Origin of the sequence: Palleronia caenipelagi (assembly GCF_007004065.1) — a bacterium.
GTDB classification, from domain to species: Bacteria; Pseudomonadota; Alphaproteobacteria; order Rhodobacterales; family Rhodobacteraceae; genus Palleronia; species Palleronia caenipelagi.
In genome coordinates, this window is record NZ_VFSV01000011.1 from 1 (window position 1) to 56475 (window position 56475).

Below are 56475 nucleotides of genomic sequence, written 5' to 3' on the forward strand. Positions count from 1 at the left end.
GCCCGATTTTGGCGTGCAGCTTTCCGACCTCTGCCGCCGATATCGTCGGCTCCGCGGTCGCCTGGCCGGTGAAGGCCTGTGCCATGTTCTCAATCGCGGTCCGTTTCCAGCCGCTGATCATGGTAGGGTGGATGTCATACTTCTTGGCCAGCTCGGCCGTCGTCAGCTCCTCGCGGATGGCTTCCAAAGCCACCTTCGCCTTGAACTCTGCCGAATAGCGTTTCCGTTTCGTCATTTCTGTGCGTTCTTCCTCAGACACTACAGATTAGCACCCGGTCCGAAATCCCGCGACCACCTCTGATGCACGCGCCCGGTCACTACACCCGAGATACGATGAGACCGACCCCGCGACGGCACATCCCGAACCATCAGCCAAGGCGTGTAATAGGCACCAAATCCCTCACCGCGGCCCTCCTTGCGGAAGCGCGCGATCTTCGCTTCGTCAAATCTGTAGCGAGAAGACATGGCAAATAACTTGGCAAAATTACTCCCAAGAAGTTTACCATGAAGGGCGTTCAGGTGCGAACTTTATTACCTAGGTGCAAACTTTATTGCTCGTGCGCAAACTTCATTCCTACTTCACACAAGCTAAGCCCTTTGGTGATGAGTCACTCCACGGTTACGGATTTTGCCAGGTTGCGCGGCTGGTCCACGTCGGTGCCCTTGGCAATGGCCGTATGATAGGCCAGCAACTGGGCCGGGACTGCGTAGAGAAGCGGCGCCCAGAGATCGGGAGCGTGGGGCATTTCGACCTTCGCCCAGACCTCGGACTGCCCCGCCAGACCCTCGCGGTCGGAGACCAGAACAACCCGACCACCGCGCGCCATGACTTCCTGCATGTTCGACACGGTCTTGCCGAACAAGGCGTCTGAAGGTGCAAATACGATGACTGGTACGCTCTCGTCGATCAGGGCGATGGGACCGTGCTTGAGCTCGCCCGAGGCATAACCCTCAGCATGGATATAGCTGATTTCCTTGAGCTTCAGGGCCCCTTCGAGAGCGAGGGGATACATCGCGCCCCGACCTAGGAAGAGGATATCCGTAGCTTCGGACAGGTTGCGGGAGAGGGCTTCCAGATCGTGCTCTCCACGGAGCGCCGTGGAAATCAGCGCGGGCAAGCGTCGCAGAGCCTCACCCTCGGCGGTGATTTGCTCCGGGCCCAGACGATTCTTATCCGCAGCGGCTTTCAGAGCTACACAGGCAAGAACTGCGAGTTGGCAGGTGAAAGCCTTTGTCGAGGCAACACCAATTTCAGCGCCGGCGAGGATCGGGAGCGCCGCGTCGGCTTCGCGCGCGATTGACGACGTTGGCACGTTGACCACCGCGAGCGTCCGAGCCTGATTTTTGCAATAGCGGAGCGCAGCGAGCGTGTCTGCCGTTTCGCCGGACTGGCTGACAAAGATCGCCAGTGTTCCATCTTCGATCGGAGGTTCGCGATAGCGATATTCCGATGCCACGTCGATCTCGACAGGAATCCGGGCGAGCTGCTCGATCCAGTATTTCGCCACGTGGCACGCGTAATAGGCCGTCCCGCAGGCGACCATCACCACCCGTCGAACGCCGGACAGATCGATCTCCGAGAGGGGGCCTTCGGTCAGGCCATCGGCCAGATAATGGCTCAGGGAAGCGTCGAGAACGGCGGGCTGCTCGTGGATCTCTTTGGACATCCAGTGCTTGTGGCCGCCTTTTTCGACCCGGCCGGCGGTTTCGGCAATGCGGACCATCGGCCGGGTGACCTCAGCGCCATCGGCGTTGCGGATACGGTAGCTGTCGCGGGTCAGGACCGCCCAATCGCCCTCGTCGAGATACATCAGACGGTCGCACAGGGGCGCCAGCGCGATCGCGTCGGAGCCCACGAAAGCCTGCGTCCCGTCATGGGCGATGGCCAGCGGGGAGCCGCGCCGCGCCGCGATCATCAGGTCGTTCTCTCCCTCGAACAGGAAGGCCAGCGCAAAGGCGCCGTCGAGCCGGTTCAGCGTCGCCTGTACCGCGTCCTCGGGCGACATGCCACGATCCAGATTCATCTGGCAAAGCAGCGCGACCGTTTCGGTGTCGGTATCACTTTCGGCGCCATAATTCTGCCCGCGCAATTCTTCCCTCAGCTCGGCGAAATTCTCGATGATCCCGTTATGGACAACGGCCACCGGACCCGCGCGGTGGGGGTGGGCGTTTGTGACGGTGGGCTTGCCATGGGTTGCCCAGCGGGTGTGGCCGATGCCGGAGGTGCCGGGCAGAGGGTCATGCACGAGGTGATCTGACAGGTTGATCAGCTTGCCCGTGGCGCGACGACGGTCCAGATGGCCGTCATGGATCGTAGCGATGCCCGCGCTGTCATAGCCACGATATTCCAGCCGCCGGAGCGCTTCGAGGATGATTGGGGACACCTGATGGGTGCCCAGAATGCCAACAATGCCGCACATTACGATTTAACCTTTTCCTTGGCCGCGCGAAGGCGGGCCATGAGTTTCGTGGCGAGGCCGGGTTTCACCTCCTGCCGGGCGCGTCCGAGCGCCAGAGCGCCGTCTGGCACATCGGAGGTGATCACTGAGCCTGAGCCCGTCAGGGCGCCATTTCCGATCCGCACCGGCGCAACCAACATCGTGGAAGAGCCGATAAAGGCATTTTCGCCGATCTCGGTGCGGTGCTTGAAATACCCGTCATAGTTGCAGGTGATCGTGCCTGCTCCAATGTTCGAGCCCGCGCCCACCGAGGCGTCGCCGATATAGGTCAGGTGGTTGACCTTGGCTCCTTCGCCGATCTCGGCAGCCTTCACCTCACAGAAATTGCCCACCCGCGAGTCGTTGCCGAGCTCGGCGCCGGGGCGAAGACGCGCATAGGGACCGACCACCGCGCGGGCGCCCACATGGGCACCTTCGACATGGGAAAAAGCGCGAATGCGGGCATGGCTCTCCACCGTGACACCGGGCCCGAAGACCACGTTTGGCTCAATCACCGCATCGCGGCCGAGAACCGTATCCTGTGCGAAGAATACCGTCTCGGGCGCGACCAGCGTGACCCCGGTCTCCAGCGCATCCTGTCGGCGGCGCGATTGGAAGACCCGCTCAGCCTCAGCCAGATCGAGGCGGGAGTTCACACCCATGGTCTCGGCCTCGTCACAGGTCACGGCGGTGCAGTCCAATCCCCGATCCCGGGCGATGCCGATGATATCTGTGAGGTAATATTCGCCGCTGGCATTGTCATTGCCGACCGCGTCGATCAACTCAAAAAGCAATTCCACATCGGCGCAGATCACGCCTGAATTGCAGAGGGTAATGGCGCGCTCTCCATCCGACGCATCCTTGTATTCGACGATCCTCAGGAGGCTCTCGCCCTCCATCACCAGCCGCCCGTAGCGCCCCGGATCGCGGGCCTCAAAACCCAGTACGACCACCGCCGCCCCGGCCTTTCGCGCCTCCGCCATGCGGGCGAGGGTCTCGGGCCGGATAAACGGCGTGTCACCATAGAGCACGAAGGCAGTCCCACTGGCCCCCTCCAGCGCCGCGCGGGCCTGCGCGACGGCATGGGCGGTGCCCTCTTGGGTTTCCTGAACAGCCACGGTTATTTCAGGGTCATGGTCCAGCGCGGATTTGCGCACGGCTTCCGCCCCATGGCCGACAACCAGCACGCGGCGACCCTCTTCAAGCTCGTCGCCAGATGCCAACGCGTGAACAAACAGCGGGGCCTGTCCGACCTCGTGCAGTACCTTGGGCAGGTCCGACTGCATACGGGTGCCCTGGCCTGCAGCCAGAACAATAAGATGAGTGGGCATAGAGCTTTCCTTCCGGTTGCCGCCGTTCTACCCAAAGCGCTGAAAGAGGCAAGCGAGGGCGCTCACCGGGTGTTGCATCGCGTTACAAGAGGGAGTGGGCATGGCGACGGTTGTTTTCGATCTGGACGGAACGCTCGTGGACACGGCGGCAGATCTGATTGCTGCGGCGAATGCGTGCTTTCAGTCGCGCGGGTTCGGCGATCTGCTGGATCCGGTGGCAGACAGTCCCATCGCCTTTCGTGGTGGGCGGGCCATGTTGACCGCCGGATTTGCGCGCGTCGAGGGGCCGGGTGCGGCGGAGGTGGAGGAAGACTATCCGCGTCTGCTCGCCTATTACGACGCGGCGATTGCGGTCCACTCACGTCCTTATCCCGGCGCATGGGAAGCGGTCGAAGAGTTGATGCGACAGGGCTACCGCACCGCTATCTGCACCAATAAACCCGAGGGGCTGGCTCTGAAACTGATGGCTGAACTGGGCCGGGCCGATTTGTTTCCGGCGCTGGTCGGGGCAGACACAATGCCGGTGCGCAAACCGGACCCGGAGCCGCTTCGGGAATCGGTGCGCCGCGCTGGCGGGGATCCGGCGCAGGCGATCCTGATCGGTGATACGGTGACGGACGTGGACACGGCGCGGGCAGCCGGTGTGCCGGTGGTCATGGTGGGCTTTGGCCCGACGGGGGATGCGGTGCGGGATCTGGCGCCGGATGCTGTGCTGGATCACTACGCCGCCTTGCCCGAGCTGGTCGCGCGCTTAATGCCCTGACGTTTTCGGCGCCTGCGGCGAATGACGGATTGATTTCACCGCGCAAACCGCCACCATAGCCACAATGGCGAAGGGGGGCAGTCCATGTTCTTGCAATCCATGAAGTTCGATCTGGGCGAGGACGTGAACGCTCTGCGCGAGACGGTTCATCGCTGGGCGCAGGACAGCCTGAAGCCGCGCGCGGCGCAGATTGATCTGGAGAATCACTTCCCCGCAGACCTCTGGCCGGAAATGGGGGCGCTCGGCCTCCTCGGTATTACCGTTCCCGAAGAGCTTGGTGGTGCGGGGATGGGCTATCTGGCCCATGTGGTCGCGGTCGAGGAGATCGCCCGTGCCTCCGCCAGCGTTTCGCTGAGCTATGGCGCCCATTCCAATCTCTGCGTGAACCAGATCGCCCTGAATGGCACGCCGGAGCAGCAACAGCGCTACCTGCCGGGATTGATCAGCGGGAGCCATGTGGGCGCGCTGGCCATGTCCGAGGCCGGAGCGGGATCCGACGTGGTCGCCATGTCCCTGCGCGCCGAAAAGCGTAACGATCAGTACCGGCTGAACGGAACGAAATACTGGATCACCAACGGCCCGGACGCCGACACACTGGTGGTGTATGGCAAAACCGACCCAGTGGCGGGTGCAAAGGGAATCACGGCGTTTTTGATCGAGAAGACCATGACTGGTTTCACGACGTCGTCCCATTTCGACAAGCTCGGAATGCGCGGCTCGAATACGGCAGAGCTGATCTTCGAGGATGTGGAGGTGCCGTTCGAGAACGTTCTTGGGGCGGAGGGGCAGGGGGTCGCCGTGCTGATGTCCGGGCTCGATTACGAACGCGTGGTGTTGTCGGGGATCGGGCTGGGGATCATGGCCGCCTGTCTGGACGAGATCATGCCGTACCTTTCCCAGCGCAAGCAGTTTGGTAAGCCCATCGGGTCGTTCCAGCTCATGCAGGGCAAGATCGCTGACATCTATACCAAAATGAACAGTGCCCGCGCCTATGCCTACGAGGTCGCCAAGGCCTGCGACCGGGGCGAGGTGACGCGGCAGGACGCGGCGGCTTGTGTGCTTTACGCCTCGGAGGAAGCGATGACCGTTGCTCATCAGGCCGTGCAGGCGATGGGCGGCGCGGGCTTTATGAATGACAGCGTGGTCTCGCGTCTTTTCCGCGACGCCAAGCTGATGGAGATCGGCGCGGGGACGTCAGAGATTCGCCGGATGCTGATCGGGCGGGAACTCATGGCCGGGATGTCGTGATCCGCTGGCTGCCGGTCGCGCTGTTGTGCCTCGTTGCCGGGGTGATGGGCTTGCGCGCCGGTCTGTCGCAAGAGCCCGATGCGAGCGTGGCCATTGCTCGCGTGGCCGCGTCATACGCGCAAACCCATCCCGGAGCGCGGCCCGAAGACTGTGTCGCCGTGCCGGGACAAGGAGAGGTTTGGCTTCTGGTGACCTGCACACAGACGAGTGGAGCCGAGCCCGTCCGCTACTCTCTTGACGCAAACGGGGCGGTTATAGAGCGCGCTGACGAAACCTGAGGTGCGCAGAATGCCGTCTCAAAATAAAGGATTCCCCCCATGTCCCCAGAATTCCTCCTGACCTCTCTGGTGGTTGTTTTGCTGCCGGGGACGGGGGTGCTCTACACGCTTGCCGTAGGGCTAGGTCGTGGATTTCGGGCGAGCGTCGCGGCGGCGTTTGGTTGCACTCTGGGAATCGTTCCGGCGGCTTTGGCGAGCATCATCGGCCTCGCGGCGTTGCTGCATACGAGCGCGCTGGCTTTCCAGGTGCTGAAATATTTGGGCGTCGCGTATCTGTTTTACATGGCTTGGGGTCTTCTGAGAGAGGGCGGCGCCCTGAGCGTGTCCGAGGACAGCGCACCGCGGAGTCTGACGAAGATCGCCATAACCGGCACATTGATCAACGTTCTGAACCCGAAACTCTCGCTGTTTTTCCTAGCCTTCCTGCCGCAATTCATCCCGGCAGAGTCAGAGGCGGCCACGGCTCAACTGATCGTGCTGGCCGGTGTCTTCATGGTCATGACCTTTGCGGTTTTCGTGGTCTACGGAGCCTTTGCGGCTCTGGCGCGCGACTACGTGATCTCGCGTCCGGGTGTGATGGCTTGGGTCAAGGGCGCTTTCGCCGGTGCGTTTGGCTTTCTGGGACTTCGGCTGGCTCTGTCGGACTGACCGGCGGTCAGGCGGATCCGCCAGAGAGCCACACCTCGGCTTCAGCTCTCTCGGACAGGGTGAAGCCCTTGATGGCGAGACCGGGCAGGATGGCGCCCTCGACCTCGGCGATGGTCTTGATCCAGCCGGTGTCGCTCAGCACCGCGCAACGGTCGAAGCTGCGCAACAGACCGAAGAGTTTCGGCATATGGGCGAACTCTACGCCGATGGCGCCGATCGACGGCCAGACCATCTCGGGGATCGTGTAGAGCATCTGCCCATGCGTGACGCCATCAGAGGCCGCGATCAGCTCGTCCAGCGCGCGACGCATGGTGGCGGAATCAATCGGGCCTGTGACGCTGATATCAACGCGGTTCGAGGCGGGCCTCGTAATGGTAAACATGGGGGCACCCCTTTTACTGGTTCAGGAGCCGAGGGCAGGTCTGCACCTCGCCTCTCTCAGATGTGGGGGCAGGAGAGGGGTGCTGCAATGCGCCGGGGGCGTCGAATCGCCCCGCAGCGCCCATCAGCCGTTGACCCTCCGCGCGTGGGGATTTAGGTCAGGGCCAAATGCCCGTGCGACGAGGAGATGCGCTGTGGACGGAATGTTGAGAGAGTACCTGCCGATTCTCATCCTTCTGGGAATCGCTCTGGCGCTGGGTCTGGTGCTGATCCTCGCCGCCGCGATCCTCGCAGTGCACAATCCCGACGCCGAAAAGGTCTCGACCTATGAGTGCGGATTCAATGCCTTTGATGACGCGCGGATGAAGTTCGACGTGCGGTTCTACCTCGTGTCGATCTTGTTTATCATCTTTGACCTCGAAATCGCTTTTCTCTTCCCGTGGGCGACGACCTTCTCGGGGATGACGGATGCGGCGTTCTGGTCGATGATGGTTTTCCTGACGGTGCTGACCGTCGGTTTTGCCTATGAATGGAAAAAGGGCGCGCTTGAGTGGGAGTGACGGTCACGTCCCGTTGACAATCACCCGATCCCACCCGCGCCAAGGTCTTTTTGAGAGGACATCCCATGTCAGTCACCCCCGGAGCGAGCCCCGCAGGCGCCATCTCTGCCGGACCCGACCGTGAACACGCCACGCAGCTTCTGAACAAGGAGCTGAACGACCGTGGGTTCCTGCTGACCAAGGCAGAGGATCTGGTGAACTGGGCGCGGACCGGCTCGCTGCACTGGATGACTTTTGGTCTGGCCTGCTGCGCCGTCGAAATGATGCATACCTCAATGCCGCGCTATGATGCGGAACGGTTCGGCATCGCACCGCGCGCCACGCCGCGCCAGTCGGATGTGATGATCGTTGCTGGCACGCTGACCAACAAGATGGCCCCGGCCCTTCGCAAGGTATACGACCAGATGCCCGAGCCGCGCTACGTTATCTCCATGGGCTCCTGCGCCAATGGCGGCGGCTACTACCACTACAGCTATTCCGTCGTGCGCGGCTGCGACCGGATCGTGCCGGTGGACATTTATGTGCCTGGCTGCCCCCCGACCGCAGAAGCGCTGCTCTATGGTATTCTCCAGTTGCAGCGTAAGATCCGCCGCACCGGCACTATTGTTCGCTGAGGAAGGAAGCTCATGTCCGATACCGCCCTCATGGAGCTGGCTGAGCAGATCAAGACCACGCGCCCCGACTGCGTGCTCTCGACCGAGACTGCCTTTGGCGAGCTGACGGTGCACGTGGCGCTGGCCTCGATACCGGCCTTTGTCGAGTACCTGCGCACCGATCCATCCATGCAATTCACGTCCCTCGTGGACATTACCGCGATCGATCACCCGGCCCGGGACGCCCGGTTCGACGTGGTCTATCACTTCCTGTCCATGTGGCAGAACCAGCGGATCCGTCTCAAAGCACAGGTGCGCGAGGAGGAGATGGTCGCCTCGATCAGCAAGATTCATCCCTCGGCGGGCTGGTTCGAGCGTGAGGTGTTCGACATGTTCGGCATCCTGTTCTCCGGCCACGATGATCTGCGGCGGATCCTCACGGATTACGGGTTCCGCGGCCATCCGCTGCGCAAGGATTTCCCCACCACCGGCTATGTCGAGGTCCGCTACGACGAAGCCGTCAAGCGCGTGGTCTACGAGCCCGTGAGCCTCGTTCAGGAATACCGTCAGTTTGACTTCATGAGCCCGTGGGAAGGCGCGGAGTACATCCTGCCGGGCGACGAGAAGTCGGCGAAGGACGCGGGCTGACAGGCGTGCGGCCGGTGCGCTGCGCATATGAGTTTGGATCCTCAGACAACGGTCTGACTGGAATAGGGATCGCGAGATGAAGGACACACAATTCGACGACGCTCGTACCGACGAGCAGCAGATCCGCAACTTTAACATCAACTTTGGCCCGCAGCACCCCGCGGCTCATGGTGTTTTGCGGATGGTGCTGGAGCTGGACGGGGAAATCGTCGAGCGCTGCGACCCCCATATCGGTCTGCTCCATCGCGGCACAGAAAAGCTGATGGAGAGCCGCACTTATCTCCAGAACCTGCCCTATCTCGACCGCCTCGACTACGTGGCGCCGATGAATCAGGAGCACGCCTGGTGTATGGCCATCGAAAAGCTCTGCGATATCGAGGTGCCTCGCCGCGGCCAGCTTATTCGCGTGCTGTTCTGCGAGATGGGCCGGATTTTGAACCACCTGCTGAACGTCACAACTCAGGCCATGGACGTGGGCGCTTTGACACCGCCGCTTTGGGGCTTCGAAGAGCGCGAGAAGCTCATGGTGTTCTACGAAGCCGCCTGTGGCGCGCGTCTCCACGCAAACTACTTCCGCCCCGGTGGGGTTCATCAGGACCTGACTCCCAAGCTGATCGATCAGATCGACGAGTGGTGCGATAGTTTCCCGCAGGTGCTGGATGACATTGACGGGCTGTTGACCGACAACCGGATCTTCAAGCAGCGCAATGTAGATATCGGCATCGTCGATCAGAAGATCATCGAGGATTGGGGCTTCTCCGGCGTGATGGTGCGTGGCTCTGGCTTCGCCTGGGATCTGCGCCGCGCTCAGCCCTACGAATGCTACGACGAGTTCGAGTTCCAGATCCCCATTGGCAAGAATGGCGACTGCTACGACCGTTATCTCTGCCGGATGCAAGAGATGCGCGAATCGATTCATATCATGAAGCAGGCCATCGAAAAGCTCCGCGCCGAGCCCGGCCCGGTGATGCATCGGGGCAAACTCAGCCCGCCGACCCGCGGTGATATGAAGACCTCGATGGAAGCGCTGATTCACCACTTCAAGCTCTACACCGAAGGCTTCCACGTCCCCGCCGGCGAGGTCTACGCCGCCGTCGAGGCGCCCAAGGGCGAGTTCGGCGTCTACATGGTTTCCGACGGCTCGAATAAACCCTATCGCGCGAAACTCCGCGCACCGGGCTATCTGCACCTTCAAGCCATCGACCACATCGCCAAGGGCCACCAGCTCGCCGACGTCTCCGCCATCATCGGCACGCTCGACGTGGTGTTCGGAGAGATCGACCGATGAAATATGTTATTTTCCTGGGCCTCTTGGCTCTTGTGGCGTGTAACATCCGTACCGAGCCGAACCAGTTTAGTGATCAAGGCAGGTTCCTTGCAGCTATCGAAGCTCAAGGTTGCAGCTTCGATCCGGAGAACCCGCCAGCGTTCGCCGCGACAAATGTGAGAACGCTCAATGAAGGTCAGGCGGACGATATACCAAATTCGGTTTTGGCGAGAGCCTATACAGATGATCTTATAGAGCAGGGCGTGCTACGTCGCGGGGCGGGAACAGATGGACGGCCACTCATTTTCTCGAATGCTGGTCGCTGTGCGGCATCCTGAGCCTAAAGACGCTCTCAATTGCCGGAGACCGCACTTCCCTTTCGCCGCCGCTTTCGCTAGGTGACGGCAGACTTTGTCCGAGAGAGGCCCGCCATGCTTCGCCGTTTGCACCCCGAACAGCCTGACAGTTTCGAGTTCACGCCCGAGAACCGGAAGTGGGCCGAGGCTCAGATCACCAAATATCCCGAGGGGCGTCAGGCCTCTGCGATCATCGCGCTGCTGTGGAGAGCGCAGGAGCAAGAGGGCTGGCTGACCCGTCCGGCGATCGAATATGTCGCGGATATGCTGGGCATGGCCTATATCCGCGCGCTCGAAGTGGCGACCTTCTACTTCATGTTCCAATTGCAGCCCACCGGCTCCGTGGCTCATGTGCAGATTTGCGGTACCACCTCGTGCATGATCTGTGGTGCTGAGGACCTGATCGGCGTGTGTCAGGACAAGATCGCTCCCAACCCGTTCCAGCTGTCGGAAGATGGCAAGTTCACATGGGAAGAGGTCGAGTGCCTGGGGGCCTGTGCCAACGCTCCCATGGCGCAGATCGGTAAGGATTATTACGAAGACCTGACCGCCGAGAGTTTCGCGCAGATCCTCGAAGATCTGGCTGCTGGCAAGGTCCCTCAGCCGGGCTCCGCGCAGGGCCGATTTTCGTCCGAGCCTGCCGGTGGTCTAACCAGCCTTGATGGCGATCATGTGAGCGATCACAACGCGTCGGTCGATCTCGCGGTGCGCATTGGTGACACGGTCAAGCGCATCGACGGCACTGAAGTGCCGCTGCTGGCACCGTGGAACAAACCCGACCACGACGGGGCGCGCCCGCCGGAGGCAGTCGACCGCTCGCGCCTTGTTCCCGCCAACAAGGCCTGATCTTTTCGGGACAGATCCGGGCCGCATCCGACAGGATTGCGGCCTTCTTTCCTCAGTTTGCGCAATAATCCGCATCGAGGGGAGACAAACGCGATATTGCGTTCTAGATTTCCTGTTGAGCGTGCGCCTGTAAGCGTGTCGACAACAGGGATACCAACTATGACGAAACAAACACCAAATTCGTTTCTGCTGATCGGCGCGATTGCCGGCGGCATCGCTTTCGTGGCCTTCGTGGCCTTGCTGAGCTTGGGCGGATTTAACGTCTCGCCGGCCGCATTTCTGGCTATCGTGATCGGCGCTGCAGTCGCGATTTTCCTGTTTCTTGGATTTCATAAGAGTCCAGAACGGGTGGCGCCGGACCTTTCGCCCAGAACCGACGGTCCGATTCGAGATGTGACGCGGGAACCCGGCACCGCAGGTGTTACGCCGGGCAGTGCGGGTGGTGCAGCCGTCGTCGCGGCGACCCACGCGGATGCTGGTTCGGACGATGCTGGACATGGCGCAGCGGATCCTGAGCCGGCGGCCGAGGCTTCGTCCGACGGAGCGGTGGCATCCGAGACCACGGCGGACGAGGCTGAGATCGCGGCCCGTGATGCCGCTACCGTGCAGAGTGATGCCGATGCCGATGTTGGTACAGCCGACTCTGGGGAAATCAAATCGGCCGTTGCCGCTGAGCCAGTCGCAGAAACCGTTATGGCCCCGCAGCCCTTCCTGTCTGACGCCCCCGCTGAGACGCATGTCGCGCAGGAGAACGCCGACGACAGTGCTGAGGTTGCCGAAGAGGAGCGCGGCGTCGAACCCGAGCGTCTGACAGCCGCCCGCGAAGGTGGACCGGACGACCTGAAGTTGATCAAGGGGGTGGGACCGAAGCTGGAGCAGCTCTTGCACCGCCTCGGATTCTACCATTTCGATCAGGTCGCCTCCTGGAGCGACAGCGAAGTGGCTTGGGTTGACCACAATCTTGAGGGTTTCAAAGGACGCGTCAGCCGCGACGATTGGGTCGCGCAGGCGAAGATCCTCGCCGCAGGTGGCGAAACGGAGTTCTCCCGTCGCCAATGATGCGTTAGAGGGGCGGTGAGTTTCACCGTCCCAACCCCAGCAGAATACGACCAGATGAGCGATGATGATCTGAAAATTGCCCGCCAGGCCCGCAATATTGGTGTGGTTATGGCGATGACGATGATCATCTGGATGGCGATCCAGCTTATTGGGGCGTCGCTGGGGTTGCCGGGGCAGCTGGTCTACGTCGCCGATGCCGCGGCGCTCATCGCTTTTGTCTGGGCACTGGTCGCGACCTTTCGTATCTGGCAAAAGCGGCGTAATCAGCGCTAAGAAGGCGCATCTTACAGACCGAGGCGAGGCACCATGCTCGACGACAAGGACCGCATCTTTACGAACCTCTACGGTATGCGTGACCGTTCTCTGGCCGGGGCAAAGGCCCGGGGCCATTGGGACGGCACCGCAGATATCATCAAGAAGGGGCGCGACTGGATCGTTCAGGAGATGAAGGATTCGGGTCTGCGCGGTCGTGGAGGGGCAGGCTTTCCCACCGGGCTGAAATGGTCCTTCATGCCGAAGGAGTCCGATGGCCGCCCGTCTTATCTCGTGGTCAACGCTGATGAGTCGGAGCCGGGCACCTGCAAGGACCGGGAAATCATGCGCCACGATCCGCATACGCTGATCGAAGGCTGCCTGATCGCCTCCTTCGCCATGAACGCCCATGCCTGCTACATCTATATTCGCGGCGAATACATCCGCGAGCGCGAAGCCCTGCAGGCCGCGATCGATGCAGCCTACGATGATGGTTTGCTTGGCAAAAACGCAGCCGGCTCCGGCTGGGACTTTGACCTTTATCTGGCCCATGGCGCTGGCGCCTATATCTGCGGTGAGGAAACCGCGCTGATCGAGAGCCTCGAGGGCAAGAAGGGGATGCCTCGCATGAAGCCGCCCTTCCCAGCGGGCGCGGGTCTCTATGGGTGCCCAACGACGGTGAACAACGTCGAATCAATCGCGGTTGTGCCCACCATCCTTCGGCGCGGTGCCTCTTGGTTCAGCTCTTTCGGGCGCGAGAACAATGCGGGCACGAAGCTGTTTGCGATTTCCGGGCATGTGAATAAACCCTGTGTGGTCGAAGAGGCCATGTCGATCCCGTTCGAAGAGCTGATCGAGAAACATTGTGGTGGCATCCGTGGCGGCTGGGACAATCTCAAGGCGGTGATTCCGGGCGGGTCCTCCGTGCCCTGCCTGCCCGGCAAAACGATTCGCGAAGGGATCATGGACTTTGACTGGCTGCGCGAGCACCAGTCGGGCCTCGGCACTGCCGCGGTGATCGTGATGGACAACTCCACCGACATGATCAAAGCCATCTGGCGTCTGTCGAAGTTTTACAAGCACGAGAGTTGCGGCCAGTGCACCCCCTGCCGCGAAGGTACCGGCTGGATGATGCGAGTCATGGACCGTCTGGTCAAAGGAGAGGCGGAGATCGAAGAGATCGACATGCTGCTCGACGTGACCAAGCAGGTCGAAGGCCACACGATCTGCGCTTTGGGCGACGCGGCGGCCTGGCCGATTCAAGGTCTGATTCGCCACTTCCGCGACGAGATTGAGGACCGCGTCCGTCAGAAGCGCGCCATCGCCGCTGAGTGAGGCGGCCTGCTCTGGAGACTTGCCACCGCGCGCCGCGCTCCGGTGCGCGGTGTGCTCACGACGACATTGAGGCGAGGTGACCCAGTGCGACATGTGATTCTGTTCGTTCTTCTCGCGGTGACTGTGGCGGCTTGTGGCCGGGTCCCAATCCCACGAATCGGTCTGTTTGACCGAATGGTGCCGGAGACCCGGCTTCCCTATTCCGCCCGGATCACCGCCCCCCGTGGCGCGCGCAGTTTTGACGTTGTGGTGGCGTCGCGGGGCGCACCTCTGGAGGCTGTTCGTGATACTGTGCGGTTCCACGCAACCCGCCACTGCCTCATTGGCTTTGGAAATTCGGCAATCCGCTGGAATGCCGTTCCGGGGGATCCCGCACGCTGGATTGCGCAGCCGGACGGTCGCGGGCGCGATGTCTACTCTGGCACCTGCGTCGGACGCTGATGCGGCGGCCCGATCCGGGGCTTTCGATCACGACCGGTGAAATGTGGCACGGCAGATGAAACTTCTGCCCGTGTTATTGCTTAACCACATGAGACCATGCTGTCTCGGCCCAGGTGCGGGTCGCATATCCGCGCCGACCTGTGTTTTGGAGACACGGCCTAGCCCGTGAGGAAATAAGATGAATGTGAAGGTTCTGTTGATTGCGTGTATCACTCTGACCAGTGGTGTCGCGGGCGCCAGTGCGGCGCAGACGCCTCTGGACCAGCACCCAAGGGTCCGGGACAGCTTTTACGCGATTGGTCTGGCGGATCAGATCCGGCGGAATTGCCCGCAGATCCAGCCGCGGCTGGTCCGCGCCTACACCTTCATCAAATCTCTTGAGCGGTGGGCCCTCAATTCCGGGTATACCGAAGCGGACGTGGATGCTTTGACCGATAACAAAGCTGCGCGGTCTGCGCTGGAGGCTGAAATCGCGCGCGACCTGGCCGCGCGTGGGGCGACGCCGGGCAATGCGGCCGGGTATTGCAAGGTGGGTCGCGAGGAAATCGCCCGAGGAACTCGGGCCGGTAGCTTCTTGAAAGGGAATTGAATATGAAATTCGTTCTGGCGGCCTGCGTGGCCCTTGCGGCGGCCCCTGCGTTTGCAGGTGGTGCACCCGGTGTAACAAAGGGCGCGGCCAAGCCCTGCTATCCCGAAGATCGGCTCAACCTCTGCCCGGTCCCGCCGGTTCCCGTCCACCGTCCGGGTTACATCCCGCCCTATATCCCCAGCTCGACCAAGGTCGTCACCGGCAGCAAGGGCGGTTTCTTCGTCTATGTCCGCCCCAATGCGGCGCCCTACGAGCAGGCATTGGAGCAAGCGGGCTACGCCGCTGCCGTGCACTGTGGGCGCCAGCAGGGTGAGCAGGTCGTGGCTCACCTCAGCTCGACCGCACGTTATGCCGAATCGGATATCGAAGCGTGGGAATTTGCCGGAGCGTGCAAATAATCTGCGCGACAAATCGCAGTAAACGTCTAAGAAGCGGTTTTCGCCGCCGCTGATCCGGGTTAGGACGCTGTCCAAGGGCGTCCCCAGCCACGGGCACGCCTTCCGGACTATCTTGGAGACGTGCCCATGAGCGATCTGCGCAAGATCATCGTTGACGGCCAGGAGATCGAAGTCGATCCGGCCATGACCCTTCTGCAAGCCTGCGAGCAGGTCGCCGATATCGAGATCCCGCGCTTCTGCTATCACGAGCGCTTGTCCATCGCCGGCAACTGCCGGATGTGTCTCGTGGAGGTCGTCGGTGGTCCGCCGAAGCCCGCAGCGTCCTGTGCCATGCAGGTCAAGGATCTGCGTCCGGGCCGCAACGGCGAACCGCCGGAGATCAAAACAAAGTCTCCCATGGTGAAGAAAGCCCGCGAGGGCGTGATGGAGTTTCTGCTGATCAACCACCCGCTCGATTGCCCGATCTGCGATCAGGGCGGCGAGTGTGATTTGCAGGATCAGGCCATGGCTTATGGCGTGGATTTCTCCCGCTTCCGCGAGCCGAAGCGCGCCTCGACCAACATGGATCTCGGCCCGTTGGTCAGCACCACCATGACCCGATGCATTTCCTGCACCCGCTGCGTGCGGTTCATCACCGAGGTCGCAGGCATGCCCGAACTGGGCCAGACCGGACGCGGCGAAGATTCGGAGATCACGTCCTACCTGGGCCAGACTCTTGATTCGGAAATGCAGGGCAACATCATCGACCTCTGCCCGGTTGGTGCGTTGACCTCAAAGCCTTACGCATTCACCGCTCGGCCGTGGGAGCTGACCAAGACTGAGACCATCGACGTGATCGACGCGCTCGGCTCGAATATCCGGGTCGATACCAAGGGCCGTGAGGTCAAGCGGATCATGCCGCGCAACCATGACGGCGTGAACGAGGAATGGCTCGCGGACCGCTCCCGCTTCATCTGGGATGGGCTGAAGCGCCAGCGCCTCGACCGCCCCTATATCCGTGAGAATGGCAAGCTGCGTCCCGCCGGTTGGTCCGAGGCGCTTGGCGCTGCTGCCTCTGCCTTGAAAGGCAAAACCGTCGCCGGTCTGGTGGGCGATCTAGCTCCCGCTGAGGCGATCTTTGCTCTTAAAGAATTGATCGAAGGGCAGGGCGGTCGCGTGGAATGTCGTCTGGGTGGTGAAGCACTGCCCGCCGGCAATCGTGGCGCTTATGCTGGCACGGCGTGCATCGAGGATATTGAAACCGCCGAGCGGATCCTGATCGTCGGGGCCAACCCCCGCAGCGAGGCGCCCGTGCTGAACTCCCGCATCCGCAAGGCCTGGAGCCGTGGTGCCGATGTGGCTGTGATCGGTGAGGCCGCCGACCTGACCTATGAATACGCCCATCTGGGCACCAGCCCCGCCGATCTTGGCGTGCTGGACCTGCCGGAGATCGACGGGGCGACCGTGATCATCGTCGGTCAGGCCGCGCTGAGCCACGCAGACGGTGCTGGCGTGCTGGTCCGAGTGGCCGAGATCTCTGCCGCGCATCCGGGTGGCCATCTGATTCTGCACACCGCCGCCTCTCGCGTCGGGGCCATGGATCTGGGTGCCGTCACCGAAGGTGGGCTTGAGGCCGCGCTTGAGGGGGCCGAGGTGATCTACGCGCTGGGCGTGGACGAGATTGACCTGCCCGATGGTGCGTTCGTCGTTTATCAGGGGTCCCACGGTGATCGTGGTGCGCATCGTGCCGACATCATCCTGCCAGCGGCCTGCTACACCGAAGAGCAGGGGCTGTTCGTGAATCTCGAAGGTCGCCCGCAGCTTGCCCTGCGAGCCAATTTCGCACCGGGTGAAGCCAAGGAGAACTGGGCGATCCTGCGGGCGCTGTCCGCCGAGTTGGGGGCGACGCTGCCTTACGATTCGCTGAGCGCCCTGCGCCAGCGGCTCTGGGAGGGCGCTCCGCAGCTCAAGCAGATCGACGTCGTGGCTGAGAACACTCTGGAGACGCTTGAAAAAGGCGATCTGAGCGACACGGCGTTCGAGGGCAGCACGGGCGATCACTATCTGGTCAACCCGATTTGCCGAGCGAGTCCGCTCATGGCAGAGCTCAGCCGGAACGCGAAAGAGCGCAAGGCCGCGCCCATCGCAGCCGAGTAATGGGACCGGGGACCATCTTCTTTGCCCAAACTGGGGTCAAGAGGGTGGCGCTCCGGACGCAGATGAGTTTAACAAGCGGCGACCGCGTGTCTTGCCGAGATGCGCTCCGCCACAGTCACGCGATTGAGCCAGGGACCACTTCATGGACGGATTCTTCTCTACCCCTCTCGGAATCAGCCTGATCGTCGCCGCGCAAGCCTTGCTCGTTGTCGGCTTCGTGATGATCAGCGTGGTGTTCCTCGTCTACGGCGACCGCAAGATTTGGGCCGCCGTCCAGATGCGCCGCGGCCCGAACGTGGTCGGGGTCTTTGGTCTGCTGCAGCTCATCGCCGACGCGCTGAAATACATGGTGAAAGAAATCATCGTGCCCGCCGGGGTCGATCGTCCGGTCTTCCTCATGGCGCCGCTGATTTCCTTCTGCCTAGCGCTGGTCGCCTGGGCGGTGATCCCGTTCAACGAAAGCTGGGTCCTCGCCGATATTAACGTGGCGATCCTCTTTGTTTTCGCGGTCTCCTCGCTCGAAGTCTACGGCGTCATCATGGGCGGCTGGGCGTCGAACTCGAAATATCCGTTCCTCGGATCGCTCCGCTCCGCCGCGCAGATGATCTCCTACGAAGTGTCGCTGGGTCTGATCATCATCGGCATCATCATTTCGACGGGGTCACTGAACCTGACCGATATCGTGATGGCGCAAGACGGTAACCTGGGCTTGTTCAACTGGTACTGGCTGCCGCACTTCCCGATGGTGTTCCTGTTCTTCATTTCGTGCCTTGCTGAGACGAACCGCCCGCCCTTTGACCTGCCCGAAGCGGAATCCGAGCTCGTCGCGGGTTATCAGGTGGAATACAGCTCGACGCCGTTCCTTTTGTACATGGCCAGCGAATACGTAGCGATCTTCCTTCTGTGCGCGATGAACTCGCTCCTGTTCTTCGGTGGCTGGCTGTCGCCAATCCCTGGCATCCCCGACGGTGCTCTGTGGATGGTCGGTAAGATGGCGTTTTTCTTCTTCCTGTTCTCCATGGTGAAGGCCATCGTCCCCCGTTACCGCTACGACCAGCTGATGCGGCTGGGTTGGAAAGTCTTCCTGCCCTTCAGCCTGATCTGGGTCGTGCTGGTGTCGTTCCTTGCCCATTTCGAACTGTTCGGCGGCGCCTATGCGCGCTGGGCTGTGGGAGGCTGATTGATGAGCAACTTCGATTACGTCCGCGCTGGCCGCTACTGGCTGCTCTTCGACATCTGGAAGGGCTTCCGACTGGGGATGAAGTACTTCTTCGCACCGAAGGCGACAGTGAACTATCCGCACGAAAAAGGTCCGATCAGCCCGCGGTTTCGCGGCGAGCACGCCTTGCGTCGCTATCCCAACGGCGAAGAGCGCTGTATTGCCTGCAAGCTCTGCGAGGCCATTTGTCCGGCGCAGGCGATCACCATTGACGCCGAGCCGCGTGCGGACGGGTCGCGGCGGACCACGCGCTACGACATCGACATGACGAAATGTATCTATTGCGGCTTCTGTCAGGAAGCCTGCCCGGTCGATGCGATCGTCGAAGGCCCGAATTTTGAGTTCGCCACGGAAACGCGTGAAGAGCTCTTTTACGACAAGCAAAAGCTCCTTGAGAACGGCGAGCGGTGGGAAGCCGAAATCGCCCGCAACATCGAGATCGACGCACCTTATCGCTGAGGAGCGGCCCGGGGAGACCGAGGATAGCCATGACGCCCATCTATCTAGCCTTTTACCTTTTCGCCGTGCTCACCCTCGCTGGTGGCCTGTTCACGGTGATCGCGCGCAACCCGGTGCATTCGGTGCTGTGGCTGATCCTTGCCTTCCTGTCGGCGGCGGGGCTCTTCGTGACCATGGGCGCCGAATTCGTCGCCATGCTGCTGATCATCGTCTATGTGGGCGCGGTCGCGGTGCTGTTCCTGTTTGTGGTCATGATGCTCGACGTGGATTTCGCGGAGTTGCGGGCGGAGATGTCGCGCTATCTGCCCATCGCCTTTCTGATCGGCGTGGTGATCCTGATGCAGCTTGGTATCGCTTTGGGCGTCTGGCAGATCTCTGATGTGGCCGAGGGCAACGTTGCCGCAGCAGCTGCCGATTTCGAAGGCTCGAACACGCAGGCTATCGGGCAGCTGATCTATGATCGCTATCTGCTCCTGTTCCAGCTTGCCGGCCTGATCCTTCTGGTCGCTATGGTTGGCGCTATCGTGCTGACACTGCGCCACCGGGCCGACGTCAAGCGTCAAGACATTGTCGAGCAGATCCTCCGCGATCCCGCTAAAGCCATGGAGCTCAAGGACGTAAAGCCGGGGCAGGGCCTGCGCGGCTGAGAAATAACGAGGGCGCGCCCGCCCGGAAGCGGGCCGCTGACAAAATGTCGTCAGGACCGGGTGAGCCGGGCCGGGACGAAGTCGAGGGACAGAGATGATCGAACTGGAGCATTACCTGACCGTTGCCGCCATCCTTTTTGTGATCGGCATCTTCGGTATCTTCCTGAACCGTAAGAACGTCATCATCATTTTGATGTCGATCGAGCTGATGCTGCTGGCGGTCAATATCAACATGGTAGCTTTCTCGACCCATCTGGGCGATCTCGTGGGGCAGGTATTCACCCTGTTCATCCTGACCGTCGCGGCGGCTGAGGCGGCCATCGGTCTGGCGATCCTCGTCTGCTTCTTCCGCAACCGCGGCACGATCGCCGTGGAAGACGTCAACGTGATGAAGGGCTGAGACCTATGACCACGATCATCCTCTTCGCACCGCTGATCGGCGCGCTCATTTGCGGCTTCGGCCACCGCTTCATCGGGGAGAAGCCCGCCCAGTGGATCGCCACCGGCCTGTTGTTCTTGGCGGCGTTCCTCAGCTGGATCGTCTTCCTCGGCTTTGACGGCGAGACCCGCCAGATCCCAATCCTGACCTGGATCGAGTCTGGCAGCCTGTCGACCTCCTGGGGCATCCGCCTCGACCGCCTGACCGCGATCATGTTGATTGTCGTCACCACCGTGTCGAGCCTCGTGCACCTTTATTCGTTCGGCTACATGGCTCACGATGACAACTTCGGTGAGAACGAGAGTTACCGTCCGCGGTTCTTCGCCTATCTGTCGTTCTTTACCTTTGCCATGCTGATGCTTGTGACGTCGGACAACCTCGTCCAGATGTTCTTTGGCTGGGAAGGTGTGGGCGTCGCGTCCTACCTGCTGATCGGTTTTTACTTCCGCAAGCCGTCTGCCAATGCGGCGGCGATCAAGGCGTTCGTGGTGAACCGGGTTGGTGACTTCGGCTTTGCTCTCGGCATCTTCGCGCTGTTCTTCCTGGTCGACTCGATCCAGTTTAACGACGTCTTCGCGGCGGCCCCTGAACTGGCTCAGACGCAGCTGCACTTCCTGTGGCGCGACTGGACGGCCAGCGAAGTGATCGCGGTGTTGCTGTTCATTGGCGCGATGGGGAAATCGGCGCAGCTCTTCCTGCACACCTGGTTGCCCGACGCCATGGAAGGCCCGACCCCGGTTTCGGCCCTGATCCACGCGGCAACCATGGTCACGGCGGGCGTGTTCCTCGTCTGCAGGATGTCGCCGCTGATGGAATTCGCCCCGAATGCGATGATCTTCGTGACAGTGATCGGCGCGTCCACCGCGTTCTTCGCCGCCACGGTCGGCCTCGTTCAGAACGACATCAAGCGCGTCATCGCCTATTCGACCTGTTCGCAGCTCGGCTATATGTTCGTGGCCGCGGGTGTCGGGGTCTATTCGGTGGCGATGTTCCACCTCTTCACCCATGCGTTCTTCAAAGCCATGCTGTTCCTCGGCGCCGGTTCGGTCATCCACGGGATGCACCACGAGCAGGACATGCGGAACTATGGCGGTCTGAAGGACAAGCTGCCATATACGTTCTGGGCGATGATGATCGGCACGCTGGCCATCACCGGCGTTGGCATCCCGCTGACCCATCTGGGCTTCGCCGGTTTCCTGTCGAAGGACGCCGTGATCGAGAGCGCCTGGGGCGCCCACTCCGGGGCTGGGACCTATGCCTTCTGGCTTCTGGTCGTCGCGGCGGCGTTCACCAGCTTCTATTCCTGGCGCCTGATGTTCATGACTTTCTATGGCGAGCCGCGCGGTGACAAGCACACCCACGACCACGCCCATGAAAGCCCCCGCATCATGTTGATCCCGCTCGGGGTTCTGGCGGTTGGAGCAGTGTTCTCCGGGATGCTGTGGTATGGCTCCTTCTTTGGCGACCACAATCAGGTGAACCGCTTCTTCGGGATCCCCGCCCATGAGGCGACTGCCGATACGGGTCACGAGGCCGAGATGGCCAAAGCTGACGGCGATCATTCGACCGAAGCCCATAACGAGCACGTTGCGTCCGGCGAGCACGCCGCCAACGCCGACGCCCATCACGGGGACGAGGCGGCTGTGGATCAAGGCGACATGACCCACTCCGCGGGCTGGACCGCCGGTGCCATTTATATGGCTCCCGACAACCATGTCATGGACGAGGCGCATCATTCGCCGGTCTGGGTAAAGGTCAGCCCCTTCATCGCTATGCTGCTTGGCCTCGGCACCGCGTTCCTGATGTATGTCCGCCAGCCGGGCCTCCCGGCGAAGCTCGCCGAGAACATGCAGCCCCTGTATCAGTTCCTGTTGAACAAGTGGTATTTCGACGAGATCTACGACTTCCTCTTCGTCCGCCCCGCCAAATGGCTCGGCAACTTCCTGTGGAAGAAGGGCGATGGTGCCGTCATCGACGGGTTCATCAACTGGGTCGCCATGGGGCTGGTGCCGTTCTTTACCCGTCTCGCTGGCCGGGCCCAGTCCGGCTACCTGTTTCACTACGCCTTTGCGATGTTTATCGGCATCGCCTTGCTAATCACCTGGATGACGCTCGGAGGAGCGAACTGATATGGACAGCCTGCTTTCCATCGTCACCTTCCTGCCGACGGTCGCGGCGATCATTCTCGCTGTGTTCCTTCGCGGAGACGACGAGGCCGCTCAGCGCAACGCAAAATACCTGGCGTTGATCGCCACGACGGCCAGTTTCCTGTTGTCGCTCCTGATCCTCGCCGGGTTCGAGCCCGGCAAAGGGTTCCAGATGGTCGAGACCCATGAGTGGATCGGCGGTTTGACCTACAAGGTCGGCGTCGATGGCATCTCCGTTCTCTTCGTCCTGCTGACGACCTTCCTGATGCCACTGGTGATCCTGTCGGCGTGGGAGGTCACGACGCGGGTCAAGGAATACATGATCGCCTTCCTCGTCCTTGAGACGTTGATGATTGGTGTGTTCATCTCGCTGGACCTGATCCTGTTCTACCTCTTCTTCGAAGGCGGCCTGATCCCAATGTTCCTGATCATCGGCATCTGGGGCGGCCAGAACCGGATCTACGCGGCGTTCAAGTTCTTCCTCTACACCTTCCTCGGCTCCGTGCTGATGCTGGTGGCGATGCTGGCGATGTACGCTGACGCAGGCACAACCGACATTCCGACGCTGCTCACCCATGAGTTCAGCCACTCGACGATTTCGGTCCTCGGCTTCCAGATCGTCGGCGGACTGCAGACTCTCCTCTGGGTCGCTTTCTTTGCGTCCTTCGCGGTGAAGATGCCCATGTGGCCGGTGCACACTTGGTTGCCCGATGCCCACGTGCAGGCACCGACCGCCGGTTCCGTGGTTCTGGCTGCGATCCTGTTGAAGCTCGGCGGCTACGGCTTCATCCGCTTCTCGCTGCCCATGTTCCCGGTGGCATCCGACCTTCTGGCACCGTTCGTGCTGTGGATTTCGGCCATCGCCATCGTCTACACCTCGCTCGTGGCGCTGGCGCAGACTGATATGAAGAAGCTCATTGCCTATTCGTCGGTCGCCCACATGGGATACGTCACCGCCGGTATCTTTGCCGCCAATCAGCAGGGGATCGACGGTGCGATTTTCCAGATGATCAGCCACGGCTTCATCTCCGGTGCGCTCTTCCTCTGCGTGGGCGTCATCTATGATCGGATGCACACGCGCGAGATCGACGCCTACGGCGGTCTGGTGAATCGGATGCCGGCCTACGCGCTGATCTTCATGCTGTTCACGATGGCAAATGTCGGCCTTCCGGGGACCAGTGGGTTCGTCGGTGAATTCCTGACGCTGATGGGCATGTTCCAGGCCAATACCTGGGTCGCCGCCGTGGCCACCACGGGTGTGATCCTCTCGGCGGCCTATGCGCTGTGGCTCTATCGCCGCGTGGTTATGGGCGACCTGATCAAGGAGAGCCTCAAGACCATCAAGGACATCACCCCCCGCGAGCGTTGGATCTTTGCGCCGCTCGTGGTGATGACGATCCTGCTCGGCGTCTACCCGAGCCTGGTGACCGACCGGGTCGGTCCGGCCGTGTCGCACCTGCTTGGCGGCTATGAAGCCTCCCTCGAAGCAGCGGGTCTCGACGCACCCGCAGCCCCCGCAGCGAATGAACATTGAGGCACAGACATGAGTTCTGCAGATTTCTCCATTATCCTGCCTGAGCTTGTTCTCGCGATCTACGCGATGGCGGGGCTGCTGGTGGCGGTGTACACCGGTAAGGATCGTCTGGCCCAGCTCCTGACCTGGACCACGGCGGGGATGTTCCTGCTGATGGCGCTTTGGATTGGCGGCAGTGCGCCCGGTGGAGTGGCCTTTGGCGGGCTTTACGTGGACGACGCCTTCTCGCGTTTTGCCAAGGTCACGATCCTGCTCTCCGCCGCCATCGTGCTGGTGATGGGCAAGGACTACATGTATCGCCGGGATATACTGCGGTTCGAATACCCCTTGCTCGTGACGCTCGCCGTCATTGGCATGATGGTCATGGTCTCTGCGGCTGACCTGATGACCCTCTATATGGGTCTCGAACTGCAATCCCTGTCTCTTTACGTTGTGGCGTCCCTGCGTCGTGACAGCGTGCGCTCGACCGAGGCAGGACTGAAATACTTCGTTCTGGGTGCGCTCAGCTCGGGTATGCTGCTCTACGGCGCCTCGCTGACCTACGGCTTTGCCGGAACGACGCTGTTCAGCGGTATCATCGAGTCGGTGTCCGGGGATCGCGCGTCGCTTGGTCTGCTGTTTGGTCTGGTCTTCATTGCAGCCGGTCTGGCCTTCAAAGTCTCCGCAGCTCCCTTCCACATGTGGACGCCGGACGTCTACGAAGGCTCGCCGACCCCGGTCACCGCCTTCTTTGCCACCGCGCCGAAGGTCGCGGCCATGGGTCTGTTCGCCCGTGTCGTCCATGACGCCTTCGGCGGTGTGGTCGCCGACTGGCAGCAGGTGGTTGCAGCGCTCGCTGTGGCCTCCATGTTCCTCGGTGCTGTGGCGGCGATCGGGCAGACGGATATCAAGCGTCTGATGGCCTATTCCTCCATCAACCATATGGGCTTTGCGCTCATGGGTCTGGCCGCCGGGACGGAGCTGGGCGTGCAGGCGATGCTCGTCTATATGGCGATCTACGTGGCGATGAACATTGGCACCTTTGCCTTCATCCTTGGGATGGAGCGCGATGGCAAAGCCGTAACCGATATCAGTTCTCTCAGCATGTTGTCGAAGACTGACCCCACCCGCGCAATCGCGGTGCTGGTGCTGATGTTCTCCATGGCTGGCGTGCCGCCGCTCTTGGGCTTCTTCGGCAAGTACTACGTACTTGGCGCTGCCGTCGCGGGCGGTCTGGGCTGGCTTGCCGTCGCGGGCGTGGTGGCCTCGGCCATCGCTGCCTATTACTACCTCCGCATCGTTTACCTGATGTATTTCGGTCAGCAGGAAGAAGGCCTCGACAAGTCCTCCTCGCCGATGCTCTGGGGGGTGCTGGTGGCCTCTGCCGTGCTGATGCTGGTGGGGGTGGTGAACCTCTTTGGGATCGAGGGCCCGGCGGCTCTGGCGGCGAGTGCTCTTGTCCAGTGAGCGTCTCTGGCCTCAGGGTTATGGGCTGATCGTTCGCGAGAGCCTCGACAGCACCAATTCCGAAGCACGTCGGCTGGCCAGAACCCTGAGCCAGCCGACGTGGATTCTCGCCCGGCGTCAGACCGCTGGCCGTGGCAGGGGGGGCGCCGATTGGATATCTCCATCAGGGAATTTCGCGGCCACGCTGGTGATGAAACCCGGCGGCCCTCCAATCTGGGCCTCCCTGCGGAGCTTTATGGCGGCCAATGCGGTCTATGAGGCGCTCGCACTGCATCTGGATCGGGATCGGCTGGCGTTGAAATGGCCTAATGATGTGTTGCTCGATGGTGGAAAGATCGCGGGGATCCTGTTGGAATCCGCGTCGACCGGGCAAGAGATCGACTGGTTGGCGGTTGGTATCGGTGTGAACCTCGCCCATGCGCCGGATGGCCTCGGGCATCGTGCCTTTCCACCGGTCGCGGCGGATCGCCCGATCCCGGTCGACGTGTTCCTGCACGATCTAGCCGATTTTTATGCGACCGAAGAGGCGCTCTTGTCCCGCATGGGCTTTGCTCCGATCAGGGAGAGCTGGTTGGAAAAGGCCGCGCGGCTCGGTGATGTGATTACCGCACGGACTGGAACGGAACAGATTACAGGGCGGTTTGAGACCATAGACGAGGATGGCAGTCTAATCCTCGTGACGAAGACCGGCGAGCGGCGTATCTCCGCGGCCGAGGTCTTTTTCTGAGGGATTTTCGCGATGCTACTGGCCATTGACGTTGGAAATACCAATACCGTTTTCGCCCTGTGGAATGGCGAGAATTTCGTCGAGACCTGGCGGACCTCGACCGAGGTCACGCGGACGGCAGACCAGTATTACGTTTGGCTCTCGACGCTCATGCAGTTGCAGGGGCTGGGCGACTTGCGGATCAACGAGGTCATCATCTCTTCGACCGTGCCCCGCGTGGTCTTTAACCTTCGCGTGCTTTGTAATCGCTATTTCGACTGCCGTCCTTACGTGGTTGGCAAGCCTGATTGCGCGTTGCCTGTGGAGCCCCGCGTCGATCATGGAACGCAGGTGGGCCCCGACCGGCTGGTCAACGCAGTCGCGGGGTTTGACCTATATGGCGGTGACCTGATCGTCGTCGATTATGGCACCGCGACGACGTTCGACGTGGTTGAGAGTGACGGCGCCTATGGGGGCGGAGTGATCGCGCCGGGGGTCAATCTGAGCCTTCAGGCGCTCCATGAGGCCGCTGCGGCCCTGCCGCTGGTCGATGTGACCATGCCGCCGCAGGTCGTCGGAAAGAACACGGTCGATTGCATGACGTCTGGCGTGTTCTGGGGCTATGTGGGCCTCGTCAATGAGATTGTCCGCCGCATCAAGGATGAGCGCGGCGTACCGATGAAAGTGATCGGAACCGGTGGGCTGGCACCTCTTTTCCAGCAAGGCGACACGTTGTTCGACGTGTTCGAGGACAATTTGACGATGCACGGCTTGATCGTGATCCATCGTTACAACAAGGCATTGGAGGCCTGATGGCGACCGAAAGACTGATTTACCTGCCGCTTGGCGGCGCCGGCGAGATCGGCATGAACTGCTATGTCTATGGCTACGGAAAGCCGGGGGAAGAGCGCCTGATCGTGGTCGATCTGGGCGTGACATTCCCGGACATGGACAGCACACCGGGGGTCAATCTGATCTTTGCGGATGTTGCCTGGCTGGAGGAACGTCGCGACCGGATTGAGGGGATTTTCATCACCCACGCCCATGAGGATCATGTCGGGGCAGTAGGCCATCTGTACGAGCGTCTGCGGGTGCCCATCTATTGCCGCACCTTCACCGCGATCCACGCCCGCCGCAAGCTGGAGGAATACGGCGTCGCGGAGAATGCAGTCGAGGTCATGCAGCCCTGGCCCGAGACTCGCACGCTTGGCCCGTTCAAAGTCGGTTTTGTCCCGGTGTCCCATTCCGTGCCTGAAAGCTCGGGCTTGGTGATCGACACGAAGGCCGGACGGGTGATCCACACCGGCGATTTCAAGATCGACTACACCCCCGGTGTCGGAGAACCCTTCGACCGCGACTTGTGGCGCTCCATCTCCAAAGACGGTGTCAAAGCGCTGGTCTGCGACTCGACCAACGTGTTCAGTCCCCATGAGGGCCGGTCCGAATCTTCTGTGGGTCCGGAGATCCGCCGCTTCGTTTCGGAACAGCCGGGCATGGTGGTGGCGACAACCTTTGCCTCCAATGTGGCGCGGGTGCGTTCACTTGCGCGCGCGGGTGTCGAGGCGGGGCGGTCGGTCTGCCTGCTGGGCCGGGCCATGCGGCGCATGGTCGAGGCATCGTTTGAGGCTGGCGTGCTGGAGGACTTTCCGACCACAATCGGTCCCGAAGAAGCCGCGGACATTCCACGCGAGAACCTGATGCTCATCGTTACCGGCAGTCAGGGCGAGCGTCGCGCGGCGTCTGCGCAACTCAGCCGGGGCAGATATCTCGGATTGTCGATGAAGGAGGGGGACACCTTCCTCTTCTCGTCCAAGACCATCCCCGGCAACGAGCGCGGCGTGATCCAGATCATGAATGCGCTGAGCGAGCAGGGCGTGGACGTGCAGGACGATGATAACGGCCGGTATCACGTGTCAGGTCACGCCAACCGGCCTGATCTTCTGACCATGCAGGATATTGTGGATCCTGAGATCGTGGTGCCTATGCACGGTGAACATCGTCACCTGCGGGAACACGCGAAGCTGGCCCGCGCCAAGGGTCGAAAGGCCGTTCTGGCGCCCAACGGTACCTGTGTGGATCTTTCCGGCAAAGAGCCGACCGTTGTCGAGTTCGTTGAAACCGGACGGACCTATCTGGACGGGACGGTGCAGATCGGTGCCATGGATGGCGTCGTCCGCGACAGGATTCGCATGGCTCTGAACGGCCATTGTATGGTCTCTGTGATCCTCGACGAAGAAGACGCGCCCCTCGGTGAGCCTTGGGTCGATCTGCGCGGTCTGCCCACTACGGGGCAGTCTGGTGATCCTCTCACGGAAGTCATTGAAGCCGAGCTGGACCGGGCAGTGCAGCGGGCGGATGATAAGGTACTGGGCGATGAAAAGCGTCTCGACGAGCTGATGCGCCGCGTCGCCCGTCAGGTTGCGCACCGGGAAATCGGGCATAAGCCCGAGGTGACCGTGGTCGTTAGCCGTCTCAGCTAAAAGCGTCCGGCCAAGAAACAGCAAAGCCCGCCACTCACAGTGTGGCGGGCTTTTTTGTCTGGACTGCGCGATCTCAGGACGCGAGGCGTTCTGCAAAACTCAGTTCAATGAAACTGGGCAAATGGTCCCCCATGCCGATGACCGGCTCATCACGGCGACGGTCATCGCTGCTCCGCCCGCGTCCGCGACCACGGTTGCGGGGTGGCTTTTCTGCACGGGTCTGCTCGCTCGCGACGACATTGTCGGGCGCCGTTGTCTCCTCTACGGGCGCTGCAGGGGCGTCCTCCTTGCGAGGGCGGCGGGTACGGGAGGGCGGCGCCATGTCGGGGAGGGTGGCCGGATCGACGCGCTGGATCTCCCTCTGGATCAGCTTTTCGACATCGGCCAGGTTGGTTTCGTCCGAAGGCTGACAGATGGTGACGGCTTTTCCCTCACGTCCCGCGCGACCCGTTCGGCCAATGCGGTGGACGTAATCCTCGGCATGGGAGGGCACGTCAAAATTAAACACGTGGCTCACTGAGGGCACGTCGAGACCGCGCGCAGCCACGTCAGAGGCCACCAAAATGCGGAGATCCCCGCCACGGAAACTGTCCAGCGTGCGCGTTCTCTGGGACTGATCCAGATCCCCATGAATCGGGGCCGCGTCGTGGCCATATTTCTTCAGGCTTTTGGAGACGATATCCACATCCGTCTTGCGGTTGCAGAAAATAATCGCGTTTGTGAGCTTCTCTCCCTCGGCGGCGATGAGCGCGCGGAGGGCGCGACGTTTCTCGCTGGCCTGCCGGTCGCGACGGCTGCCTTTGAACATCAGCACGCTCTGGTCAATCGTCTCGGAGGCTGTGGCCTGCCTGGCGATCTCGATGCGATGGGGGTTCGACAGGAAGGTATTGGTGATCCGCTCGATCTCAGGCGCCATGGTGGCCGAAAAGAACAGGGTTTGCCGGGTGAAAGGAACCAGCGAGAAGATACGTTCGATATCGGGAATAAAACCCATATCGAGCATCCGGTCGGCCTCATCGACGACCATGATCTTAACGTCGGTCAGGAGAAGTTTGCCGCGCTCGAAATGATCAAGCAGGCGACCAGGGGTGGCAATCAGCACGTCGACGCCTTTGTCGATGAGCTGGTCCTGCTCCTTGAACGACACGCCCCCGATCAGCAGAGCCTTGGTCAGATTGGCATATTTCGAATAAGTGTCGAAATTCGCGGCAACCTGTGCGGCCAATTCACGGGTCGGGGCTAGTACGAGGCTTCGCGGCATCCGCGCCTTGGCCCGTCCACGGTTCAGAGCGGTGATCATCGGGAGGGTAAACGACGCTGTCTTGCCGGTCCCCGTTTGAGCGATGCCCAGCACATCGCGCCCGTCCAACGCCGCAGGGATCGCCTCGCACTGGATCGGGGTAGGCATTTCATAGCCAGCTTCGGCGATGGCTTTCTGGACCTTGGGGCCCAGCTTCAGATCAGTGAATTTCGTCATATCCGTCCAAAAATTGCGGAGTTCCGCAAGGATGGGACGCCCGTCATCACGTCCCGCATCAGGCCTGCGCGCATCGCGGCCCTCGCAACCCATAGTCGCAGTGTCGTTTTTGGTCAATGGAAACGGGGACCGCGAACCGTGTTCCTGCAAGGATGTGCTCCGCAGGCGACGACATCGTCCGCGGAGCACAAACCTCAGCCTTGCGGGGTCAGTGTGATGCTGTCGAGGTCCACATCGACATTGCCGGTCAGAATAATGAAATCGGTCCCATCGAGGCGGATCGTTGTTTGGTCTGTTGCGGCATTGTATGCGGTGCTCAACGTGGGACTGATCGTATCGCCCGTCGCGGGGTCTGTGCGCTCCAGATGAGCAATAGTGATCGTATCTTCACTCGGCGTGTAATCATTGATTTTCGCAGCACCGCTATCCGGGCTTTCAACCTCGAAGACGTCGAAGCGATCCGCTCCTTCGCCACCGGTCGCCTCGTCTCCGTCACCAAGGACCAGCAGGTCGTCGCCGGCTTCGCCAAACAGGATATCCTCGCCGCGGCCAATATTCGACACGTCAAAGGAGCTGTCGCTGAAAATCTGATCGTCTCCATCCCCGCCATAAATCACATCATCATCGCCGCGGCCTTCGAGGGAATCATTGCCGCTGCCGCCGAAGATAGAGTCGTCGCCGCGGCTGCCATCAATGCGATCTTCGCCAGCCTGACCATAAAGCGCGTCAGATCCCAACCCGCCAAGGATGGTATCGTTGCCGTCTCCACCGTTGATAATGTCGGAGCCAAACCGGCCTAGCAGCTGATCAGCACCAGCGCCACCGTCGAGATAGTCATCAGAGTCTGTGGCATCGACGAAGTCGTTCCCGTCGAGGCCAAAATATGCGAGGCTTGGTCCGGACCGAACTGCAGTTAAGGTGTCGCGCTCGGCAGTGCCGGTCCGGACGTCTTCATAGTTATCTTGTACAAACGGTCCTGTCGGTTCGTTAGCAGATTCGGCTTCTCCGCCACCATCAGTTCCAGTCCCGTCACCTTCGGTTGCGCCGTCTCCAGCGCCGCCTTCGGTTGCGCCGTCTCCAGCGTCGCCTTCGGTTGCGCCGCCTCCGCTTGCGCCCTCGCCAACGTCATCGGTGGTCACTTCATTATTTTCATCGTCATCATCATCGTCGTCATCGTCATCGCCGTCGAAAACATCGAGCTGCCACAGCAAGAGTAGCGAAAAAATTCCGACATTAGCCCAGAAAAGCAGGTCATACATATTGTGCGTTCCCTATTTGACGATGCACAGCGGTGATCGCACCCGCCTCGCTGCTTGCTTGGTCGCAGTGTGAAGAAAACTCTCCCACAATCAAGAGACCGATCCAGTTCCTCGGAGATTGTTGCGGGACCTCCCCACCTGTCAGGTCATCATTTCCTTGGTCGCCGACAGCGTCAGGTCCGGATAGTCCCGCTCGACACGGTCAATGTCCCATTGCAGGCGGGTGAGAAAAACCATGTCGTCGTCGTTATCCAACGCCATATGCCCCTTGTTGGCATTGGCGAAGGCGTCGACTTTGTCCTGAGAACCGTGGACCCAACGGGCCGATGTAAACTGTGACGGTTCGAAACGGACCGGGAGCCCGTATTCCAGCTCGATGCGGCTGGCCAAGACCTCGAATTGCAGCGCGCCGACGACGCCGACGATAAAGCCAGAGCCGATCATTGGGCGAAACACCTTGGCCGCGCCTTCCTCGGCGAATTGCATCAGCGCCTTGTCCAGATGTTTTGCTTTCATCGGATCGCCCGCGCGGCAATTTTGCAGCAATTCCGGCGCGAAGGAGGGGATGCCTGAGACCTTAAGGGCTTCGCCCTCGGTCAGCGTGTCGCCGATGCGGAGCTGCCCGTGGTTCGGGATGCCCATGATGTCACCGGCCCAGGCCTCCTCGGCCAGTTCCCGGTCGGACGCCAGGAAGAGCACCGGATTCGACACGGCCATGGGCTTCTTCGTGCGTACATGGGTTAGTTTCATGCCCCGCTTGAAGTGGCCCGAGGCGAGGCGGACAAAGGCCACCCGGTCCCGATGTTTGGGGTCCATGTTGGCCTGCACCTTGAAGACAAAGCCGGTGACCTTGTTCTCATCGGGCATGATCTGGCGCGGCTCGGCCCTTTGAGGCTGTGGCTGGGGACCGAAATTGCCGATACCGTCCATGAGCTCCTTCACACCAAAGGAGTTGATCGCCGAGCCAAACCAGATCGGCGTCAGCGTGCCATCGAGGAGCGCCTGCTGGTCGAACTTCGGCAGAAGCTCGCGTGCCATCTCGACCTCTTCCCGCAGGGTCTCGAGCATGTCGGCTGGGATATGTTCGGCCATCTTCGGGTCGTCGAGCCCTTCGAGACGCACCGTTTCCGCCACCTTGTTCCGGTCGGCGCGATCCATCAATTCCAGTCGGTCGTTCAGGATATCGTAGCAACCGAGGAAATCCCGTCCCCGACCGATGGGCCAGGAGGCTGGGGTCACGTCAATGGCCAGATTCTCCTGGATCTCGTCGATGATTTCAAACGTGTCGCGGCTCTCGCGGTCCATCTTGTTACAGAAGGTCAGGATTGGCAGGTCGCGCAACCGGCAGACCTCGAAGAGTTTCTGCGTCTGACTCTCGACGCCCTTGGCACCGTCGATCACCATCACCGCTGCATCCACCGCGGTCAGGGTGCGGTAGGTGTCCTCGGAAAAATCCGAGTGGCCGGGCGTGTCCACGAGGTTAAAGCGGTATTCCCCGAAATCGAAGGACATGGCCGAGGCCGAGACCGAGATCCCCCGGTCCTTCTCCATTTGCATGAAGTCCGAGCGCGTCCGCCGGGCCTCACCCTTGGCGCGTACCTGCCCGGCCATCTGGATCGCGCCGCCATAGAGAAGGAACTTCTCGGTCAGCGTGGTCTTGCCCGCATCCGGGTGCGAGATGATTGCAAAGGTCCGGCGCCGGGCGATCTGCGGCGGAAGGGCGGGGATATTATCAGAACGGTCCAGCATGGCGGGGATATGAGTGATCCGCCGTGAAACTGCAATATTCAGCAAGCAGTCCAACGTTGGGCAGATCTACCAATGAAGGAGATCGATGTAAAACTACTGCTGTTTCAGACAGCGATCACGTTTCCGAACAGGCTGTCCGTGTCGTGTGCGTTATCGACGAGTTTCATACGTCGGGGAAGATTGCTTGGATTCGGTGCCGAGCGTGTGGTGGTCATCAGGCCATTTGCGATGATCACGGCAGGCTGAGCGAGCCGCAGAAAATAGTGCATCATGTATTGCCCATCCATCCGTCGGATCGTGTCGCCGTTCACAAGATCGTTGGTATAGATGTATTCCATCGCGCTTGGCCGTCCGGACCGACCGGGTACCATAAGCGTTGCCCGCGGGCTGAGCATAATCGGCATGTCATTGCCGAGTGCGTCAGCCGTTACTGAAATGGGAGCGTGAGAACCAGTTGCGGCAAGCAGACGTTTGCCACACCAGCGCACTGGTAAATTGCCATGTGCGACGGTTTGCACCATGTCACCGATCTGGATCTCTTCGATCGGACGCTCTGAGCCATCCGCCATTAGGACGGTCGTCCCTTCGAAGAACGGTGCGCAGCTGGCCTCTTCGAACCGCTCCACGGGGTCATCGTGACGGTAGTCGACCAACACATAGTCTGTCCGGTCGTGGATGTCGCCCAAAGGCAAAATATGAAGCGAGCCTCCGGCGACCTGCTCAGTCAGCAGCAGGACTTCCAGCAGCCGCCCGTCCGGTGACATAAAGGTCAGGTGCGATTCGACCTTTACTGCGGTCCCCGGCGTGCTCGCGTGGGAAGTCTGCGCAACGGTCCAGACACCATTGTAGTGACTGAGTATCAAAAGGCGAGGTTGGGCGCGACGGCTCAACCGGATCTGATCACCAACCGCCATCGCGGCAGCGCTCTCGAAATGTTCGCCATCCCGAACGCCCTCCGACACCCGGAAGTCGCTCGCGCAGAAAACAAAATGCGCGCTCGCCACTGCCGGAGGCTGTTTGTCAACAAATGCCATCTCAATCTCACCCACCGTCTTACAAGCTCACACCAACTTAATACCGGAAATCTTTTCGAAAAATATTGCGCGTAAAGGTAGATTCACTGTCCATCCGTATCAACTAATAGCCCGGTGGTCCGACGCTTTACAGCTATCTCCTACCGGTGGATACCCTATAACAACCTCTACAGCATGGTCATAACATCGTTAAAAAATCGAGGAGGACATTGTGGATCTGGGTATAACCGGCAAAAAGGCGCTGATTTCGGCCTCTTCCAAGGGTTTGGGGTTTGGGTGCGCCCGCGCTCTGGCCGAGGCTGGTGTCGATCTCGTCATGAATGCCCGTGGCCAAGAGACCCTCGCAACCGCAGCCGAGGCTATCCGGACGCAGTTTGGTGTCTCGGTCACCGAAGTCGCGGCGGACATTACCTCAGATGAGGGACGCGCGGAGGTTCTAGAGGCCGCTGGTGAAGTCGACATCTTGGTGACAAATGCAGGCGGGCCGCCGCCGGGGATGTGGTCAGACTGGGATCGCGAGGATTTCATCAAGGCCCTCGACGCGAACATGCTGACCCCCATTGCCCTGATGAAGCACTGCCTGCCCGGTATGATTGAGCGCGGCTGGGGGCGGGTTGTGAACATTACCTCGCAATCCGTCCGGGCGCCGGTGGCTGTGCTGGGCCTGTCCAATGCTGCGCGCACTGGGCTGACCGGCTACGTGGCGGGTACGGCCAGGCAGGTTGCGCCCCATGGCGTGATCATCAACAACCTGCTGCCCGGCATTCATGACACCGACCGCGCGGTTCAGCTCGATCAGGGCGTGGCGGAGCAGCAGGGGATCACCCGGGAGGCCGCGCGCGCCCAGCGGGAGGCGACGGTTCCGGCGCGGCGGTATGGCACGCCCGAGGAATTTGGCGCCACCTGCGCCTTCCTGTGTTCGCAACATGCGGGCTTCATCGTCGGGCAAAACATCCTGCTTGATGGTGGGCAGACCAATCTGACCATGTGACCGGGCCTTGCAGCGGGGGCGGGGCGTTGCTACCCCGCTGCCTGACTGTTCTTGTCGGGAAAGCCCATGGCGACTGCTCCGCGTCTTGAAATCGAGAACCTGCATTGCGCGTTCGGCGGCGTCGAGGTGGTGCAGGGGATCTCGCTGACCGTGGAAGGGGGGGATGTGCTCTGCCTCCTTGGGCCGTCGGGCTGTGGCAAATCCACGACGTTGCGCACCATTGCAGGGCTGGAGGATATCTCCAGCGGCGAGATCCGGATCGACGGGCAGGTCGTCACGCGTGGCGGTTATACCTTGCCGCCGGAGCATCGTGGCGTCGGCCTGATTTTTCAGGACTTTGCGCTGTTTCCCCACCTTACCGTGGCCGAAAACATCTCCTACGGGCTGCGGGCCTCCCGCAGTGAAAAAGCGCATCGGGTCGATGAACTGCTGGAGCGGGTGCATCTGAGCCATCACCGTCAGTCTTACGCGCACGAGCTTTCGGGGGGCGAGCAGCAAAGGGTGGCACTGGCCCGGGCGCTGGCGCCCCGTCCGCGGGTGATGCTCATGGATGAGCCATTTTCGGGGCTCGACAACCGCCTCAGGGACGGCATTCGCGACCACACGCTGCAAGTGCTTAAGGACGAGGACACGGCGGTCGTCCTCGTCACCCACGAGCCCGAAGAAGCCATGCGCATGGCCGACCAGATCGCGCTCATGCGCAACGGGTCGATCGTCCAGCAAGGCGCGCCTTACAATATCTATAACTCTCCCGCAGATCGTGCCGCAGCCGCGTTTTTCAGCGATATCAACGTGATTGAAGCCGTCGTGAACGGGGCGCTGGCCGAGACGCCCTTTGGCCAGTTCCTCGCGCCGGGTCAGCCGGACGGGACAAAAGTGGACATCGTGATCCGGCCCCAGCATCTGCGGATCGACTTTGACCGGGCCGGCCAAGGGCCACATCCGACAAGTGAGGATGGCACACCCGCGCGGGCCGAGGTGATCCGATCCCGTTTTGTGGGCAAGGAGAGCCTCGTGGAGTTTCTGGTCCATGAGGGTCTGGTGATGACCGCCACGGTGCCCAATGTCTTCCTGCCTAAGCCGGGAACCGTGATGTGGCTGGCCATCCGCCGCGACCGCTGCTTTGTCTTTCCGCGAAAGCCCTGATCGAGGGCAGGGGGAAGGAATATCTGCCTGAATTCTGCGCTTTGGCGCGTGCCAGGCGCCTTGCTTGGTTGACACTTTCCCCGCCAGCCCGAAGATATCGCTAACGATACAAAGGGAGCGGGCATGCCCGAGTTTTTCAACGAGATGTACGATCAGGGCGCGGTGCGTGCGCCCTATGAAGGGATCGAGGCCTGGGCGCGGGACATGCCTGCCGATCTGCGTGGGCTGAAGCAGTCCGAGGCCGAGGCGCTGTTCCGGCGCATCGGCATCACCTTTGCGGTCTATGGCGAAGGCGGCTCGCCCGACCGGCTGATCCCTTTCGACATGTTCCCCCGGGTTTTTGCCGCCGATGAATGGGCGCGGCTCGAACGGGGCATCAAGCAGCGCGCCCGGGCGCTCAACGCCTTCCTTGCTGATGTCTATTCCCGCGGGGAGATCGTCCGCGCCGGACGCATCCCCGCCCATCTGGTCTACCAGAACGAAGCCTATGAGATCACAGCCAGCGGCTTCATGCCTCCTCACGGAGTGTTCAGCCATATTGTCGGCATCGACCTCGTGCGCACTGGACCGGACGAGTTCTACGTGCTTGAGGACAATTGCCGCACGCCATCGGGTGTCTCCTACATGCTGGAGAATCGCGAGATCATGATGCGCATGTTCCCGCAGCTCTTCCGCGAGAACCGGATCGCGCCGGTGGAGAATTACCCGGCATTGCTGAAGCGCACGCTGGCCAGCGTCGCGCCGCAGAAATGCGAGGGCGAGCCCTGCGCGGTGATCCTGACGCCCGGCCATTTCAACTCGGCCTATTACGAACATTCCTTCCTCGCCGACATGATGGGGGTCGAGCTGGTTGAGGGCTCGGATCTGTTCGTCGAGGGCGATTTCTGCTGGATGCGCACCACCGAGGGCCCGAAGAAGGTCGATGTGATCTATCGCCGGATCGACGATGCCTTCATCGACCCGCTCTGCTTCCGGCCCGACTCTATGCTGGGCGTGCCGGGGCTGATGAATGTCTACCGCTCCGGCGGCGTGACGATCTGTTCTGCCCCTGGTGCCGGTGTGGCGGATGACAAGGCCGTCTACACCTACGTGCCGGAGATGGTGCGCTTCTACCTCGGCGAAGAGCCGATCCTGAATAACGTGCCCACCTGGCAATGTGCCAAGCCCGATGAGCTGAAATACGTGCTCGAAAACCTCGAAGAGCTGGTGGTCAAGGAAGTCCACGGCTCCGGCGGTTACGGGATGCTGGTGGGGCCGAAGGCCAGCAAGGACGACATCGCGTTGTTCCGGGCGAAGCTCGAAGAGCGCCCCGACGCCTATATCGCCCAGCCGACGCTGGCGCTGTCCACCACGCCGACCTTTGTCGCCGATGGGCTGGCGCCGCGCCATGTGGACCTGCGCCCCTATTGCCTTGTGGGACAGGACATTCACCTCGTGCCCGGCGGCTTGACTCGCGTGGCGCTGACCGAAGGCAGTTTGGTGGTGAATTCCAGCCAGGGTGGCGGGGTCAAGGACACCTGGGTTCTGGCGGGAGTATAAGATCATGTTGAGCCGTACCGCAGAAAACCTCTTCTGGATCGCCCGTTACATCGAACGTGCCGACACCCATGCCCGATTGCTCGAAGTGGCTGCGCGCAATGCGCTGTTGCCGGATACCGGCGGGGGCAATCGCAACGAATGGGATTCCGTTCTCGCTGCGAGCGGGAGCTATGCCGCCTACCGCGAGAAATATGGCCCCGATGCTGTCCCGCGCAACGTTGAGACGCATCTGTTCTTCGACCGCGACAACCCTTCCTCCGTGGCGTCCTGTGTCCATACCGCCCGCGAGAATGCCCGGATCGTCCGCACGGCGCTGACCACGCAGGTGTGGGAAGCGATCAATTCCTTCCACGCGGAGATGCAGGAACTGGCACGTCAGGAGCGCTCGACGCTCTCGATCTCGGATATGCGCGATTTCACCACCGGCCATGTCTCAAAAATTCGGGGCGCGACAATCGGCGGGCAACTGCGCAACGATGGCTATGATTTCCTGAATCTTGGGCATTACCTTGAGCGGGCGGCATCCACCGCCCGGATCCTTGACGTGAAATATTACGTGCTGCTGCCTCACGTATCCATGGTCGGCTCGGGGCTCGACAACTACCAGTGGCGGACCATCCTTCAGGCGATGAACTCGCAGCGCGCCTTTGCCTGGGTCTATGGCGGCGATCTGACTGCGCGGAAGATTGTCGACTTTCTCGCCCTGAACCGCCAGAGCCCGCGATCCCTGATCAGCGCCACGGACGGGGTAGTTGAACATCTGGAGCGTCTGGCACGCCGCTATGGACGCTCGACCTCGGCCACGTCGCGGGGGCGGCAGATCCAGGCGGAACTTTCGGAGCTGACAGCCGAAGACATCTTTGATGACGGGCTGCACGAGTTCCTGACCGCCTTTCTGGGGGATCTCGCCGATCTCAGCGCCGAAATCACCACGAGCTATCTGAACGGGGAAGCACGATGAGACTGACTGTCCGCCATCGCACCGAATACAGCTATTCCCAACCCCGCCGCACCGTGGTCCAGTCCCTGCGCCTGACCCCCAGCCGCTTTGCCGGACAGTTCGCAACCCGCTGGTCTGTTACTGTCGAAGGCGCCGAGGCTGAACGGGGCGCGAGCTTTCGCGACGGGGCCGGGGACTGGATCGAGACCGTAGCCTTGCGCAACGTGGACCATCTGGTGATCGTTGCCGAAGGTGAGGTCGAGACTTCTGATACGGCAGGCGTTCTGAAAGGGCTGCGTGAAAAGATCTCGCCCCATGCCTATCTCCGGCGCACCGATCTCACCACACCGGATCTCGCGGTCCGGGAACTCGGGCAGGAGGCCGTCAGCGGCATCGGCACCCCGCTCGATCAGGCGCATGCGCTCAGTCATGCAGTGCGTGACGCTGTCAGCTACACCCCCGGAATGACCGAGCATGGCACAAGCGCGGCGGAGGCGTTGGCGGCAGGACATGGGGTTTGCCAGGATCAGACCCATGTCCTGATCTCTGCCGCCCGCAGCGTCGGTCTCCCGGCGCGCTATGTGACGGGCTACCTGCAAGCAACGGCAGATGGCAGTGCGGAACAAGCCAGCCATGCTTGGGCCGAACTTCACGTCGATGGGCTGGGCTGGGTCGGTTTCGATGCCGCCAATGGCTGCTGTCCCGACGAGCGCTACATCCGGCTTGGCTCCGGTCTGGACGCCGTGGCCGCGGCCCCGATCCGCGGGACGGGCTTTGGTGCCGGGACAGAAGACCTGCGCGCCGAGGTCACCGTCGACGCCCAGCAATGAGCGGCTCTGGTGACGTGGTCTTTCGAGACGCGCGGGCCGGGGATGTGGCGGCGATCCGGGAGCTGCTGATCGAAGATTCCATGGATGGCGGCCCGCCGCCTTCTCTGGATGTCTTCACCGAGAGTTTCCACCAGATGTGCGCGGTGACGAACGCGCGGGTGATCGTCGGGGAGCGGCGAGGGCAGGTGATCGCCTGCGCGCAGGTCATCCTGATCCACGGCCTGTCTTTCTCCGCCCCCCGCCATGCGATCCTCGAAGGTGTCCGCGTCGCGGCGGATCTCAGGGGGCAAGGCCTCGGTGCGCAATTGGTGGACGAGGCTGAACGTTGGGCGCGATCCCTAGGGGCGACCCGGTTGCAATTCACCTCCAACGCGGTCCGTCGCGATGCCCGTCGGTTCTATGAGAGCCTAGGCTATGTCACGTCACATACCGGCTTTCGCAAGGCCCTGACCCCGTGACTCCCGTTGCTCTTGCCGCGGAATGGGCCTATTTCCGGCGCGGTGATCGGGGAAGGTGGACGATATGACCTATTGCGTCGGACTGCTCTTGGATGTCGGGCTGGTGCTCTTGTCGGATACGCGCACCAATGCAGGGCTCGACAACATCGCCACCTATCGCAAGATGTATACCTTCGAGGAGCCGGGCGAGCGCGTCATCGCGATCATGACCGCCGGATCGCTTTCGGTCACACAAACGACGCTCTCCCGCCTTCAGGATGCCATCGACATCCCCGACGGCCCGTCGATCATGACGGTCGATACGATGCTCGAAGTGGCCGAGATGGTTGGCGCCATGTTGTCGGATGTCTCGGGAAAGATTGCCGGACGCATGGGCGAGCAAGCCAGCGCGGCACGGGCTTCGATGATCCTTGCGGGGCAGCGGCGTGGTGGGGAACCGCGTCTGTTCCTGATCTATCCCGAGGGCAATTTTATCGAGGCCACCAGCGACACCCCGTTCCTGCAAATCGGTGAGCACAAATATGGCAAGCCAATCCTCGACCGTGTGGTGACGCCTGAGACGACCCTCGAAGACGCGAAGAAGGCGGTGCTCCTGTCCATGGATTCGACCCTGCGCTCAAACCTGAGCGTCGGGATGCCCCTTGACCTCTGCGTTATCCCAAGCGGGGAGCAAAGGATTTCCGAACGGGTCCGGATCGACGCTGAGGACGAGACCTTCCAGGCCATGAGCGTGGCGTGGTCGAATGCGTTGCGCCGCGGCTTTCAGGAGATTGAGATCTGAGGCGCGTTATTTTGGCCCTGCGGAGTGCCAGAACAGCCCCCGTTGTACCCAGGATGAGGTAGCAGACCTGCATCCAGGCCACGCTCCAGACCACGTTGTCGGACAGGGAAATCAGGATCAGCGAGGCGGCGATGGCTTTGCTGAGCGAATAGCCCGGCCCGTTGCCATCCATCCGTCCCGTGTGCACCAGCATACTGCCAAAAACGTAAATGACCGCACCCAGATGGCCTGCGAGCGGCGTGAGTGTTGAGCTGATATCCAGTGTGTCCTGAAATAGGCCGTCGGGAAAGAACATCGTAAGTAACTCCAACCAATGAAGTTACCCTAAAGTAAAGCCCCCGATTCGGGCTGTGAGGATAGTGTGAAACGGCGGTGAGAGGCGCTTAGCTTTGATCGGGATCAATCCAGTCGCCGGAAGCGTCTCGGCTCTTGTTGAGCCAATAGGCGATCCGCTCCTGAGTCCGGCCGACGAGCGTGAGCTGTCTCCGGCGCGGGATGCGATACAGGGCAGAGCGGGAAGTTTTGGAGCGTGGGTTCAAGCTGCGGTCGCTGTCGCGCAACGCAGCAAGATGATTCCAAAGGCGTGTTCCGTAGGCCAGTTTCAGAGCTTTCTCGGACGAAAACCCCCGATAAGCGCGGCGGTGAAGTTTGGACTCGTGCAGCACGCGGGGGGCGGCATGGTCGCTATCCCAGACCCCCGCGATCTCGATACGCTTGAAATTGTATTCTTCGGGCAGGATCGTCAGGCGCAGATCGCCGTAAAAGAGAAACTCGCGAAAGATCGTTTGATCGACCTTGGTCCCCGTCGCGTCCATTTCGCTCTGAACCGCTGTCAGGAATTCCCGAACCGCCGGACTGCGCCGGATGCCGACGACGCCGCCATTGATCTGCGGGAAGGCCGCAGGGACGGGGCGCTTGTGCAGCGCGACCGCATGATCACTGTTGCGACGAGCGATATGGCTGGCCGCGAAGTCAAACTGTTCGAGCACCTCGAACAGGTCGTCGATCGGGGCGAGCACCACGGTATCGCTGTCGAGATAGACGGTGCGCTCAAACCGCGAGCGGATCAGCGCTTCGAATTTCGGACGGTGCGTCGCGGCGCGGTCAAGACGGATGACCCGGTCAAACGGGTGGTCACCGGGCAAGCGTGCGGCATCATCGCAATAGAGATCAATGACCGCCTGAGGCGAGACCGCGCGGAGTGATCGGGCCGACTGGATCGCCCGGCCCAGATAGCGCAGGCCGGTGGCCCCATACACAAAACCGCAGGACAGGGCGGACCCGTCCTGCGGCGCATCGTGAGTCAGGTCGCTCATGCGAGGGAGGAATCAATGCCCTTGCAGGCTTCCACGAGACCTTTCACAGCGTCGACGGATTTGTCGAACATAACCTGCTCGTCCTTGTCGAGCTTGATGTCGACAACCTTCTCGATGCCCCCGGCGCCGATGATTGTCGGCACGCCCACATACATGCCCTTCAGGCCAAAGGCGCCGTCCACATAGGCCGCGCAGGGCAGAAGCCGCCGCTGGTCCTTCAGGTACGCTTCGGCCATCTCAATGGCGGAGGTGGCAGGAGCGTAGAACGCGGAACCGGTCTTCAGGAGGCCGACGATCTCTGCACCGCCGTCGCGGGTGCGCTGGACGATGGCGTCAAGACGCTCCTGCGTGGTCCAGCCCATCTTCACCAGATCGGGCAGGGGGATACCGGCCACAGTGGAGTAGCGGGCCAGCGGCACCATGGTATCGCCGTGGCCGCCCAGCACGAAGGCCGTCACGTCGCGCATGGATACCTTGAACTCTTCGGACAGGAAGTGACGGAAGCGCGCGCTGTCGAGAACGCCCGCCATACCGCAGACCTTGTTATGGGGCAGGCCGGAAAATTCGCGCAGCGCCCAGACCATGGCGTCGAGCGGGTTGGTGATGCAGATCACGAACGCGTTCGGAGCGTTGTCTCGGATGCCCTCGCCGACGGACTTCATGACCTTCAGGTTGATGCCCAACAGGTCATCGCGGCTCATGCCGGGCTTGCGCGGGACACCGGCAGTGACGATGCACACATCGGCGCCGGCGATGTCAGCGTAATCCTGAGTGCCTTTTAGCTTGGCGTCAAAGCCCTCGGACGGGCCGGATTCCGCAATGTCGAGCGCTTTGCCTTCGGGGGTGCCCTCAGAAATGTCGAACAGAACGACGTCTCCGAGTTCCTTCATGGCTGCGAGATGGGCGAGCGTGCCGCCGATCTGTCCTGCGCCGATCAGTGCGATTTTGGGTCGGGCCATTGCGTTTCTCCGCAGTTTGGTGACTTCGTTACGAGGGTTACGGGACCGCCTCCCCCATGACAAGAGCGGGGCGTCTATTGTCCGGCGCTAACCCCGGCAGAAGCGGGCATGCAGTAGGAAAGGCCGCATGATTTCAAAAACCGCCACTGGTTGGGGGCAGTATGACTGATCTTTGGACGTTCTATCTGGTGGCAATTCCTGCCGTTCTCATGGCCGGAATTTCCAAGGGGGGCTTTGGATCAGGCGCGAGCTTTGCCGGAGCGATCCTCCTCGCGCTGGTCCTCGAACCGCAAGTCGCGCTGGCCCTCATGCTGCCGCTGTTGATGCTGATGGATGTCACCGCGCTCTCTGCCTATTGGCGGCAATGGGATCCGACCGCGGCGCTTGTGCTGTGCCTCGGCGCAATCCCCGGTACGATCCTTGGATTGCTTCTTTTTCAGCGCACCGATGCTAACACTGTGCGCCTGTTCATCGGCGCGATCGCGGTGTTGTTTGTCTTTTTCGAGATGGCCCGGAGCGCCGGGCTCATTTCGGGGTCGCGGCAACTGGGATCAACTCTGATGGGCGGAATTCTCGGAATTGCGACGGGTTTTACCAGTTTCATGGCACATGCCGGCGGGCCGGCAGCCTCCGTTTATCTCTTATCGCGCAGGTTATCCAAAAGGCGCTATCAGGCCACGACGGTGTTCGTCTTCTGGGTGATCAATTTAATGAAAATTCTACCTTATTACAGCATGGGCGCTTTTGATCTGTCTATGCTCTGGATCGATATGACACTCGTTCCGGTTGCTGTTCTCGGGATTTTTATCGGCGTCCGACTTCACGACCGGATATCAGACTTGTGGTATTTCCGGCTGACCTACGCGTTGCTACTCGCAACGGGGACAAAACTCATCTTCGATGGATTGACAGCTTGATCGTCCAACCTTTTTGAAAAGCCGAAGGCCACGGAGAAACCTCCGTGGCCTTTTGCAGTCGTCTAATGGATTGTCAGATAGCGAATTCGTCGAGCGGTTTGCCCGCAGCAAGCGCGTCCTTGATCCACTGGGGCTGACGGCCCCGGCCAGACCAAGTCTGACGCGGATCTTCAGGATTGCAGTATTTCGGCGGGTTTTTCTTACCCGACTTCTTTTGAGCCGCGAGGATTTCTTCCAGCGAGAAGCCGAATTCTTTGGCAGCCTGTTCGGCAGCCATGCGCGCCTCGGCACGACGACGATCGTCAAGAGTCGCCAGCGCCTTTTCGACATCGCGCTGAAGGGCTTTCAAGTCATCCCGCGACATTTGATCGAGATTAAGATCCATTTCAGATACACCCGTTTTTTAAGAGTGGGTGTATCTGGCGCTGTTTATGGGAAATTGCAAACCCTGATTGTGGATCGGCAAAATCTGGCTGCTATTGGCTCACTCAGCGGCAATTGCTTTGGGATCTGCCAGAGTGACAATGTCGGCCATGATGCGATTGAGCTCGAAATCCTTCGGGGTATAAATCCTTGCGACTCCGGCATTTCGCAGAATTTCGGCATCAGGGTCCGGAATGATTCCACCGACAATCACCGGCAGATCCATACCTTCTTTACGCAATTGAGCCATGAGATCACGAACGAGTGAGACATGACTTCCGGAGAGAATTGAAAGACCCAGCACATGGGGATTTTCTTCGCGGGCGCGGGCGACGATCTCAGAAGGGGTCAGGCGAATCCCTTCGTAACTGATCGCCATGCCGCAATCGCGGGCGCGGGCGGCGATTTGTTCAGCGCCATTGGAATGGCCGTCTAGGCCGGGTTTACCGACCATAAAACTGAGCCGCCGACCAAGACGGGTTGAAACGGCATCCACCTCGGCGCGGATATCATCGAGGCCCTGCACGTTATTCGAGGGCGATGCGGAAACGCCGGTGGGGCCGCGATATTCACCAAAGGCAGCGCGCAGCATTTGGCCCCATTCGCCGGTGGTGACACCTGCTTTGGCCGCTTCGATCGAGGCAGGCATAATGTTGGAGCCGTCCGCGGCTGCTTGCCGCAAGGCCGCCAGCGCCTGATCGACGCGCTGGGGGTCCCGCGCCTCGCGCCAGGCGTGAAGCCGGGCGATCTGGTCCGCCTCGGCCTCCGGGTCTGCGACCATGATTGCGTCGGGGCCGGAGGTCAGGGGGGAGAGCTCACCCGTCTCATATCGGTTAACGCCAATGACAGTGGTGGCGCCGGTCTCAATCCCCTGAATGCGCTCTGCATTGGACTCGACCAGACGGGATTTCATGTACTCGATGGCGTTCACTGCGCCGCCCATGGCATCGATCTGGCGCAGTTCGGCTCGGGCGCCCTCTTTCAGCGCCTCGACCTTCCGCTCCACCGCCGGGTTGCCGTCAAACAGGTCGTCATATTCCAGCAGGTCCGTCTCGAAAGCCAAAATTTGCTGCATCCGGAGGGACCATTGCTGATCCCAGGGTCGCGGCAGACCCAGTGCTTCGTTCCACGCAGGCAGCTGTACCGCACGGGCGCGGGCGTTCTTCGACAGGGTCACCGCGAGCATTTCAAGCAGAATCCGGTAGACGTTATTCTCCGGCTGCTGCTCGGTCAGGCCAAGCGAGTTCACCTGCACTCCATAGCGGAAGCGACGGTATTTCGGGTCGTCGACGTCATAGCGCTCGCGGCAGATCTCGTCCCAGAGATCGACGAAGGCCCGCATCTTGCACATCTCGGTGACAAACCGGATGCCCGCGTTGACGAAGAAGCTGATCCGCCCGACCATCTCGGGGAAATCCTCGGGCGCCACCTTTCCCTTCAGGTCGTCGAGCACTGCCGTGGCGGTGGCCAGCGCAAAGGCCAGTTCCTGATCCGGTGTCGCGCCGGCCTCTTGCAAATGGTAGGAACACACGTTCATCGGGTTCCATTTGGGCAGGTGCTCGCGCGTGAAGGCGCCCACATCGGTAATCATCCGCAGTGAGGGCTTTGGCGCGCAGATATAGGTGCCGCGCGACAGGTATTCCTTGATGATGTCGTTCTGCACGGTGCCTTGAAGCTTGGACACGTCCGCACCTTGTTCCTCGGCAACCGCGATGTAAAGCGCGAGCAGCCACGGAGCGGTGGCGTTGATCGTCATCGAGGTGTTCATCTGCTCCAGCGGGATCTGGTCGAACAGGGCTCGCATATCGCCCAGATGCGCAACAGGGACACCAACCTTGCCCACCTCACCGCGCGCCAGTTCATGGTCGCTGTCATAGCCGGTCTGGGTCGGCAGGTCGAACGCGACGGAGAGACCCGTCTGACCCTTCGCCAGATTGCTACGATAAAGTGCGTTGGACGCAGCGGCGGTGGAGTGTCCCGCATAAGTGCGAAACAGCCAGGGACGGTCTTTCTGCGGCGTGTCGGTCATGCGGGTCCCTTCCGAAACTTTGCTCTGAGGATGGATAGCTTGAAAGAATATTGCGTGTCCAGATGCTGCGCACGCGAATTCGGTGCAACCTCTGCGGCGTTTCCTATGTGACGTCACGTCGCTCTCTGCGGCCCAAAATCAGAATATGTGGACGATTTGTGACGATATGCCGGGGCGTAAGTTATAAAATTACCGATATAAGCGGAAGAACTGTTGCAAAGTTTCGAGCGCGCAAATATCTCGGTTGCAGCATAAACGCTGCCGCGTTGCGGCGAAACTGGAGGGAAGCAGCATGGCCATGGATGCCGATACGATGACCCGGACCGAAGGCAAATCTCTCTACGAGGTAGGTGAAATTCCGCCCCTGGGCCATGTGCCGGAGAAGATGCACGCCTGGGCGATTCGGCGCGAGCGTCACGGGGAGCCGGAAGAGTCGTTCCAGCTCGAAGTCGTCGATACTCCGCGCCCCGACAGCCACGAGGTGCTGGTGCTCGTGATGGCGGCAGGCATCAACTACAATGGTGTGTGGGCCGGGCTTGGCATTCCGATCAGCCCATTCGACGTACATAAGGCGCCGTTCCATATCGCTGGGTCCGACGCCTCTGGCATCGTCTGGGCCGTAGGCGACAAGGTGAAAACCTGGAAAGTGGGCGACGAGGTCGTGATTCACTGCAATCAGGACGATGGCGACGACGAAGAGTGCAACGGCGGTGACCCGATGTTCTCGCCGACCCAGCGGATCTGGGGCTATGAGACGCCGGATGGTTCCTTTGCCCAGTTCACCTGCGTGCAGGCCCAGCAGCTCATGCCGCGGCCGAAGCATCTGACGTGGGAAGAATCGGCCTGCTACACGCTGACGCTGGCGACCGCCTACCGGATGCTGTTCGGTCATCATCCCCATGAGCTTAAGCCCGGCCAAAACGTGCTGGTTTGGGGCGCTTCTGGCGGCCTCGGCTCCTACGCGATCCAGCTGATCAACACCGCCGGTGCGAATGCAATCGCGGTGATCTCCGACGAGGATAAGCGCGACTTTGTCCTCGGGCTTGGCGCTAAGGGCGTCATCAACCGGAAGGATTTCAACTGCTGGGGCCAGTTGCCCAAGGTGAACACCGACGAATATAAGGAATGGTTCGCCGAGGTCCGCAAGTTCGGCAAGGCGATCTGGGACATCACCGGCAAGGGCGTGAATGTGGACATGGTCTTCGAGCACCCGGGCGAATCGACCTTCCCGGTCTCGACCTTTGTCTGCAAGAAAGGCGGCATGGTCGTGATCTGCGCCGGGACCACCGGATATAACCTGACCATGGACGCGCGCTATGTCTGGATGCACCAGAAGCGCATTCAGGGCAGCCACTTTGCGCACCTCAAGCAAGCCGCCTCCGCCAACAAGCTGATGGTCGAGCGCCGTCTGGACCCCTGCATGTCCGAGGTTTTCGAGTGGAAGGCGATTCCCTCCGCCCACACGAAGATGCTTCGCAACGAGCATAAGCCGGGCAACATGGCCTGCCTCGTCTCCGCCCCCAAAACCGGGCTGCGCACGATCGAGGATGCCATCGAAGCGGGCAATTCCTGACGACATCCCCCGGGGCTGGTGCGACCCGGCCCCGGGGATCCCCGAAAGCGGCTCGACCGCCTTGGGGCGCCGGTCTAGACAGGGTTTATGACCGATGCGCCTCCCCCCGTTCTCTCCGCCGATCAGGCTCGCGCAGATGATATGCTCCGGCATGTGCTGCGCGGGGCCGGGGTCGATCTCGACACCGGCGGCATCACCCCCCTGAAAGAGAGCCGCTCCGAGGTGCTCGCCGTCACGGGCAAGGCTGGCTCGGGCAAGACCCTGCTCCTTGCGATGATTTCGGACGCGCTGAAAAAGGCCGGCGTGGACATAATCTCGGGTGATTACGAGGGCCGCCGCCGTAAAGATCGCCGCACCTTCGCTATCCTCGCGCCGACGAACAAGGCGGCCAGCGTGCTGCGCAATCGTGGCGTGCCCGCGACGACCATTCACCGTATCCTCTATACCCCGGTCTATGATCCGGACTACGAGCGCATCGCCGAATGGCTGGCGGGCGAGGGCGAGCGGCCCGAGATCGACGGGATGAGCGACGAGGCGCTGGACCGCGCCCACGCATTCTATCAGACCAACAGCTCGATTCCCGGGGCGCTGGCGGCGGCGGGTCTCAGGGGCTCCGATTTCATCACCGGCTGGAAGCGGCGCGAAGAGCCGCTCGATATCGGCATGGTCGATGAAAGCTCCATGCTCGACAAACGCCAGTTCGAGGATCTGCAGGAGATCTTTCCGACCCTTATCCTGTTTGGCGACCCGGCGCAGCTCGCCCCGGTGCAGCAATCGGGCGAGATGGTCTTTGATGCGCTGCCGGAGAAGCGGATCGTCCATCTCAGCCGGATCCACCGGCAAGAGGCGGATAATCCGATCCTCGATCTCGCCCATATGCTGGCCGATCCGGACCTGACCTTCTCCGATTTCGAGGCCCGGATCCGGGAGGCTGCGGCGGGGGATGACCGGGTCGTCATGGCCGAACGGGTGGAGTCTTCGCTCATGGCGCGCTCGCCGGTTCTGGTTTGGCGTAACGCCACGCGCATCCGGCTGATCAACGCCTTTCGCGGAGCATATGGGGCGCCTGCGGATGCGCTCCTGCCGGGAGAACCGCTCATTTGCGACGGGATCGAATTGCCGTTGAAGCACCGCAAAAAGCGTATTGATTTGGAGGCGCGCGGCCTGATCAAAGGCGCGCAGGTGATCTATCTGGGCGAGGGGAAGCGTCCCGGGTTTTCGCGCCTCCACGTGGTGGGCGCGCCCGATCCGAGGGTGAATGTGGCGTCCATCGTAAAGATCGAGATGCCCGATGAGGAAGAGCCGTTCATTCCCTATGCCGCAAGAATGGGGGCGACCTTCCTGCACGGAGCTGCCTGCACGATCCATAAGGCACAGGGCTCGCAATGGCCGGAGGTGCAGGTCTTCGCGCCCGATCTCTGGGCCGCGTCGAAGGTTGGGCGGATGGAAGCCGGTCAGCCATTGTGGAAGCGGTTGGCTTATGTCGCGATCACCCGCGCTGAGACGCGGCTGCACTGGGTGATCCGCAACCGGCTGGGGCGTCCGGCTGAGGCGCTGGACACCGGCGATCTCGATGCCACTCCTGCGCCTCTGAGCCTCATCCCGGAGGAGGGCGGCGCTTAGCTCTTGAGCTGACGGAAGATCGCAGATGCACCCCAACCTGCGAAGATCGCCAGAACCAGCGACAGGATGCCATAGGTCAGGGGATTTTCCTGTGACAGGCGGTACAGAAAGCGCTCTAATCCCACCTTAGTCACATTGATCGAGATCCGTTCAGACTCGATCACCTTGCCATCCCGGGTCAGGAAAATCCGCGAAACATAGGGGCCCTCAATCAGGTTGGCGGGCAGGGCCACCGACGTGTCAAACAAGGTCGATTGACGCAGCAGGACCGTGTTTTCGTTCACCTTATAGAGCCCATCCTTTTCCTTGAGGCGGATCAGAGCTTCGGAAAAGGCGGCTGGGTCCTTGATCGTCGCGGGCGCACCAACCGACCGGATTGCACGGCGAATAGTGATCCCGTGCCGCAGGTTATCCGTCGCGCTGAGGATCTCTGTGAGCGGCTGCGAGGTGTTCACTGCATAAAAGCTGGGGGCCTTGTCGATTTCCAGCGCAGAGCGGTTCACCCAGATCGGACCGAGCCGTTCTTTTTGGCGCAGCGTGATCGGGGCCTTGGGACCCTCAACGGTAATGATGACGCCAAGATTGCCGTCAGCAATGGGCGCGTCCCGTTTGACCGCGCCGAAGATCATCAGCTCGGATCCCGCGAAGGTCGCGGAAATCGAGATGCGGTTCGTGCTGAGGCCAGCCACCAGCTCTTCGGTGGCGTAAACGGGCGCGGCGAGCAGCCAAAGCAGGGCGACGAACCAGCGCATCAGGACACGCCTCCGATGGAGAAGAACTCCTTGGGCGTGATGAGCAGATCCAATGCCAGCTTACCACAGACGGCGAGCACGATGAGGGCCAGGATGATGCGTAGCTGCTCTGCCTTCAGCTTGCTGCCGAGACGTGTTCCCACCTGCGCGCCCACCACGCCGCCAAGGATCAAAATGATGGCCAGCAGCATGTCCACGGTCTGGTTTGTGATCGCATGCATCAGCGTCGTAAAGGCGGTGACGAAGATGATCTGAAAGAGCGAAGTTCCAACAACGACCTTTGTCGGCATTCCCAGGAGGTAGATCATTGCGGGCAGCATGATAAAGCCCCCACCCACGCCCATGATCGCCGCCAGCACCCCGACCGCGACCCCAACGAGGAGGGGCGGCACGACCGAGATATATAGGCCGGATGTACGGAACTTGATCTTCAAGGGGAGTGCGTGGATCCAGTTATGCTTGCGTCTGGTGGGCAGCACGCCGCTCTTGGCACGACGCATGGCCCGGAGGCTCTCGATGAACATCATGCCACCGATGGTGCCGAGGAACACCACGTAGCAGAGTTGCACCAGCAGATCGACCTGGCCGAGGCTGCGCAGCAGATTGAACACCCACACACCAAGATAGGAACCTACAAGGCCACCCGCCAGAAGGACCCAGCCCATTCGGAAATCCACAGTCTTTCGTCGGATATGGGTGAGGACGGCGGAAAAGGACGAGGCCACAATCTGGTTGGCCGAGGTGGCCACCGCCACGGCGGGAGGGATGCCGACGAAGAAGAGGAGCGGCGTGATCAGGAACCCGCCACCGACCCCGAACATGCCCGATAAGATCCCCACCAGCGCGCCGATCCCCATGAGGAGAAACAGGTTGATCGAGACTTCGGCGATGGGCAGGTAGATCTGCAGCACAGGGTCTCTTGTGCCTCCTAGGGGCTTGGCTGGCGCGCTCCGCTCAGAAAGAGGGCAGGGCCGCGCGCAGGATCGTCTCTATCTTGGCAGCGCCGAGCGGCGCCATGTCCTTGGTGTGGTCGTGGCTGATGTTTTCATCCGAAAGACCGGCGGCCATGTTGGTAATTGCCGAGATCGCTGCGACGCGCAGTCCGAAAAACCGGGCGAGGATGACCTCTGGCACAGTGGACATGCCGACGGCGTCAGCGCCCAGTGTTCGGATCGCGCGGATCTCGGCAGGGGTCTCGAAGGACGGGCCGGAATACCAGGCGTAGACGCCCTGATGCAGCTCGGTCCCTGAGGACGCTGCCGCCGCCGCGAGGCCGCGTTGCAGGTCCGCGTCATAGGCACCACCCATCGGGACAAAGCGCGCATCCGTCCGTTCGCCGATCAACGGGTTCAGTCCCGAGAAATTGATGTGGTCGGTCAGTAGCATCGCCGATCCGGGGGTCATCTCTGGCACGAGAGATCCTGCGGCATTGGTCAGGATCAGCGTCCCGGCTCCAAGCGCTTTCAGCACCTCCAGGGGCAAGCGCATGGCGGAGGGGTCGCCCTTTTCGTAGTAATGCGCCCGGCCTCGAAAGACCGCGACCCGGCGACCTTCAAACTGACCGATGGTCAGCGCGGCCTTGTGCCCGGAGACCCCCGGCTGGGGGAATCCCGGCAGTTGCGCGTAGTCGATGGAAACCCCGTCTATCGCATCCGCGAGGCCGGACAGGCCCGAGCCCAGCACCAGTCCGATCTCTACATCCTCGCCGCCCGCGCGGTCGCGGATGAAGCGGGCCAGATCGGCAGCGTCACGCTCGGACATCTCAGCGCTCCTTTACATAGGGTTCGCCACCGGCGCGCGGCGGGATGGCCCGACCCACAAAACCCGCGAGGATGACCACGGTGAGAATATATGGTAGGGCCAGAACAAAGGCATTGGGAATTTCGAAAATCCCCAGATCAAGGGTCGAATAGCGGTTAGAGATGGCTTGCAACAGGCCAAAAAGCAGGCAGGCGAAGAGCGCGTACCACGGCCGCCACTTGGCGAAGATCAGGGCTGCCAGCGCGATAAAGCCCCGGCCTGCCGTCATATCCTTGGTAAATCCTGCGGCGAGGCCGGTGGACAGATACGCCCCCGCGAGGCCGCAGAGGATGCCGCAGATCAGCACGGCCGAGTAGCGCAGCCGGGTCACCGAGATCCCCGCCGTATCCACCGCGCCAGGGTTCTCGCCGACCGCCCGGAGACGCAGGCCGAACCGGGTGCGGAACAGCACGTACCACGTGGCCGGTACCGCCAGCAGCGCCACATAGACGAGGATCGTATGGCCCGAGAGCGCCTCGGAATAGAGTGGCCCCAGAATGGGGACGCCCGAGAGCGCGTCGGCAAAGGGCAGGTCGATGCTGCTGAACCGCGCATCGCCGCTGAGCGAAGGGGTGCGGGAACCCTGCGAGAACCAGTCCTGCGCGATGAGCACTGTCATGCCCGCCGCGAGAAAGTTGATCGCCACGCCAGAGATAAGCTGATCGCCCCGGAAGGTAATCGAGGCCAGCCCATGGATCATTGCGAAGACCACCGAAGCCGCCACACCCGCGAGGAGGCCGATCCAGACCGAACCAGTAATCGCGGCTACGGCAGCGGAAAAGAACGCGGCGACCAGCATCTTTCCCTCGAGGCCGATGTCGAACACGCCAGACCGTTCGCTATAGAGCCCCGCGAGACAGGCCAGAAGCAGCGGCGTGCCGAGGCGGATCGAGCTGTCGAGGATCTGGATGATATCTGCGTAACTCATTCTGCGGGCACTCCGCTTGTGCTGCGCTTGCGCCGCGCAAAGAGGCTCTCCAGCGGGCGGCGGATCATGCCGTCCAGAGCCCCGGTGAACAGGATCACGAGGGCCTGAATGACCACAACCATCTCGCGCGGCACGGAGGTCTCGAATTCCAGCTCTGCGCCGCCCTGATAGAGCGCGCCGAACAGGATTGCTGCCAGAAGTACTCCCACCGGGTGCGAGCGCCCCATGAGCGCCACGGCGATGCCGACAAAGCCCGCACCAAGCACGTTATCCTGAATGAGCCGTTGCTGTTCCCCCATCACCGCGTTGATCGCCATCAGACCGGCCAAGGCGCCGGAGATCAGCATCGTGATCATGGTGATCTTCAGCGGCGAGATCCCGGCATAGCGGGCGGCGGGTTCGGACTGGCCAAAGGCCCGGATTTCATAGCCCAGCCGGCTGCGCCACAGCAGCATCCACACCCCCCAGGCACAGACCAGCGCGACAAGGAACGCGACGTTCAGCGGCGTGCGGGCAAAGGGGATGCCGATCACCGCCAGCACATCGCGGGCCGAGGGCAGATGCGCGCCTTCGGGGAAGCGGGCGGTTTCCGGCGCCATGGAGCCGGGCACTTTCAGGATGCCCACCAGCAGATAGACCAGCAGCGCCGAGGCGATGAAGTTGAACATGATCGTGGTGATCACGATGTGGCTGCCGCGCTTGGCTTGCAGATAGGCCGGGATCGCCGCCCAGGCAGCCCCGAATAGCGCACCGCCGAGAATGGCGAAGGGCAGGGCGATGATCCAGTGCGGCCAGGGCAGGGCGAGGCAGACCAGCGCCACCCCCAGCGCGCCGAGCTGCGCCTGACCCTCGCCGCCGATATTGAACAGTCGCGCGTGAAAAGCGATCGCGACGGCGAGGCCCGTGAAAATGAAGTTCGTCGCGTAGAACAGGGTGTAACCCCAGCCATAGGTGGAGCCCACGGCCCCACGCACCATGACGCTGAGCGCATTGAACGGATCTTCGCCGATCAGGGCCACGACAAAGCCCGAGACGATCAGCGCGAGGGCGAGATTGATCAGCGGGATCAGGGCCACATCGACCCATTTCGGCAGTTTGTCCATCAGACGACCTTCCCTGCGACATGGGCCAGATTGGCCTCGATTTCCGCGACAGAATGCTCCCGGTCCGTATCGGTGATCCCCGCCATCAGCAGGCCAAGCTCGCGCTCGTTCGTCTCGGAGGGCAGCCGTTCGCCCATAATCCGCCCGTCGAACATGACGGCGATGCGGTCAGACAGCGACATGATTTCGTCAAGCTCCACCGAGACCAAGAGTACCGCTTTGCCCTGATCGCGGAGGGCCACAATCTGTTCGTGAATGAACTCGATCGCGCCGATATCGACGCCGCGTGTGGGCTGGCCGACGAGCAACAGGTCAGGCTCCCGCTCCAGCTCCCGGGCGATGACGATTTTCTGCTGGTTGCCGCCGGAAAAGCTTTTGGCCTCCAGCCAGCAATTGGCGGGGCGGACGTCAAATTTCGCAATCTTCGCCTCAGCATCCTGACGGATCGCGCGATTGTCCATCAGCGGGCCGGAATTGTACTCAGGGGCGTGGTGATAGCCGAAAGCCACGTTCTCCCAAGCATGGAAATTCAAGATCAGACCCTCATGGTGGCGGTCCTCGGGTACGTGCCCAATGCCCCGGGCGCGGCGGGTGCGCGCGTCGGATTTCGTGCCGGTCAGGTCAATAGGTTCGCCATTGATCCGTACCTCGCCGGTGGCGTCCTGCATCCCGCCCAGCACCTGCAACAACTCTGACTGACCGTTGCCCGCAACGCCGGCAATCCCGAGGATTTCTCCCCGCCGGACTTGCAGGGATATACCGCGCAGACGTTCAACCTTGTCACTGTCCACGACGCGGAGGTTTTTCACGTCGGCCACCACTTCGCCCGGCTTGCTCGGCGTTTTATCGACACGCAGCAGGACCTTACGTCCCACCATCAGCTCGGCCAGTTCCTCGGGGGAGGTGTCAGCGGTATTCACGGTCGCCGTCATTTCGCCCCGCCGCATGACTGAGATCGTGTCGGTGACCTCCATGATCTCGCGCAACTTATGGGTGATGAGGATCACCGTCTTCCCCTCACGCTTCAGCCCTTCGAGGATGCGGAACAGGTGGTCCGCCTCCGAGGGCGTCAGCACTCCGGTGGGTTCGTCGAGGATCAGGATTTCGGCACGCCGGTAGAGCGCCTTGAGGATCTCCACGCGCTGCTGCATGCCCACACCCAGATCTTCGATCTTGGCATCCGGATCCACATGCAGCTCGTATTCCTCGGAGAGTTCTTTCAGCAATGTGCGGGCACGGGCGAGGGACTGGCGCAAGAACGCGCCCTCTTCGGCGCCCAGAACGATATTCTCAAGAACGGTGAAATTCTGAACCAGCTTGAAGTGCTGGAAGACCATGCCGATGCCCGCGCGGATTGCAGCCTGACTGTCGGCAATCTCAGTCTTGTCCCCGCGAATATAAATTTGGCCCCGGTCGGCTTTGTAAAAGCCGTAGAGAATCGACATCAGGGTGGATTTGCCCGCGCCATTTTCGCCGATGATGCCGTGAATTGTGCCGGGCATGACCCGCAGGTCGATGTCCTTATTGGCGTGAACGGGTCCAAAGGATTTGGAAATACCTTTGAGTTCAATGGCTGGGGCGGTCATGGCACCTCCGCAAAGAATGACCCCGCCCGGATCGGGGCGGGGTCGGATTGTCTCAGAAGGTCAGCGACGGGCAGCTGTCATCCGTGGTGTAGTCGTGCACCACCAGTTCGCCGGACTGAATCTTCATCATCGCCTCGTCGATGGCGGCCTTCATCTCGTCGGTCACCAGATCCGCATTATGCTCGTCCATGGCGACGCCGACGCCTTCGCTTTCGAGGTTCTTCACCACCACGCCGGTCTGAAGATTGCCATCGGCGGCGGCCTGGAAAGCGTCGTAGACCGCGTTGTCCACCCGCTTGACCATGGAGGTCAGGACTGAGCCCGGATGCAGGTAGTTCTGGTTCGAGTCGACGCCGATCGACAGGATTTCCTCGTCAGCGGCGGTTTGCAGAACGCCCACGCCCGTGCCACCAGCGGCGGCAAAGACCACGTCAGCGCCCTGGCTGATCTGGCTGCGGGTCAGCTCACCGCCCTTGACCGGATCGTTCCATGCGGCGGGGGTGGTGCCGGTCATGTTGGCAATGACGGTCACGTCGGGGTTCGCGGCCTTGGCGCCTTCGGCATAGCCACAGGCAAATTTGCGGATCAGGGGCACGTCCATCCCGCCCACAAAGGAGA

At 61.5% G+C, this 56475-nt stretch carries 55 protein-coding genes and 2 pseudogenes (1 of these 57 only partly in view); 37 read left to right on the forward strand and 20 right to left on the reverse strand.

Annotated elements, in window-relative coordinates; genetic code table 11:
* The 3 genes from FEV53_RS08375 to glmU form a co-directional block, all read right to left on the reverse strand.
* Positions 1 to 235: transposase (locus FEV53_RS08375; protein WP_142834367.1), on the reverse strand; the 235-nt coding region annotated here is incomplete at its 3' end.
* A gap of 373 nt (positions 236 to 608) precedes the next feature.
* A complete protein-coding gene (gene glmS, locus FEV53_RS08385) occupies positions 609 to 2420 on the reverse strand; it encodes a glutamine--fructose-6-phosphate transaminase (isomerizing) (protein ID WP_142834369.1) in 1812 nt (603 codons plus the stop codon).
* Positions 2420 to 3769 (reverse strand): bifunctional UDP-N-acetylglucosamine diphosphorylase/glucosamine-1-phosphate N-acetyltransferase GlmU, encoded by a 1350-nt coding sequence (gene glmU, locus FEV53_RS08390; protein WP_142834370.1) that lies wholly within the window; start codon positions 3767 to 3769, stop codon positions 2420 to 2422. The genes glmS and glmU overlap by 1 nt, the downstream gene beginning before the upstream one ends.
* Before the next feature lie 100 nt (positions 3770 to 3869).
* Here glmU and FEV53_RS08395 point away from each other — a divergent pair, with 100 nt between their 5' ends.
* The 4 genes from FEV53_RS08395 to FEV53_RS08410 all read left to right on the forward strand — a co-directional run bounded on the left by FEV53_RS08395 (position 3870) and on the right by FEV53_RS08410 (position 6706).
* On the forward strand, positions 3870 to 4532 hold the full coding sequence (locus FEV53_RS08395; protein ID WP_142834371.1) for an HAD-IA family hydrolase: 663 nt from the start codon (positions 3870 to 3872) through the stop codon (positions 4530 to 4532).
* 84 nt (positions 4533 to 4616) lie between these two features.
* The gene (locus FEV53_RS08400; protein WP_142834372.1) at positions 4617 to 5780 is read left to right on the forward strand and encodes an acyl-CoA dehydrogenase family protein; all 1164 of its coding nucleotides are present in this window, start codon (positions 4617 to 4619) and stop codon (positions 5778 to 5780) included.
* Entirely contained in the window at positions 5777 to 6058 is a 282-nt protein-coding gene (locus tag FEV53_RS08405; protein ID WP_142834373.1) for a hypothetical protein, read from the forward strand. Before FEV53_RS08400 ends, FEV53_RS08405 begins: the two co-directional genes overlap by 4 nt.
* A gap of 39 nt (positions 6059 to 6097) precedes the next feature.
* Positions 6098 to 6706, forward strand: a complete 609-nt coding sequence (locus tag FEV53_RS08410; RefSeq protein ID WP_142834374.1) for a LysE family translocator — start codon at positions 6098 to 6100, stop codon at positions 6704 to 6706.
* A gap of 7 nt (positions 6707 to 6713) precedes the next feature.
* Here FEV53_RS08410 and FEV53_RS08415 read toward each other — a convergent pair whose 3' ends face one another.
* Positions 6714 to 7088 carry a SpoIIAA family protein gene (locus FEV53_RS08415; protein WP_142834375.1) on the reverse strand — a complete coding sequence of 125 codons (375 nt, stop codon included), beginning with the start codon at positions 7086 to 7088 and terminating at the stop codon, positions 6714 to 6716.
* 193 nt (positions 7089 to 7281) lie between these two features.
* Between FEV53_RS08415 and FEV53_RS08420 the strand changes: the two genes are divergently transcribed.
* From FEV53_RS08420 to FEV53_RS08530, 23 genes and pseudogenes are all read left to right on the forward strand, one after another.
* Entirely contained in the window at positions 7282 to 7647 is a 366-nt protein-coding gene (locus FEV53_RS08420) for an NADH-quinone oxidoreductase subunit A (protein WP_142834376.1), read from the forward strand.
* Between the two features lie 65 nt (positions 7648 to 7712).
* On the forward strand, positions 7713 to 8261 hold the full coding sequence (locus FEV53_RS08425; RefSeq protein ID WP_142834377.1) for a NuoB/complex I 20 kDa subunit family protein: 549 nt from the start codon (positions 7713 to 7715) through the stop codon (positions 8259 to 8261).
* Positions 8262 to 8273: 12 nt separating this feature from the next.
* A complete protein-coding gene (locus FEV53_RS08430; RefSeq protein ID WP_142834378.1) occupies positions 8274 to 8888 on the forward strand; it encodes an NADH-quinone oxidoreductase subunit C in 615 nt (204 codons plus the stop codon).
* Positions 8889 to 8964: 76 nt separating this feature from the next.
* A complete protein-coding gene (locus FEV53_RS08435) occupies positions 8965 to 10176 on the forward strand; it encodes an NADH-quinone oxidoreductase subunit D (RefSeq protein ID WP_142834379.1) in 1212 nt (403 codons plus the stop codon).
* The gene (locus FEV53_RS08440; protein ID WP_142834380.1) at positions 10173 to 10493 is read left to right on the forward strand and encodes a hypothetical protein; all 321 of its coding nucleotides are present in this window, start codon (positions 10173 to 10175) and stop codon (positions 10491 to 10493) included. The genes FEV53_RS08435 and FEV53_RS08440 overlap by 4 nt, the downstream gene beginning before the upstream one ends.
* Positions 10494 to 10586: 93 nt before the next feature.
* A pseudogene (gene nuoE / locus FEV53_RS08445) lies at positions 10587 to 11318 on the forward strand (NADH-quinone oxidoreductase subunit NuoE); the annotation flags it as partial.
* Between the two features lie 198 nt (positions 11319 to 11516).
* A complete protein-coding gene (locus FEV53_RS22040; RefSeq protein WP_342778290.1) occupies positions 11517 to 12416 on the forward strand; it encodes an endonuclease in 900 nt (299 codons plus the stop codon).
* Positions 12417 to 12470: 54 nt separating this feature from the next.
* Complete coding sequence (locus FEV53_RS08455) at positions 12471 to 12689, forward strand: DUF5337 domain-containing protein (protein WP_142834382.1); 219 nt, start codon at positions 12471 to 12473, stop codon at positions 12687 to 12689.
* A 33-nt stretch (positions 12690 to 12722) separates the two neighbouring features.
* Entirely contained in the window at positions 12723 to 14003 is a 1281-nt protein-coding gene (gene nuoF, locus FEV53_RS08460) for an NADH-quinone oxidoreductase subunit NuoF (RefSeq protein WP_142834383.1), read from the forward strand.
* A gap of 84 nt (positions 14004 to 14087) precedes the next feature.
* Positions 14088 to 14444 (forward strand): hypothetical protein, encoded by a 357-nt coding sequence (locus FEV53_RS08465; protein ID WP_142834384.1) that lies wholly within the window; start codon positions 14088 to 14090, stop codon positions 14442 to 14444.
* Positions 14445 to 14622: 178 nt separating this feature from the next.
* Positions 14623 to 15033: a DUF5333 domain-containing protein gene (locus FEV53_RS08470; RefSeq protein WP_142834385.1), complete on the forward strand. Its 411-nt coding sequence runs from the start codon at positions 14623 to 14625 to the stop codon at positions 15031 to 15033.
* 2 nt (positions 15034 to 15035) lie between these two features.
* Positions 15036 to 15431, forward strand: a complete 396-nt coding sequence (locus FEV53_RS08475) for a hypothetical protein (protein ID WP_142834386.1) — start codon at positions 15036 to 15038, stop codon at positions 15429 to 15431.
* 126 nt (positions 15432 to 15557) lie between these two features.
* A complete protein-coding gene (gene nuoG, locus FEV53_RS08480; protein WP_142834387.1) occupies positions 15558 to 17567 on the forward strand; it encodes an NADH-quinone oxidoreductase subunit NuoG in 2010 nt (669 codons plus the stop codon).
* Positions 17568 to 17709: 142 nt separating this feature from the next.
* Positions 17710 to 18747, forward strand: coding sequence for an NADH-quinone oxidoreductase subunit NuoH (nuoH, locus tag FEV53_RS08485; RefSeq protein WP_142834388.1), 1038 nt, complete (start codon positions 17710 to 17712; stop codon positions 18745 to 18747).
* Positions 18748 to 18750: 3 nt separating this feature from the next.
* Positions 18751 to 19245: an NADH-quinone oxidoreductase subunit NuoI gene (gene nuoI, locus FEV53_RS08490; protein ID WP_142834389.1), complete on the forward strand. Its 495-nt coding sequence runs from the start codon at positions 18751 to 18753 to the stop codon at positions 19243 to 19245.
* Between the two features lie 29 nt (positions 19246 to 19274).
* Positions 19275 to 19892, forward strand: a complete 618-nt coding sequence (locus FEV53_RS08495; protein ID WP_142834390.1) for an NADH-quinone oxidoreductase subunit J — start codon at positions 19275 to 19277, stop codon at positions 19890 to 19892.
* Between the two features lie 94 nt (positions 19893 to 19986).
* Entirely contained in the window at positions 19987 to 20292 is a 306-nt protein-coding gene (gene nuoK, locus FEV53_RS08500) for an NADH-quinone oxidoreductase subunit NuoK (RefSeq protein WP_142834391.1), read from the forward strand.
* A 5-nt stretch (positions 20293 to 20297) separates the two neighbouring features.
* Positions 20298 to 22460, forward strand: coding sequence for an NADH-quinone oxidoreductase subunit L (nuoL, locus tag FEV53_RS08505; protein ID WP_142834392.1), 2163 nt, complete (start codon positions 20298 to 20300; stop codon positions 22458 to 22460).
* A gap of 1 nt (position 22461) precedes the next feature.
* Entirely contained in the window at positions 22462 to 24012 is a 1551-nt protein-coding gene (locus FEV53_RS08510) for an NADH-quinone oxidoreductase subunit M (protein WP_142834393.1), read from the forward strand.
* A gap of 9 nt (positions 24013 to 24021) precedes the next feature.
* Positions 24022 to 25458, forward strand: a complete 1437-nt coding sequence (nuoN, locus tag FEV53_RS08515; protein ID WP_142834394.1) for an NADH-quinone oxidoreductase subunit NuoN — start codon at positions 24022 to 24024, stop codon at positions 25456 to 25458.
* Entirely contained in the window at positions 25442 to 26185 is a 744-nt protein-coding gene (locus FEV53_RS08520) for a biotin--[acetyl-CoA-carboxylase] ligase (RefSeq protein WP_342778293.1), read from the forward strand. Before nuoN ends, FEV53_RS08520 begins: the two co-directional genes overlap by 17 nt.
* Before the next feature lie 12 nt (positions 26186 to 26197).
* Positions 26198 to 26977 (forward strand): type III pantothenate kinase, encoded by a 780-nt coding sequence (locus FEV53_RS08525; RefSeq protein WP_142834396.1) that lies wholly within the window; start codon positions 26198 to 26200, stop codon positions 26975 to 26977.
* The gene (locus FEV53_RS08530) at positions 26977 to 28644 is read left to right on the forward strand and encodes a ribonuclease J (RefSeq protein ID WP_142834397.1); all 1668 of its coding nucleotides are present in this window, start codon (positions 26977 to 26979) and stop codon (positions 28642 to 28644) included. Before FEV53_RS08525 ends, FEV53_RS08530 begins: the two co-directional genes overlap by 1 nt.
* Before the next feature lie 73 nt (positions 28645 to 28717).
* On the opposite strand, the gene FEV53_RS08535 is transcribed toward FEV53_RS08530, so the two are convergent.
* The 4 genes from FEV53_RS08535 to FEV53_RS08550 all read right to left on the reverse strand — a co-directional run bounded on the left by FEV53_RS08535 (position 28718) and on the right by FEV53_RS08550 (position 34178).
* Positions 28718 to 30121, reverse strand: a complete 1404-nt coding sequence (locus FEV53_RS08535; protein ID WP_142834398.1) for a DEAD/DEAH box helicase — start codon at positions 30119 to 30121, stop codon at positions 28718 to 28720.
* Between the two features lie 194 nt (positions 30122 to 30315).
* Positions 30316 to 31380, reverse strand: coding sequence for a calcium-binding protein (locus tag FEV53_RS08540; protein ID WP_142834399.1), 1065 nt, complete (start codon positions 31378 to 31380; stop codon positions 30316 to 30318).
* A gap of 141 nt (positions 31381 to 31521) precedes the next feature.
* Entirely contained in the window at positions 31522 to 33129 is a 1608-nt protein-coding gene (locus FEV53_RS08545) for a peptide chain release factor 3 (protein WP_142834400.1), read from the reverse strand.
* Between the two features lie 104 nt (positions 33130 to 33233).
* Positions 33234 to 34178: a Hint domain-containing protein gene (locus tag FEV53_RS08550; protein WP_142834401.1), complete on the reverse strand. Its 945-nt coding sequence runs from the start codon at positions 34176 to 34178 to the stop codon at positions 33234 to 33236.
* A gap of 196 nt (positions 34179 to 34374) precedes the next feature.
* Between FEV53_RS08550 and FEV53_RS08555 the strand changes: the two genes are divergently transcribed.
* The 7 genes from FEV53_RS08555 (at position 34375) to FEV53_RS08585 (ending at position 40848) form a co-directional block, all read left to right on the forward strand.
* Positions 34375 to 35154: an SDR family oxidoreductase gene (locus FEV53_RS08555; RefSeq protein ID WP_142834402.1), complete on the forward strand. Its 780-nt coding sequence runs from the start codon at positions 34375 to 34377 to the stop codon at positions 35152 to 35154.
* A gap of 66 nt (positions 35155 to 35220) precedes the next feature.
* Positions 35221 to 36300 (forward strand): ABC transporter ATP-binding protein, encoded by a 1080-nt coding sequence (locus FEV53_RS08560; RefSeq protein WP_142834403.1) that lies wholly within the window; start codon positions 35221 to 35223, stop codon positions 36298 to 36300.
* A gap of 123 nt (positions 36301 to 36423) precedes the next feature.
* Positions 36424 to 37839, forward strand: a complete 1416-nt coding sequence (locus FEV53_RS08565) for a circularly permuted type 2 ATP-grasp protein (RefSeq protein ID WP_142834404.1) — start codon at positions 36424 to 36426, stop codon at positions 37837 to 37839.
* Positions 37840 to 37843: 4 nt separating this feature from the next.
* Positions 37844 to 38800: an alpha-E domain-containing protein gene (locus FEV53_RS08570; RefSeq protein ID WP_142834405.1), complete on the forward strand. Its 957-nt coding sequence runs from the start codon at positions 37844 to 37846 to the stop codon at positions 38798 to 38800.
* The gene (locus tag FEV53_RS08575; RefSeq protein WP_142834406.1) at positions 38797 to 39609 is read left to right on the forward strand and encodes a transglutaminase family protein; all 813 of its coding nucleotides are present in this window, start codon (positions 38797 to 38799) and stop codon (positions 39607 to 39609) included. Before FEV53_RS08570 ends, FEV53_RS08575 begins: the two co-directional genes overlap by 4 nt.
* Positions 39606 to 40067 (forward strand): GNAT family N-acetyltransferase, encoded by a 462-nt coding sequence (locus FEV53_RS08580; protein ID WP_142834407.1) that lies wholly within the window; start codon positions 39606 to 39608, stop codon positions 40065 to 40067. Before FEV53_RS08575 ends, FEV53_RS08580 begins: the two co-directional genes overlap by 4 nt.
* Positions 40068 to 40131: 64 nt before the next feature.
* Complete coding sequence (locus FEV53_RS08585; RefSeq protein ID WP_142834408.1) at positions 40132 to 40848, forward strand: proteasome-type protease; 717 nt, start codon at positions 40132 to 40134, stop codon at positions 40846 to 40848.
* A gap of 28 nt (positions 40849 to 40876) precedes the next feature.
* On the opposite strand, the pseudogene FEV53_RS22100 reads toward FEV53_RS08585, so the two are convergent.
* The 3 genes and pseudogenes from FEV53_RS22100 to mdh all read right to left on the reverse strand — a co-directional run.
* Positions 40877 to 41143 (reverse strand): annotated as a pseudogene (locus FEV53_RS22100) (CBU_0592 family membrane protein); the annotation flags it as partial.
* An 88-nt stretch (positions 41144 to 41231) separates the two neighbouring features.
* Positions 41232 to 42164 (reverse strand): putative nucleotide-diphospho-sugar transferase, encoded by a 933-nt coding sequence (locus tag FEV53_RS08590; RefSeq protein WP_142834409.1) that lies wholly within the window; start codon positions 42162 to 42164, stop codon positions 41232 to 41234.
* On the reverse strand, positions 42161 to 43123 hold the full coding sequence (gene mdh / locus FEV53_RS08595; RefSeq protein WP_142834410.1) for a malate dehydrogenase: 963 nt from the start codon (positions 43121 to 43123) through the stop codon (positions 42161 to 42163). Before mdh ends, FEV53_RS08590 begins: the two co-directional genes overlap by 4 nt.
* A gap of 161 nt (positions 43124 to 43284) precedes the next feature.
* Here mdh and FEV53_RS08600 point away from each other — a divergent pair, with 161 nt between their 5' ends.
* Positions 43285 to 44040, forward strand: coding sequence for a sulfite exporter TauE/SafE family protein (locus tag FEV53_RS08600; RefSeq protein ID WP_142834411.1), 756 nt, complete (start codon positions 43285 to 43287; stop codon positions 44038 to 44040).
* Positions 44041 to 44113: 73 nt separating this feature from the next.
* On the opposite strand, the gene FEV53_RS08605 is transcribed toward FEV53_RS08600, so the two are convergent.
* Together FEV53_RS08605 and FEV53_RS08610 are read right to left on the reverse strand one after the other, a co-directional pair.
* The gene (locus FEV53_RS08605; RefSeq protein ID WP_142834412.1) at positions 44114 to 44425 is read right to left on the reverse strand and encodes an H-NS histone family protein; all 312 of its coding nucleotides are present in this window, start codon (positions 44423 to 44425) and stop codon (positions 44114 to 44116) included.
* Between the two features lie 99 nt (positions 44426 to 44524).
* Positions 44525 to 46492 (reverse strand): methylmalonyl-CoA mutase family protein, encoded by a 1968-nt coding sequence (locus FEV53_RS08610; RefSeq protein ID WP_142834413.1) that lies wholly within the window; start codon positions 46490 to 46492, stop codon positions 44525 to 44527.
* 292 nt (positions 46493 to 46784) lie between these two features.
* Between FEV53_RS08610 and ccrA the strand changes: the two genes are divergently transcribed.
* Positions 46785 to 48065 carry a crotonyl-CoA carboxylase/reductase gene (ccrA, locus tag FEV53_RS08615; RefSeq protein WP_142834414.1) on the forward strand — a complete coding sequence of 427 codons (1281 nt, stop codon included), beginning with the start codon at positions 46785 to 46787 and terminating at the stop codon, positions 48063 to 48065.
* 87 nt (positions 48066 to 48152) lie between these two features.
* Positions 48153 to 49688, forward strand: a complete 1536-nt coding sequence (locus tag FEV53_RS08620; RefSeq protein ID WP_142834415.1) for an ATP-dependent DNA helicase — start codon at positions 48153 to 48155, stop codon at positions 49686 to 49688.
* Here FEV53_RS08620 and FEV53_RS08625 read toward each other — a convergent pair.
* The 7 genes in view from FEV53_RS08625 to FEV53_RS08655 are tightly spaced (at most 52 nt apart) and all read right to left on the reverse strand, a layout consistent with a single transcriptional unit that may run on beyond the window.
* Positions 49685 to 50440 (reverse strand): TIGR02186 family protein, encoded by a 756-nt coding sequence (locus FEV53_RS08625; RefSeq protein WP_142834416.1) that lies wholly within the window; start codon positions 50438 to 50440, stop codon positions 49685 to 49687. The genes FEV53_RS08620 and FEV53_RS08625 overlap by 4 nt on opposite strands.
* Positions 50440 to 51348: a sulfite exporter TauE/SafE family protein gene (locus tag FEV53_RS08630; protein ID WP_142834476.1), complete on the reverse strand. Its 909-nt coding sequence runs from the start codon at positions 51346 to 51348 to the stop codon at positions 50440 to 50442. The genes FEV53_RS08625 and FEV53_RS08630 overlap by 1 nt, the downstream gene beginning before the upstream one ends.
* A gap of 46 nt (positions 51349 to 51394) precedes the next feature.
* The gene (locus FEV53_RS08635) at positions 51395 to 52201 is read right to left on the reverse strand and encodes a purine-nucleoside phosphorylase (RefSeq protein ID WP_142834417.1); all 807 of its coding nucleotides are present in this window, start codon (positions 52199 to 52201) and stop codon (positions 51395 to 51397) included.
* A 1-nt stretch (position 52202) separates the two neighbouring features.
* Positions 52203 to 53168: an ABC transporter permease gene (locus FEV53_RS08640; RefSeq protein WP_142834418.1), complete on the reverse strand. Its 966-nt coding sequence runs from the start codon at positions 53166 to 53168 to the stop codon at positions 52203 to 52205.
* Entirely contained in the window at positions 53165 to 54271 is a 1107-nt protein-coding gene (locus FEV53_RS08645; RefSeq protein ID WP_142834419.1) for an ABC transporter permease, read from the reverse strand. Before FEV53_RS08645 ends, FEV53_RS08640 begins: the two co-directional genes overlap by 4 nt.
* A complete protein-coding gene (locus FEV53_RS08650; protein WP_142834420.1) occupies positions 54271 to 55857 on the reverse strand; it encodes an ABC transporter ATP-binding protein in 1587 nt (528 codons plus the stop codon). The genes FEV53_RS08645 and FEV53_RS08650 overlap by 1 nt, the downstream gene beginning before the upstream one ends.
* A gap of 52 nt (positions 55858 to 55909) precedes the next feature.
* On the reverse strand, positions 55910 to 56475 hold the 3' portion of the coding sequence (locus FEV53_RS08655; protein ID WP_142834421.1) for a BMP family lipoprotein. It continues 436 nt past the right edge of the window; only the last 566 of its 1002 coding nucleotides appear in the window; its start codon lies off the right edge, out of view — the gene reads right to left on this strand; it ends in the stop codon at positions 55910 to 55912.

Excerpts from the sequence above, each read along its gene's own strand:
- glmS (WP_142834369.1), bottom strand. The coding sequence starts at position 2,420 with ATGTGCGGCATTGTTGGCATTCTGGGCACCCATCAGGTGTCCCCAATC.
- glmU (WP_142834370.1), bottom strand. The coding sequence starts at position 3,769 with ATGCCCACTCATCTTATTGTTCTGGCTGCAGGCCAGGGCACCCGTATG.
- FEV53_RS08395 (WP_142834371.1), top strand. The coding sequence starts at position 3,870 with ATGGCGACGGTTGTTTTCGATCTGGACGGAACGCTCGTGGACACGGCG.
- FEV53_RS08400 (WP_142834372.1), top strand. The coding sequence starts at position 4,617 with ATGTTCTTGCAATCCATGAAGTTCGATCTGGGCGAGGACGTGAACGCT.
- FEV53_RS08410 (WP_142834374.1), top strand. The coding sequence starts at position 6,098 with ATGTCCCCAGAATTCCTCCTGACCTCTCTGGTGGTTGTTTTGCTGCCG.
- FEV53_RS08415 (WP_142834375.1), bottom strand. The coding sequence starts at position 7,088 with ATGTTTACCATTACGAGGCCCGCCTCGAACCGCGTTGATATCAGCGTC.
- FEV53_RS08425 (WP_142834377.1), top strand. The coding sequence starts at position 7,713 with ATGTCAGTCACCCCCGGAGCGAGCCCCGCAGGCGCCATCTCTGCCGGA.
- FEV53_RS08430 (WP_142834378.1), top strand. The coding sequence starts at position 8,274 with ATGTCCGATACCGCCCTCATGGAGCTGGCTGAGCAGATCAAGACCACG.
- FEV53_RS08435 (WP_142834379.1), top strand. The coding sequence starts at position 8,965 with ATGAAGGACACACAATTCGACGACGCTCGTACCGACGAGCAGCAGATC.
- FEV53_RS08440 (WP_142834380.1), top strand. The coding sequence starts at position 10,173 with ATGAAATATGTTATTTTCCTGGGCCTCTTGGCTCTTGTGGCGTGTAAC.
- FEV53_RS22040 (WP_342778290.1), top strand. The coding sequence starts at position 11,517 with ATGACGAAACAAACACCAAATTCGTTTCTGCTGATCGGCGCGATTGCC.
- FEV53_RS08455 (WP_142834382.1), top strand. The coding sequence starts at position 12,471 with ATGAGCGATGATGATCTGAAAATTGCCCGCCAGGCCCGCAATATTGGT.
- nuoF (WP_142834383.1), top strand. The coding sequence starts at position 12,723 with ATGCTCGACGACAAGGACCGCATCTTTACGAACCTCTACGGTATGCGT.
- FEV53_RS08470 (WP_142834385.1), top strand. The coding sequence starts at position 14,623 with ATGAATGTGAAGGTTCTGTTGATTGCGTGTATCACTCTGACCAGTGGT.
- FEV53_RS08475 (WP_142834386.1), top strand. The coding sequence starts at position 15,036 with ATGAAATTCGTTCTGGCGGCCTGCGTGGCCCTTGCGGCGGCCCCTGCG.
- nuoG (WP_142834387.1), top strand. The coding sequence starts at position 15,558 with ATGAGCGATCTGCGCAAGATCATCGTTGACGGCCAGGAGATCGAAGTC.
- nuoH (WP_142834388.1), top strand. The coding sequence starts at position 17,710 with ATGGACGGATTCTTCTCTACCCCTCTCGGAATCAGCCTGATCGTCGCC.
- nuoI (WP_142834389.1), top strand. The coding sequence starts at position 18,751 with ATGAGCAACTTCGATTACGTCCGCGCTGGCCGCTACTGGCTGCTCTTC.
- FEV53_RS08495 (WP_142834390.1), top strand. The coding sequence starts at position 19,275 with ATGACGCCCATCTATCTAGCCTTTTACCTTTTCGCCGTGCTCACCCTC.
- nuoK (WP_142834391.1), top strand. The coding sequence starts at position 19,987 with ATGATCGAACTGGAGCATTACCTGACCGTTGCCGCCATCCTTTTTGTG.
- nuoL (WP_142834392.1), top strand. The coding sequence starts at position 20,298 with ATGACCACGATCATCCTCTTCGCACCGCTGATCGGCGCGCTCATTTGC.
- FEV53_RS08510 (WP_142834393.1), top strand. The coding sequence starts at position 22,462 with ATGGACAGCCTGCTTTCCATCGTCACCTTCCTGCCGACGGTCGCGGCG.
- nuoN (WP_142834394.1), top strand. The coding sequence starts at position 24,022 with ATGAGTTCTGCAGATTTCTCCATTATCCTGCCTGAGCTTGTTCTCGCG.
- FEV53_RS08525 (WP_142834396.1), top strand. The coding sequence starts at position 26,198 with ATGCTACTGGCCATTGACGTTGGAAATACCAATACCGTTTTCGCCCTG.
- FEV53_RS08530 (WP_142834397.1), top strand. The coding sequence starts at position 26,977 with ATGGCGACCGAAAGACTGATTTACCTGCCGCTTGGCGGCGCCGGCGAG.
- FEV53_RS08535 (WP_142834398.1), bottom strand. The coding sequence starts at position 30,121 with ATGACGAAATTCACTGATCTGAAGCTGGGCCCCAAGGTCCAGAAAGCC.
- FEV53_RS08540 (WP_142834399.1), bottom strand. The coding sequence starts at position 31,380 with ATGTATGACCTGCTTTTCTGGGCTAATGTCGGAATTTTTTCGCTACTC.
- FEV53_RS08545 (WP_142834400.1), bottom strand. The coding sequence starts at position 33,129 with ATGCTGGACCGTTCTGATAATATCCCCGCCCTTCCGCCGCAGATCGCC.
- FEV53_RS08560 (WP_142834403.1), top strand. The coding sequence starts at position 35,221 with ATGGCGACTGCTCCGCGTCTTGAAATCGAGAACCTGCATTGCGCGTTC.
- FEV53_RS08565 (WP_142834404.1), top strand. The coding sequence starts at position 36,424 with ATGCCCGAGTTTTTCAACGAGATGTACGATCAGGGCGCGGTGCGTGCG.
- FEV53_RS08570 (WP_142834405.1), top strand. The coding sequence starts at position 37,844 with ATGTTGAGCCGTACCGCAGAAAACCTCTTCTGGATCGCCCGTTACATC.
- FEV53_RS08575 (WP_142834406.1), top strand. The coding sequence starts at position 38,797 with ATGAGACTGACTGTCCGCCATCGCACCGAATACAGCTATTCCCAACCC.
- FEV53_RS08580 (WP_142834407.1), top strand. The coding sequence starts at position 39,606 with ATGAGCGGCTCTGGTGACGTGGTCTTTCGAGACGCGCGGGCCGGGGAT.
- FEV53_RS08585 (WP_142834408.1), top strand. The coding sequence starts at position 40,132 with ATGACCTATTGCGTCGGACTGCTCTTGGATGTCGGGCTGGTGCTCTTG.
- FEV53_RS08590 (WP_142834409.1), bottom strand. The coding sequence starts at position 42,164 with ATGAGCGACCTGACTCACGATGCGCCGCAGGACGGGTCCGCCCTGTCC.
- mdh (WP_142834410.1), bottom strand. The coding sequence starts at position 43,123 with ATGGCCCGACCCAAAATCGCACTGATCGGCGCAGGACAGATCGGCGGC.
- FEV53_RS08600 (WP_142834411.1), top strand. The coding sequence starts at position 43,285 with ATGACTGATCTTTGGACGTTCTATCTGGTGGCAATTCCTGCCGTTCTC.
- FEV53_RS08605 (WP_142834412.1), bottom strand. The coding sequence starts at position 44,425 with ATGGATCTTAATCTCGATCAAATGTCGCGGGATGACTTGAAAGCCCTT.
- FEV53_RS08610 (WP_142834413.1), bottom strand. The coding sequence starts at position 46,492 with ATGACCGACACGCCGCAGAAAGACCGTCCCTGGCTGTTTCGCACTTAT.
- ccrA (WP_142834414.1), top strand. The coding sequence starts at position 46,785 with ATGGCCATGGATGCCGATACGATGACCCGGACCGAAGGCAAATCTCTC.
- FEV53_RS08620 (WP_142834415.1), top strand. The coding sequence starts at position 48,153 with ATGACCGATGCGCCTCCCCCCGTTCTCTCCGCCGATCAGGCTCGCGCA.
- FEV53_RS08625 (WP_142834416.1), bottom strand. The coding sequence starts at position 50,440 with ATGCGCTGGTTCGTCGCCCTGCTTTGGCTGCTCGCCGCGCCCGTTTAC.
- FEV53_RS08635 (WP_142834417.1), bottom strand. The coding sequence starts at position 52,201 with ATGTCCGAGCGTGACGCTGCCGATCTGGCCCGCTTCATCCGCGACCGC.
- FEV53_RS08640 (WP_142834418.1), bottom strand. The coding sequence starts at position 53,168 with ATGAGTTACGCAGATATCATCCAGATCCTCGACAGCTCGATCCGCCTC.
- FEV53_RS08645 (WP_142834419.1), bottom strand. The coding sequence starts at position 54,271 with ATGGACAAACTGCCGAAATGGGTCGATGTGGCCCTGATCCCGCTGATC.
- FEV53_RS08650 (WP_142834420.1), bottom strand. The coding sequence starts at position 55,857 with ATGACCGCCCCAGCCATTGAACTCAAAGGTATTTCCAAATCCTTTGGA.